Genomic DNA, 44,211 nt, shown 5'->3' with positions numbered 1-44,211 from the left:
GCTGCCGTTTCCGGTCTTCTGCGTTGTTGCGAGGAGGTGCATTCTACATCTTCCTCATTCAGTGTCAAGCGTTTATTTTCAAGGCTTTTCACTTTATTTTTTGTTCTCTCAGTCAGTTCGCTTAGCGCCCTGTGCCGTGACAACGAGGACGCATTATAGGGAGTTTTCTGAGGCTGGCAATAGTTTTTTTAAAAAAAATGTTTGTTTGTTGGTAAATTAAACGAAGTGCCTATTTTTTGTGGCTTTTTAGCCATTTTGGCAAGTCTGCAAGGCTATCGAGAACAAAATCTGCACACTGTTGTGCCTCTTCAGTTATCTCTTTTCCTGTACGAACAAGAATTTTATGCCCCACTCCTGCAGCTTTTGCCGCCAACATATCTTCTTTTTTATCGCCAACCATATAAGAAGAAGCCATATCTATATTTAATTGTGCTTTCGCATCCATAAACATACCTGAAGCGGGTTTGCGACAATCACATTCTTTCTTATATTCTTCTACAGTGGCGTCAGGATGATGGGGACAATAATAGATACCATCTAAATCAACCCCCCTATCAGCCAAAGACCAATCCATCCATTCAGTTAAATGTAAAAATTGATCTTCACTATAGTAGCCACGACCAATGCCCGATTGATTAGTCACGAGTACCAAGGCATATCCCATCGCTTTTAATTCAGCCATTGCCTCAATAACGCCATCGATAAACTCAAAGTTATCAATTTCAGACACATAACCATGGTCTATATTAATAGTTCCATCGCGATCTAAAAAAATCGCAGAAATCCCCTTGCTCACAACATTACTCCATTTAGACATTTTTATTAGTATCGCATGTTTTTTCTTATATAGAGAATGATATCCATAGCTTTCTTTATTACTCGTCAACTCTTTTTTATTGACTTGGACGTCTAGACGCCTTAACATCTATTTTAACTCGGGCAGAATAGTCTTTATGTCCCATATCTACTTATATAAAGAAAAACATGATTAAACTGACGAATATAAACAAAGTGTTTAAGCAGGGAGAGCGTTCAATACAAGCGCTATCAAACATTAACCTGCATGTACCACAAGGGCAGATTTTTGGTGTTATCGGATCGTCAGGAGCGGGTAAAAGTACATTAATACGTTGTGTGAACATGTTAGAAAAACCAACTTCAGGTGAAGTGCTTGTTGATGGTCGTGATCTCACTAAGTTATCTGATAAAGAATTAACAAAAGCACGTCGTGGCATTGGTATGATTTTCCAACATTTCAACTTACTGTCTTCTCGTACAGTATTTGATAATGTGGCTCTACCATTAGAACTTGATAATACACCACGTACTGAAATTAATAAGCGTGTTAATGATTTACTTGAATTAGTCGGTTTGTCAGATAAGAAAGAGTATTATCCAGCAAATTTATCTGGTGGGCAAAAGCAACGTGTTGCAATTGCACGCGCATTAGCAAATTCACCAAACGTTTTATTGTGTGATGAAGCAACTAGCGCCCTTGATCCAGCAACAACACGTTCTATTTTAGAATTACTAAAAGATATTAACCGTCGTTTAGGCCTCACCATTTTATTAATCACTCATGAAATGGACGTTGTAAAACGTATTTGTGATCAGGTTGCAGTCATAAGTGGTGGTGAATTAGTTGAAAGTGATGCAGTGAGTGCCGTTTTCTCTCATCCCAAGACACCTGTTTCTCAGGCTTTTATCCAATCAACACTGCAATTGGATATTCCTGAAGATTACAAAGAACGTATGAAACCAGAGTGGGAGGAAGGGTTATTCCCATTATTAAAACTTGAATTTAACGGTCAATCAGTTGATGCGCCATTAATGTCCATTGTTGCTCGTCGTTTTGACGCAGATATTAATATTTTAAGTTCACAAATGGACTATGCTGGCGGTGTTAAGTTTGGTGTGATGTTAGCTGAGCTACATGGTAAGAATGGTAATACTGAAAAGTCGATTGCGTTTTTAGAAGAGCATCATGTGAAAGTAGAGGTTCTCGGTTATGTCTGAAGGAATGATTTATTTATTAATTAGTGGGATCTGGGAAACCTTAGTCATGACCTTCGTTTCAGGCTTCTTTGGTTTTATCATCGGGCTACCACTTGGTGTTTTACTTTATGTCACTCGTCCTGAACAAATTATGGCAAATCCACCTGCCTATCGTGTGATCTCAGCACTTGTGAATATTTTTAGGGCTATCCCTTTTATTATCTTACTTGTATGGATGATCCCTTTTACTCGCTTGGTTGTAGGAACATCTATTGGCTTGCAAGCGGCTATCGTGCCATTAACTGTCGCTGCTGCACCTTTTATTGCTCGCATGGTCGAAAATACGCTATTGGAAATCCCACAAGGATTAATTGAAGCATCTCGTTCTATGGGTGCAACACCAATGCAAATCATTAAGAAAGTTTTATTACCAGAATCTTTACCAGGCTTGATTAATGCTGCAACTATTACACTAATTACATTAGTGGGTTACTCAGCAATGGGGGGAGCTGTTGGTGCAGGTGGTTTAGGTCAAATTGGCTATCAATATGGTTATGTTGGCTATAATGCAATGGTAATGAATATTGTCATTGTTCTACTCGTTATTCTTGTTTTTATCATTCAGTTTTTCGGCGATCGCTTAGTAAAGCTGACAACACATAAATAATTAGATTGAAGGTTTTAATTATTAAATCGAAACCTTTTAATTAACGGATCAAATAAGGGTAAATGTATGTCATTGAAATTTAAATCGCTCGCAGTCGTAAGTGCTTTAATTGGCGCATTAGCATTAGCTGGTTGTGGTGAAAAAGAAAAAGATCCAAACCATATTCGTGTTGGTGTTATTTCTGGCTCTGAGCAACAAGTTGCAGAAGTAGCAAAACAAGTTGCTAAAGATAAATATGGTCTTGATGTAGAACTCGTTACTTTCAATGACTTCGTCATGCCTAATGAATCATTAAGTCGTGGTGATATCGACATTAATGCGTTCCAACATAAACCTTATTTAGACCAACAAATTAAAGATCGCAATTACAAAATAACAGCTGTAGGAAATACATTTATTTATCCTATCGCGGGTTATTCTAAAAAGATTACTGATTTAGCCGATTTACCTGATGAAGCACAAGTGGCTATTCCTAATGATCCAACAAACTTAGGTCGCTCACTGCTGTTATTAGAAAAAGTTGGGTTAATTAAATTAAAAGATGGCGTAGGTCTATTACCTACTAAGCTTGATATTATTGAAAACCCTAAAAAATTACAATTAGTTGAATTAGAAGCACCGCAATTACCTCGCTCATTAGATGATCAAAAAATCTACTTAGCAGTAATTAACACTACTTATGCAAGCCAAGTCAATTTAACACCAGCTAAAGACGGTATTTTCGTTGAAGATAAAGACTCTCCATATGTAAATATCATTGTTGCACGCGAAGATAATAAAGACAGTGAGAATGTGAAGAAATTTATTCAAGCTTATCAAACAGATGAAGTGGATAGTGCTGCAAATAAAATCTTTAACGGCGGTGCAGTAAAAGGCTGGTAATACGTCAATATTTAACTTAATTATAAAAAAGGCGGACATTTGTTCGCCTTTCTCTTTTTTACTTGGCTAATTTGCATTAAATTATAGCCGTTTAATTTTTGTATAGACAATAATAAAGAGGATATTACCCATGCACATGCGCTTGCTACTTCTTGGCATCATGGCGCTGTTTATGACAGGTTGTTCAATGCAGAATTCATCTGATGTTGATCAGTCTAAATTTACGGATATGCGTTTAAATAAACCTGGGCAACCACAAAAACCTAAATCACAAACTTTACCTTCAGTGCGTATCGTTGAAAAAACAGAAGATCTTTTAGGCGCTCCATTTAAAGATCTCGGTATTGTCGCCGGTGAGTCTTGTCGCCAAACATTACAAGATCCACCAGCAAGTTTGCCTATTGCTAAAAAAAGAATGGCAACAAAAGCAGCCTACAAAAATGCAAATGCCGTTTTGTTACATGAATGCCAAATTGTCACAGGCTTAGGTTGCTACCAATCTGCTATTTGTGAAGGCACTGCACTACTTATTACTAAATGAACACCTACCAAATGAATCCTATAGGGTATATTTCGAGCCCTTATAAAGAAAAATTTGCCGTTCCACGCCAACCTGGATTAATCCAGGATGGCGGCGGGCAACTTATTCTACATACACCTTATAATCACCCTGATACAGTTAGAGGTTTAGAGCAATTTAGCCACCTTTGGTTGATCTTTGTTTTTCATCAAACAGCACAACATGGTTGGCATCCACTCGTTCGCCCCCCTAGATTAGGCGGTAACGCCAAAGTTGGTGTATTTGCAACTCGCTCAACCTTTCGTCCCAACCCAATTGGTATGTCATTGGTTGAATTGAAAAAAGTAAATACCGAGAATCAATCTGTTATTTTAGAACTAGGTAGCCTCGATTTAGTTGATGGCACGCCTATTCTTGATATTAAGCCTTATTTACCCTTTGCAGAATCTCGCCCAAATGCAATTGCAGGATTTGCACAAGAAGCACCAGATAATGAAATGCCTGTTTTCTTTTCGCAGGTTGCATTAGAACAACTGCAACATTATGCGAACGAATATCCTCATCTTTCTCGTTTTATTACTCAAGTATTACAACAAGATCCTCGCCCTGCTTATAAAAAAAATGAGCAAAGTGATAGGATCTATGCGGTACACTTACTCGAATTTAATATTCGCTGGCAAGTGAATGAACAACAGACACTTGTTCTTAGTATAGAACCGCGATAACTTGCTATTATCTTCATTGATATTGCTATCATGAATAATCTAATCTGAGAGTCATTCGCATGTCTTTAGACAAATCAGATTGAAAAAAATGCTTTGCCCCTTTTGGCAGACCTAAGTCACTGGTAGACTAAAGTCCTTTTCTAATTATATTGATGTAGACTGGCGTGACAGTCAGCCTAAGTATTTTTGTTCTAATGGAACCTAATAATGCGTACTAGCCACTATTTGCTCTCTACTTTAAAAGAGACACCTGCTGATGCAGAAATTGTCAGCCACCAACTTATGCTTCGCGCAGGCATGATCCGTAAACTCGCATCTGGTCTTTATGATTGGATGCCGACAGGGGTTCGTGTTCTAAGAAAAATTGAAAAAATTGTTCGTGAAGAGATGGACAACGCTGGATCACTTGAGATTTCAATGCCCGTTGTTCAACCCGCTGACTTATGGCTAGAAAGTGGTCGCTGGGAACAGTATGGCCCTGAATTACTGCGTTTTTCAGACAGAGGCGAGCGCCCATTTGTTTTAGGCCCGACTCATGAAGAAGTCGTTACAGATATTGTTCGTAATGAAATTACCTCTTACAAACAACTTCCACTGAACTTATATCAAATTCAAACTAAATTCCGTGATGAAGTACGCCCTCGTTTTGGTGTTATGCGTTCTCGTGAATTTATCATGAAAGATGCTTACTCATTCCATATCTCTCAAGAGTCTTTACAAGAGACTTACGACAGAATGTACGAGGCTTACAGCAAAATTTTCTCACGTATTGGTTTAGATTTCCGTCCAGTACTTGCAGATACTGGCTCGATCGGTGGCAATGCCTCTCATGAATTCCAAGTTTTAGCAGACAGCGGTGAAGATGATATTGTCTTCTCGACTGGCTCTGACTATGCAGCCAATATCGAATTAGCAGAAGCAGTCATGCCTGCGACACCACGAACAGCTGCAACTGAAGAATTACGTTTAGTGGATACACCCAACGCTAAAACAATTGCTGAATTAGTCGAACAGTTCAATCTACCAATTGAAAAAACAGTTAAGACACTGATTGTTCATGGTACAAAAGAAAGTGGTCACCCATTAGTTGCATTATTAGTCCGTGGCGATCACGAGCTTAATGAAGTTAAAGCAGAAAAATGCGCTATCGTTGCATCACCTTTAACTTTCGCTACTGAAGCCGAAATACGCCAAGCTGTAAACGCAGGCCCTGGTTCACTAGGCCCTGTTAATCTACCACTACCCGTTATTATGGATCGTTCTGTCTCTGTAATGAGTGATTTCAGCGCAGGTGCAAACGTTGATGGTAAACATTATTTTGGTATCAATTGGGAGCGCGACCTGCCTGTTGCTGAAATTGCTGACATCCGTAACGTTGTTGAAGGTGATCAAAGCCCAGACGGCAAAGGAACGTTGCTAATCAAACGTGGTATTGAAGTTGGTCATATCTTCCAACTTGGCACAAAATACTCAGAAGCATTAAAAGCAACCGTACAAAACGAAGAAGGCCATAATCAAATCGTTACTATGGGTTGTTATGGTATTGGTATAACTCGTATCGTTGCTGCAGCTATTGAACAAAATCATGATGCACGCGGTATTATTTGGCCAGATGCGATTGCACCATTCCAAGTTGCTATTTTACCAATGAATATGCATCGTTCTTATCGTGTTAAAGAAGTTGCTGACAGACTTTATGACGAATTACGCGCTCAAGGTATTGATGTTCTATTTGATGATCGTAAAGAACGTCCAGGTGTCATGTTTGCTGATATGGAGCTTATCGGTATTCCACACACGATCGTAATTGGTGATCGTAACTTAGACAACAACCAAATCGAATATAAAGCACGTCGTAGTGATGATAAATCACTCGTCAATGTTGACGATGTCGTTGCTTTTATCAAAGAGCAACTCGCTTAATTATCAAGCCCTTTATTGAATAGCTTGATTAATAAAAAAAACCCGCTGATGCGGGTTTTTGTTTAGAAAAATAAAAATTTAACTTCTGCCGCTGCTGTGATTTCCACAAGAGCCATGGCGATTAAACCGAGGCTTCTCGTCTGTAACCACTAGTGCTCGATCAAATTGGCCATCTTCCATCGAAGGTCGAATACTGTAATAACCATTAACTTCGAGGTAAACAGGTGTTCCACCCTCAACACCGGTTGAGAAATAACCTTTTTCCAATTCAATGCCACTGGCTGCGTAAACGCGCCCTGATTGACAATCTTTAAACGTACCTGCATCGGCAAAATAGGTATATTCACCTGCAAGCTGTTTAGGCTGAACTTTAGCTAAGGTATAATTTAGCTCTGAATTAATAACGTTGCCATCAATATCAAGCATAACTAATTTATCTTCGCGAGGTAAATAATAGCTTTTCTCACCATAGCTATTAGTCAACGTCAGCTTATCTTTACCTAATACCCATGTTCCCGATTCAAAGAAACTACGTTTCTCATCAGGTAAACCTTGATAGCTTTGCTCCATAACATAAGAGCCATCTTGATTAACAAGAATTGTTGTGTCGATACCAGAGCAATCGGCACAAGGCAGAATACTGTTGTAAGTTTGGTCTACAATTTTTCCATCAAGTGACAAGCCAATATTATTTTGACAACCTGACAGTACAAATAACCCAGCAGCAACGGCTGCAAATAAAAATTTTTTCCCCATCATCAACTCCCTACATTCTGGGTACTTTTTAATAAATCATTTTCAATATAATTCTAACATTTTTTAAGATAAAAAGGGGCAATAAAACAAGCTTTAAGATAAATCACCCATAATGTTAATTATTTCTCAAATCGCTTCGAATAAAGCACTATTTCAGAAAATTATTATAATAACTATTGTGCTCACATCGAATAACAGCATAATGATTTTATTCTGAATTATTCACTGGCGGCAACACCGCCACGAAAGAGTGGTGAGGGAATATGTCAACAAATACAGAATATCAACCAATTAACTGTGATGATTATGAGTATCTGGAGTTAGCATGCCAGCGTGGTTTAGCACTCCATATTGAATTACATGATGGTGAGCTTATTGAAGGCATTGCTGATGATCTTTTCTTAAGCAAAAAAGTTGAATACCTAAAAGTCAAAACATCTGAAGGCTCTAAAGATTTACGACTGGATGTTATTGCCAGTTTTTCTAATCCCGAACTTGGGACAATCATTATCAAATCGGAATAACCGAATAAAGAACAACCGCCAACAGGCGGTTGTTCATTCATAAGCCTTTCGCCACTCAATAGTAATAGCGTGTTCTGATGTTGCTTTCCCCTCAAAAGTAACAAATGTGTCAATAGCTGCAATTAACGTATCATTATAATAAATTAATGGAATTCGTGTTCTACGCCAAGGCGCAACATCAAGCTCTTGCCAAATCTTTTTACTATGTCGAGCGTGCTCTCGCCCCACAATACGCAAAGATGCTTGTGTCAAACCAAAACGAACGGTGACTTTTTCATCCTTTGAAGGCGCTCTGACGGTATTTTTTCCTGTTGCAGTTGTTAGTGATAAAACCCCTAATCCACTAGGTAAAGACAGTGATTGAGTAAGTGGCCATTCAATAATTTTATTAATAGGCTCATCGATTATTGGTACAAGATAAAGGCGTTGTTTATAACGTCTGACTTCATCTTGATAAAATTGTAACTTAGGCTCTGCATCAGCTTTGGCTAAAGCAACTTCTTGCCATAATCGTAAAATTTGTTGTCTAGAAGGCATGGCTTTATTATGTTGAGCGAACCAACGCCTTAATAACGCATTACGTTTTATCACACTACAAAGAGCAAGTTGCTTGATGTCTAAACTGTGCTCGCTATCCATTAAAGCGTTAAGTTCTGGCTCCAACAGCTCATCCAATAGGGCTTCTTGCTCACCACACAGTGCCGCACTACGAGTCACCGATTGCGAAAAATGGGGCCATCGTTGCGTTAATAATGGCATAACTCGTAAACGTAAAAAATTACGATCATAGCTGTCGTCTTGATTACTATCGTCCTCTATCCAATCTAGCTCTTGTTCAGTAGCATAAAATTCAATTTGCTCACGTGTTATATTTAGTAATGGTCGAAGTAAATAACTATTCTCAAACATCATTTTGGCAGGCATTGAGGAAAGTCCAGCAGGACCACTGCCTCGCTTTAAAGCTAATAAAAAAGTTTCAGCTTGATCATCTTGGTGCTGAGCAGTCACTAACACTTGCTGTGGCTGTAAATATCGGCGAAATGCTTGATAACGCGCCTCTCTTGCACCATTTTCAAGACCGCCTTCTTTAGGATCTACATTCACTTTTTCACTGATAAAATTAACACGCCATTGCTGACAACATTGTTTACAATGGGCAAGCCAATCATCTGCTTTGATATTTAATCCATGATGAATATAGATAGCCGTTAATTCTAAAGGTAATTGAAATTCATCACGTAAACGTACAAGCCCTTGTAATAAAACTGTAGAATCTACTCCGCCACTAAAACCCACCAAGATTTTAGTGAAAGGATCAATTTGTTGTTTGATTTCTTTAAGGAGCAAACCGTATTCCTGTTTCATTGTATCGTCATTTATCAGTGAATTCAGATGATTATGTTAAGCTTTTCTAACCGATTTTGCACGAACACAACGTAGCCCTGAAAAATAAATGTAAGATTTAAGACGTTGCATTTTTAATGCAGAAAATAAGGCAGAATAAACACCATTCTGCCTTAAATAAACATGATTTACGCAGTAAAACCACCATCGACTAAATAAGAGGCTCCAGTGACAAACGAAGCTGCGTCACTAGCCAAAAAGGCCACAACATTAGCCACTTCTTCTGGCGTACCAAGGCGACCAATAGGGTGTAGTGTCGCTAACTTTTGCTTATCGAACTCACGTTCATCTAATAAAGGTGTTTCAATATACCCTGGGCAAACCGCATTAACGCGAATACCTTTGTTTGCATAATCAATGGCAAGTGTTTGTGTCAGTAATTTAACCCCACCTTTTGACGCACAATAGGCAGGAAATTCGTGTTGACCAACAAAGGAGCAAATCGAACTGCAATTAACAATTGCACCTGACAAGTCGTTTTTTAGCCAATATTGAATTGCTGCACGATTAATCAGAAAGAGTCCATTAAGATTAACATCTAATACCTCTTTCCATTTTTCATACTCTAATTTATCTGCGATGTTATCAGTTAAAATACCTGCATTAGCAAAGATAAAATCCAGCCGCCCATATTTATTTACCACATAATCAATAAGCTGTTCGTTATCTTTTTCACTTCTCACATCCATTTGTATAAATTCACCCGAAAACCCTTTTTCTTTTAGGTATTTTTCTGCTTTTTGCCCTCGAGCTAAATTACTGCCAGTAATAACAACTGATGCACCTAAGGATAAAAACTTTTCTGCAGAAGCTAAGCCAATCCCGCTACTACCGCCTGTAATAATTCCTACTTTTCCACTAAACGATATCATCGCGTTTTCCTTATTAAAGAATTAAATGACCTTATAAAATAATAGCTATTGCTTATTATTCTTTTAGTGGAAATTAGAATTAATATTGTTTTTGAGATGGACTTAACATACTGATATATAATATGTTATTGTTAATATCACTTGGTTTAATTATCTCAATAGGGATAGTTTTCAGAAAATCAAAAAAAACCCCATGTGATTAACATGAGGTTCATCAGAATTGATTCGGATATAATTAGATCAGCAATAGCCGTATTCCATTAAACGTTGGTAACGACGATTTGTTAGTTCTTCTGATTCAAACGCATCTAATTCTACTAAATCAGATTGAATTTGCGCTTTTAATGAAGCGGCAATTTCATCATAGTGGCGATGCGCACCACCTAAAGGCTCTGGAATAACCGTATCAATTAGCTTAAGCTCTTTTAAACGGTTTGCAGTGATACCCATCGCTTCAGCGGCTAATGGTGCTTTATCTGCGCTTTTCCAAAGAATGGACGCACAACCTTCTGGTGAAATAACAGAATAAGTGCTGTATTGCAGCATATTCACTTTATCACCAACACCAATCGCTAATGCTCCGCCAGAACCGCCTTCACCAATAACCGTACAGATAATTGGTACATTAAAGCGTGACATTTCACGTAAATTACGTGCAATTGCTTCTGATTGACCACGTTCTTCAGCACCAACACCAGGATAAGCACCCGGAGTATCAATAAAGGTGATGATAGGAAGATTGAAACGTTGCGCCATTTCCATTAAACGCAGTGCTTTGCGATAACCTTCAGGTGCAGGCATACCAAAATTACGGCGGATCTTTTCTTTTGTTTCACGCCCTTTTTGATGTCCAATAACCATCACTGGACGACCATCTAAACGCGCAATACCACCAACAATCGCTTTATCATCAGCATAAGCACGATCACCCGCTAATTCTTGGAAATCAGTAAAAATACGATGAATATAATCCAGTGTATAAGGTCTTAATGGATGACGCGCAAGTTGTGCCACTTGCCATGCACCAAGATCTGAAAAAATCTTACGTGTTAACTCTAGGCTTTTTTCTCTTAAACGTGAGACTTCTTCATCGATATTGATATCGATTTTTTCATCATGTTGGCTAACTGCAGTGAGCGAATCAATTTTCGCTTCTAACTCGGCAATTGGCTGTTCAAAATCCAGAAAATTAAGACTCATAACATTCCTATTTTAGTCAAATTCTAATTCTACCTGCTCATTACCCAGCAGAGTTCGCAGATCCGTTAAAAGCATATCCGTTGGCGTAACACGCCAAGTCGCACCAAATCGTAAACGTGCACAGGCATCATGCTTTTCAAAATAAAGGTGAACCGGTATCGTGCCTGAACGATGAGGTTCTAAAACATCGCGAAGACGATTTAATAATTGCTCATTAATTTGCCTGTCCGATAACGAGATAGCAAGTCCTCGTGCATATTTTTCACGGGCTTCGTTGATATCCATAAGTTCGCGGACTGTCATTTTAAGCCCACCATTAAAATCATCAAAGCTGACCTGCCCAGTAGCAATTAAAATCTTGTCTTGTTCTAATAAATGTTGGTATTTATCCAATGCATCAGAAAATAACATAATTTCTAAGCGGCCTGAACGATCATCTAAGGTACAAACACCGATCCGATTTCCACGTTTCGTTGTGAATACTTTAGAAGCAAGTACTAAACCTGCTACCTTCACCATTTGACCACGAGGTGTTGGTACTAAATCTTTTAGACGCGTTCCTGCCGCATATCGTTCAATTTCTTTTAAATAACGCGTGATCGGATGACCTGTTAAATATAAACCTAAAGTCTCTCGCTCACCTTCTAAAACAACTTGGTCTGGCCATTTAGGTATATTGGCATAAGAGCGCTCAACTTGTTCCGGTGCTTCAGCTAACACACCGAACATGTCAGATTGCCCTATTGCTTCAGCTTTGGCATGTTGGTCTGCGGCTTTTAATGCATCTTCTAATGAAGACATCAAAGCAGCCCGATGGGGCCCCAGCTTATCGAATGCGCCTGACATTATCAGTTTTTCCATCACTCGGCGATTCAATTTTTTCGTTTCTGTTCTAGCACAGAGATCAAAAATATCTTTAAAGTGACCGCCTTGTTGACGCGCTTCTACAATTGCTTCAATTGGACCTTCACCCACACCTTTTATGGCACCAATACCATAAACGATTTCACCTTCATCATTTACATGAAAATGATAAAGTCCACTATTAATATCAGGAGGTAGAACTTTTAATCCCATTCTCCAACATTCGTCCACTAACCCCACGACTTTTTCGGTGTTATCCATATCTGCGGTCATTACTGCAGCCATAAATTCAGCAGGATAGTGGGCTTTTAACCATAATGTTTGATAGGAAACCAAGGCATAAGCTGCTGAGTGCGATTTGTTAAATCCATAACCGGCAAATTTCTCCACCAAGTCAAAGATTTTCATAGCTAATTCACCATCTACACCATTTTTGATAGCACCTTCTTCAAAAACAGAGCGTTGCTTTGCCATCTCCTCAGGCTTTTTCTTACCCATAGCCCGTCGCAACATATCCGCACCGCCTAGCGTATATCCCGCAAGAACCTGTGCAATTTGCATAACTTGTTCTTGATATAAGATAACGCCATAAGTAGGCTCTAAAACGGGCTGTAGACTTTCATGTTGCCACTTAACATCAGGGTATGAAATTTCTTCAACACCGTGTTTACGGTCAATAAAGTTATCAACCATACCTGATTGCAATGGCCCTGGGCGGAATAGGGCAACAAGTGCGATCATATCTTCAAAACAGTCTGGACGTAGTCGCTTGATAAGATCTTTCATGCCACGAGATTCTAACTGGAATACCGCGGTTGTCTCTGAGCGCTGCAACATGTCAAAACTGCGCTGATCTGTCAATGATATTGCTGAGATATCAACAGGTTCGAGAGACTTTTTAGCTCGTCGGGCATTAATCATCTCTAATGCCCAATTAATAATGGTGAGTGTTCTTAAACCTAAGAAGTCGAATTTAACCAGACCCGCGTATTCAACATCATTCTTATCAAATTGTGTAACAGGGTTATTTCCCTCGGCATCACAGTAAAGTGGTGCAAAATCGGTAATTTTCGTTGGTGATATAACAACACCACCCGCGTGTTTACCTGCATTACGTGTCACCCCTTCTAATTTACGAGCCATATCAATAAGAGATTTGACCTCTTCATCGGCTTCATAAATTTCAGGTAATTGAGGTTCTGCTGCAAACGCTTTTTCTAACGTCATTCCCGGATCAGGAGGAACCAGTTTTGAAATTCTATCAACAAAACCGTAAGGATGCCCTAAAACACGGCCAACATCGCGAATAACTGCTTTTGCCGCCATCGTACCAAATGTAATAATCTGAGATACGGCATCACGACCATACATTTCAGCAACGTGATCAATAACTCTATCGCGTTTCTCCATACAGAAATCGACGTCAAAGTCAGGCATCGAAACACGTTCAGGGTTAAGAAAACGTTCGAAAAGCAAGTCAAATTCAAGAGGATCAAGATCTGTTATTTTCAGCGAATAAGCCACGAGTGAACCCGCACCTGAACCGCGCCCAGGACCAACAGGAACACCGTTATCTTTAGACCACTGAATAAACTCCATCACGATAAGGAAGTAACCAGGGAATCCCATCTGGTTAATTACTTTCAGCTCGATATCAAGACGTTCATCATATTCAGGGCGTCTTTTTTTCCGCTCTTCGGGATCTGGAAATAAAAAGGCTAGACGCTCTTCTAAACCTTCTTGTGATTTTTTAACAAGGAAATCTTCGGTACTCATATTCCCTGTTGGAAATTGAGGAAGGAAGTATTCCCCTAAGCGGATCGTGACATTACAGCGTTTAGCAATTTCAACACTGTTTTCTAGTGCTTCAGGTATATCAGCAAATAATTCACACATTTCTTCTTCTGTGCGCATATATTGCTGAGGACTATAATTCTTAGGACGTTTGGGATCAGATAACGTAAAACCATCATGAATTGCGACACGAATTTCATGTGCGTCAAAGTCATCACTATCGAGAAAACAGACATCATTGGTTGCAACGACAGGCAGGCCTTTTTCAGAAGCCAGCGCAACAGCTTCATGAAGATAAGTTTCCTCATCAGTACGACCTGTACGAATAAGTTCTAGATAATAACTATCGGGAAAATGAGTTTGATAATACTCAAGACACTGATCAACTAAAGCTCGATTCCCTCGAAGTAGAAACTTCCCAACATCCCCCATTCTGCCACCAGAAAGCAACAAGAGACCTTCTTTATAGGTTGTTAGCCACTCTTGTTTAATCGTCGGTCCGGCAGCTCCATAACCGTGTTTGTAAGCTTCTGAAATCAGTAAAGTAAGATTTTGGTACCCTACATTATTGCGTGCAAGAATAGTGAGATGAGCATATTCATCACCTAATAATTCTGTTTCAAGGTAAACATCAGCACCAATGATAGGTTTAATGCCCGCACCATGTGCAGCACCATAAAATTTCACTAATCCACATAAGTTAGTGAAATCAGTAATCGCAAAAGCGGGCATTCCCAGCGAAGCCACTTTCTTCACAAGAGGCCCTGTTTTTGCCAATCCATCGATCATTGAATAATCGCTGTGTACCCTAAGATGGATAAAACGAGGATCTGCCATAGTATTTAATTACTCTGTGGATTACTTTAAATTTAAAGCACGTTTTACAGGCGCAAAACTTTTTCGATGATAGGGTGTTGCCCCTAATAAGGCTAGTTTTTCCATATGGAAAACAGTTGGATACCCTTTATGTTTAGCAAAACCATAATCAGGATAAAGCTTATCTAACTCTTCCATTTCTCTATCACGAGTCACTTTAGCAAGTATAGAAGCTGCACTAATTTCTTGAACTAAACTATCACCTTTGATAACCGCTTGAGAGGCCATTGGTAATTTAGGACAACGGTTACCATCAATTAAAACCATATCAGGCGTTATTGATAATCCTGCAACAGCACGTTCCATCGCTTTCATGGTTGCCCAAAGAATATTTAATTCATCAATTTCTTCAGGCTCTGCACGACCTATCGCCCAACATAATGCTTTTTCTTTTATTTCGTCATAAAGGGCATTACGCTTTTTTTCTGTTAGCTTTTTGGAGTCTGTTAATCCTTCAATTGGATTTGCTGGATCAAGGATAACAGCAGCCGTAACTACGGCTCCCACTAATGGGCCTCGACCAACTTCATCAACTCCAGCAATAAGATTTGCTTTTGGATATACAAATTCCATTATTTCTCTGCCAATTCTAATACTGCATTTGCTGCTTGTTCATCCGCATTACAACGAATGGCGCTATGTAGCTGTAAAAATATCTCTTTTAATTGATGTACTTTTTCTTCATCAGTTAAAAGAGGTAAAAGTTGTTGCGCTAACGCTGAAGGTTCGCACTCTTCTTGCAATAATTCTTTGATAATTTCTCGGCCAGCTAACAAATTAGGTAAAGAAACATAAGGCGTTTTAACTAACCGTTTTGCTAACCAGAAAGTAAATGGTTTCATGCGATAGCCAACGACCATCGGACATTTGGTTAGCATACATTCTAATGCAGCCGTCCCTGATGCTAACAAAGTCGCATCGCTCGCTGTCATTGCTTCTCTTGCTCGCCCATCAAGAAGTTGTATCTCAAGCTCAGGTGCCACATTTTGATGTATTTGTTCAAATTGGGCTCGTCGCTTAGCATTAACTAATGGCACAACAATATGAAGAGAGGGGATCTGCTGTTTTAGTAACTGTGCTGTTTTTATAAAATCAGCACTCAGCATCTCAACTTCAGCATGACGACTACCGGGAAGAAGTGCTAAACAAGGTGTTTCTTCAGATATTCCTAGATGTTCACGAGCCGCTTTTTTATCTGGATTTAAGGCTATGGCATCAGCCATTGTATGGCCTATAAAACGACAAGGAACCTGATACTTATCATAAAACGCTTTTTCAAAAGGAAGAAAAGCAAGCACTAAGTCTGTCGCTTTACCAATTTTGAAAACACGTTTTTGACGCCAAGCCCACACAGATGGACTGACATAGTGAATAGTTTTGATCCCTTTTTGCTTTAAACGGCCTTCAAGCGTGATATTAAAATCAGGCGCGTCGATCCCCACGAAAACATCTGGCTTTAATTCTGAAAATCGTTGGGTGAGATCTTTTCTGATCTTTAATAAGCGAGGTAATCGCTCAAGAACTTCAACGATCCCCATGACGGCAAGCTCTTCCATCTCATACCAAGCTTCACAACCTTCAGCTTGCATAAGAGGCCCTGCAACACCGACGAAGTGAACATTGGGATGCATTTTTTTTAGAGCGCGGATTAATCCCGCGCCCAAGATATCACCGGACGTTTCACCAGCAACTAAGCCGATAACTAACGGACACTGAGTAGTAGATAATTGGCCTGACAAGGTCATATCCTAATTAGCGAATGATACCACGGTTAGATTTTGCTGAGTTTTCCAGAAAATCACTGAACAGTTTGACATGCGGATTATTATTATCAGCAACCAATTGTCCAATTTCTTCGCGCGCTTCTTCCAGTGTTTTACCATTACGGTAAAGTACTTTGTAAGCATTACGAATTGCATGAAGATCTTCTTTAGCAAAACCTCTGCGCTTTAACCCTTCAATATTCAGTCCATAAGGGGTCGCGTGGTTTCCTTGTGCAATAACAAAAGGAGGAACATCTTGTGCCACGCCTGAACATCCACCGACCATCACATGAGAGCCAATTTGGCAAAACTGATGCACTGCACTCATGCCACCGATAATCACAAAATCACCTAAAGTGACGTGACCACCCAGAGTACCGTTATTTGCAATAATACAACGATCGCCAATGATACAATCATGTGCGACGTGGGTATTAATCATCAGTAAGTTGTCGTTACCTATTTTTGTGATATTGCCACCTTGGGTTGTTCCACGGTGGATAGTCACACTTTCACGAATAAGGTTTCGATCACCAATAATGACTTGCGTTGGTTCACCATGATATTTCAGATCCTGATTAACTTCACCGATAGAAGCGAATTGGTAAATCTGATTTTCTCGACCAATACGTGTATGCCCATTGATAACAACGTGAGATTTGATATCAGTACCTTCTCCAATCTCAACGTTTGCACCAATAACGCAAAAAGGGCCAATGCGAACATTAGCACCGATTACCGCACCCTCTTCAATAATTGAGGAAGGGTGAATGACTGCGGATTTATCTATCATAGGCTAGACCTCACGGCGGCGAGCACACATCATTTCAGCTTCGCAAGCAATTTCCCCATCAACTTTAGCGACGCCTTTAAAGCGAGCAACACCACGACGTTCTTTAATGAATTCTACTTCTAGGATCATTTGATCCCCAGGTAAGACAGGACGTTTAAAGCGAGCACCGTCAATAGCAGCAAAATAGTAGAGTTCACCAGGTTCCAGCTTTCCTACGCTTTTGAATGCTAAAATACCCGTTGCCTGAGCCATGGCTTCGAGGATCAATACGCCTGGGAAAATAGGTTTTCCTGGAAAGTGTCCTTGAAAGAAAGGCTCATTAAAAGATACATTTTTTACTGCTCTTAGAAATTTCTTTTCTTCAAAATCAAGGACACGATCAACCAATAAGAATGGGTAACGGTGTGGAAGTAAATCTAAAATTTCTTCGATTTGCAGAGTATGATTCTCACTCATTGCAATACTCTTCCTGTCTAATAAAACTGAGTCTAATTAATAATGACACGACCTGCTGTGACTCAAAAGGTGAGTTAATCCGCAGGTCGCAAAATGGGTAACATTTCGTCAATGACGTATATTGTTACTTGTCGCTACTTTCTATTTGGCGTTCAAGCGACTTGAGCCTTTTTTGCATTTCATCAATTCGCAACACAAGTGCTGCAGTTTTACGCCATGCTTTATTCGATTGTAGCGGAATTCCTGAAGAATAAACTCCCGGCTCAGTGATAGGACGCATTACCATACCCATACCTGTTACCGTGACTTTATCACAGATTTCCATGTGACCATTGATAACACTTGCTCCACCAATCATACAATAGCGGCCTATTTTCAGGCTACCCGCCATGATGACACCACCAGCAACAGCGGTATTATCACCAATAATGACGTTATGTGCGATTTGGCACTGGTTATCAATGATAACACCATTACCGATAACTGTGTTATCTAATGCGCCTCGGTCAATTGTCGTACATGCACCAATTTCAACGCGATCACCAATAACAACAGAACCTAATTGTGGAATTTTGATCCAATTACCACGTTCATTAGCATAGCCAAAACCATCTGAACCAATCACAGTACCAGATTGAACCAAACAATCTTTACCAATGATAACTTCATGATAAATAGATACATTTGCCCATAAACGGCTATTCTCGCCAATATGTGCTTTTTTACCTACAAAACAACCGGCACCAATCACAACATTATCACCCAGGATAACATCTGATTCGATAACGGCATTTGCACCCACTGATACATTTTTTCCTAACTTAGCATCAGGAGAAATAACAGCACTTGGGTGAATATCCTGTGCTGGCTTCGGTGTTGTATCCATAATCTGTGCCATTTGAGCATAGGCAAGATACGGGTTTTTCACCACAAGTGCAGCAACGGGACAAAATGGAAGATCAGCTTCTGTTAATACAACAGCCGCTGCCTGACATTCACTTAATTTCTCACGATAGCGGCTATCGGAAAGAAATGTAATTTGTTCGCTATTTGCTAGGCTCATTGAAGCAAGACCGGCGATAGTGATATCACCATCGCCGTGTAACTGTGCATTCAACTGCTGAGCAAGATCAGCTAATCGAATTGAAAACATCTATTATTTAACCTGTTTTTGAACCTGAGCAGTAATATCTTTACCATCTGCGAAATAAGGTACAGTGTTAGCATCAAGGATCACATCATAGCCTTCTTTCTTCGCTACTGCATCAACAGCGTCTAATACACGTTTCATGATTTTGTTACGTTCTTCAGCTTGACGGCGGCTAAAGTCTTGCTCAAAAGCTTGTGCTTTTTGTGCATATGCTTCACGTTTAGCAACCAGATCTTTCTCTGTATTTGCACGTTGTGTTGCATTCATAGTTGGTGCATCTTTTTGATATTTTTCAACAGCGGTCTGTAATGCTTTACCTAAGTTCTGCAATTCAGTGTCACGTGATTTGAATTCATTTTCCAATTGTTTCTCTACCGCATCACGGTTAGGAATTTGTTGGAGAACTTGACCGATGTTCACTACACCTACTTTATCTGCGGCTTGAACACCTGCTGACATGGTCAATGCCATTCCTAGGGCAGCGGCACATAACAATTTTTTCACGATTAAACTCCTTAAAACCAAAAATAATTTTTTGTCAGAAATCGGATGCCTTTTTCAGCATTGTGAATCAGGCATCAACTTTACTTACATCGCTACCACGTTCTACCAATATTAAACTGGAATTGCTCTGATTTATCGCCTTCGTAATCTTTTATTGGTTTAGCATAAGAGAATACTAACGGACCTAAAGGAGATAACCATTGTAATGCAACACCGGTCGAAACACGTATATTACTTGCTTTACCAAAATCAGGCATACCTGCGGTCCAATTAGAGTTCGTGCTATTCCAATTGGTATCCCATACTGTACCCGCATCAACAAACATAGAAGTTCTAACTGATGAGGAATATTTATCATCTACAAATGGCGTTGGTGTGATCAGCTCAAAGCTTGCCACGGCCATAGCGTTACCACCAACCGCATCACTTGATAAATATGGTTTTCCTTCATGCCCTTTTTCATTTAAATAAACGGCTTTAGGGCCGATATTATTTGAACGGAAACCACGAACGGTACCAGAACCACCGGCATAGAAGTTTTCATAGAATGGTAATTCTTTACCACCTAAACCATCACCGTAGCCTAAACGGCCTTTAAACAGAGTTACCCAAGATTCTTTTTCATTGATTGGGTAATACGCCATACCGTCCCAAGTCACTTTGTAGTACTTGTTGTCAGAACCAGGTACCGTCACACGTCCACTTAAGTTACTTCTCACACCCGAAGTTGGGAAGAAACCTTTGTTTAAGTTATTAAATGTCCACCCGAGACTGACAGTATAGTCATCCGCGTTAAACGATTCACGTTTATCAAGTGCTGGACTTTCTCCCATACTTTCAAGATAACGCCACATCGCAACTTGAGGATCCATACGTGACAGACCATTGTGAGTATAGCCTAAACCTAGACGGGCTGAGTTATATTCATTAATTGGGAAGCCTAATGTACCATCTACACCATAAGATTTATTGGTATAACCTGATAAATCAGCATCATTAGCGCGGAAGTCGTTATAGAAAATTCGACCACCCAAACTCACACCATTGACAGTAAAGTATGGGTCTGTAACAGACAATTCAGCGTAAGTTGAGTAGTCATTTTTACTCGCATTAATCGCAACTGCATTACCTGTACCTAACCAGTTATCTTGGGTAACACCCACTTGGAAACTCACACCACTTTCAGTACCGAAACCGACACCAAAGTTAAGCGAACCAGTGTTACGTTCTTTTACACGATAAACAATATCAACTTGATCAGGCGAACCTGGAATACGTTGCGTTTCTGTTTCAACCGATTCGAAATAACCTAAACGATTTAAACGTTCTTTACCTTGTTCAACTAAATCACTACCTAACCATGCACCTTCCATTTGACGCATTTCACGGCGTAAAACAGAGTCTTTCGTGATATCGTTACCTGCGAAACGTACTTGGCGAACATAGAAACGGTTTCCAGCATCTACGTTTACATGTAGTTTCACGGTTTTGTTTTCATCATTAATTTCAGGGCTTGTCATAACACGAGGATAAGCATATCCATAACGACCTAACAGATTTTTAATATCATTTTCTGTTTTAGTCACTTGCGCGCCATTATAAAGAGAGCCCGGTGCAATTTCGATAAGCTCTTCAATTTGTTTAGTGTAGCCTGCCGTATTACCATTGACTTCAGTATTTTCTACTGTGTATTTATCACCTTCTTTCAGGTTAATGGTAATGTAAATCCCTTTTTTGTCTGGCGTTAAGCTGACATTAGTTGATTCAATATCAAAACGAGCATAACCACGATCGAGATAAAAACTTCTTAATGTTTCTAAGTCACCCGCCAGTTTTTGTTTCTGATATTTTTCATCAGCCGCTAAGTTCCACCAAGGCACATCGTCACGTAATTGGAAACGGTTAACGAGCTCAGCGGTAGAAAACGCTTTATTACCAACAATGTTGATTTGCTGAATAGTTGCTGATACACCTTCTGCAAACACGAGTTTTAAGTCAACACGGTTACGAGGGAGAGGTGTAACAACCACTTTTACCGTTGCATTATATTTACCAACACTATAATAGAAATCTTCAAGTCCTTTCTCGATATTTGCAAGCATTGTACGGTCAAGTGTTTCACCAATACGAATGTTAGAAGCATCAAGGTTCTGTTTTAGCATCTCTTCCTTGATTGCTTTGTTACCAGAGAAAGTAATGCTGGCAATAGTTGGACGCTCTTTTACTTGAACAATCAGAGTATTTCCGTCACGCAGGACACGAACATCATCAAAGTTTCCTGTCGCAAATAATGAACGGATAGTTCGGCTGATATCATCATTACCGACCGAGTCTCCAACCCGAACCGGCATGTTCAGTAATGCTGCACCAACGGCGACGCGTTGAAGACCTTCAAATTGAATGTCCTGAACTACGAATCCGTCTGAACCGTATGCAGTGGCGCTGCCCAGCAGCAGCGACGCTATAAGCAACTTTTTCATCGCCATCGTTGTTTTGTGTTTTCCTAACCGGTCTCTGCTTACCAATTATAAGCGAGAGAAATCATTGAAAAGTGCAAGTCCCATTAAAAGCATCAGTACCATAATACCAATACGATAACAGAAATCTTGTACACGCTCAGATACCGGCCCTCCCTTTATCTTCTCGATAACCAGGAAAAGCAGGTGCCCGCCATCTAAGACAGGCAGGGGAAACAAGTTAATGATCCCCAAATTGACACTAATAAGCGCCATAAACATCAAATAATAAATAAAACCAGAGTCAGCAGACATTCCCGCGCCTTTCGCGATGGAAACAGGCCCACTAAGGTTAGTTAATTTGACGTCACCTACGACTAACTTGCCAATCATTTTGACAGTTAAACCCATCAACTGCCATGTTTTATCAGATGCTTCATAAAGCGCTGAAAATGGGTTGTATTGCTGCATTATCAAATATTGCTCATCAGGAGGTAATACTTGCAATTGCGCACCAACTTGCCCTACTTCAGTGCCATCTTTCAGTGCAACAGCTGTCGGTGTAATATTCAACATCAACGACGAGCCGTTACGTTCAACAAGAAGCGCCAAAACTTTATTGGGACTTTGTCGAACAAAATAAGTAAATGGATGCCATGCATCAATTGGCTGACCATCAACTTTAACGATACGATCCCCCGCCTGTAAACCCGCTTTTTCAGCAGCAGAACCTTTCGTAACGTCAATAATCTTTGAGTCTAATCGTGCGCCAACAGGCATTATCCCTAGAGACAAGATAGGATCTTGTTTTTCAGGATCAAAATTCCATTGTTGTAAATTCAGTATATTCTCACTCTCAGAAAGAGAATTTGGATCTGAAACAATGAACGAAACCTCTTTGGCACCAATTTTACTAACTAATGCTAAACGAACTGCATTCTGATCAGGCGTTTCGATACCTGCAACAGATTTTAGTTCCATTCCGGGCGTTAATTTTGCTTGTTCTGCGATAGAATTCGGACGAATGTCTGCAATTATAGGTTTTAATGCAGGCACACCTATCATAAAAACAATCCAATAGGCGACTATCGCTAACAAAAAGTTAGCAATAGGTCCTGCGGCAACAACCGCAGCACGTTGACCAACTGTTTTATTATTAAATGCAAGATGACGGCGCTCAGGTGCAACCTCAGCGACTCTTTCATCTAACATCTTTACATAGCCACCCAAGGGTATCCATGCGATAACAAATTCAGTGCCATGTTTATCTATTTTGCGCCAAATTGCTTTTCCAAAACCAATAGAAAAACGCTCGACATAAATACCACAGCGCCTAGCTACCCAAAAATGCCCAAACTCATGTACCGTAATTAAAATACCTAAAACGATAATAAACGCGGCAAGATTCCACAGGATACCCATTACTTACCTTTATAGTTTAAAGCCAGAAGAAATCAGAAAGACCAATCCTGCAAAGACTGGGATAGCCGCAGTCAAACTATCAATTCTATCAAGTACACCGCCATGCCCCGGTATCAATTGGCTACTGTCTTTAATACCAGAAACACGTTTAAACATGCTTTCTGCAAGATCGCCAAATACCGATACGATAACAACAACGCCAGATATTAATAACAAGTTGTCCGGTACTTCAGTCACTGGTGAAAAATAAGTAAACAACCACGATGCAACACCAGCAGTAATCAAGCCACCAACTAACCCTTCGAGAGTTTTACCTGGTGATACTTTAGGCGCCATTTTATGTTTACCGATTAAACGTCCGAAAGCATAAGCGCCAGAATCAGCCGCCCAAACTAATAACATGACATACAATAACCACCATGCACCAGTATAAGTGTCGGTGTTATAGCCCAACATACGTAGCGCCATCATGCCACAATAAAAAGGAACAATCGTCAATATACCGAACAATAACTTAATAAAAACTGAATTTTTCCACATATTGGCTGAATTCGGATAACTTACAACTAATAAAATTGCGGCTACCCACCAAATTAAACCTGCCCACAAACCATTTTTTATCATTGGAGTATCTAGTAGGTGGTCAAAATTAGGTAAAGAAAACTGCATAACGAGTAACAATGCAGCAAAGCCGATCCCTGTTGCAATACGTTTGCCTTGAGAATGCCAGCCAATAAATTGTGCCCATTCCCATCCCGCTAAGCCTGATATTGCAATAATGACCAATCCAAAACCTACGGGAGGAAGTAGAAATAGTGCAGCAATAACAATAGGGATTAAAATTAATGCGGTGATGACACGATACTTAAGCAAGTTATCCTCCCAGATTTATAGTATCTGTTTCTGATGTAGTACCACCGAAACGTCTTTCCCGTTTAGCAAAAGCATCTAGTGCATTCTGAAAAACTTGTTCATCAAAATCAGGCCATAAAACCTGTGTAAAATAAAGCTCAGCATAAGCAATCTGCCAAATAAGAAAATTACTTATACGATGCTCACCACCTGTACGAATAACAAGATCGACATCAGGCTGATTATGCAAGCAAAGATGTGAGGATATTGCATTTTCATTAATATCTTCGAGGCTAATTTCCCCTTTTGCGAGGGATGTCGCTAATTGTTTTACACTTTGAGTGATATCCCATCGACCGCCATAATTAGCCGCAATATTTAAATTAAGTCCTGTATTATTCGCAGTGAGTGCCACAGAACTTTTAATTCGGTCTTGTAAGCGACGACTAAAACGGCTGATATCACCAATGACAGTCAATTTAACATTATGTTTATGAAGACTCTTCACTTCGTTATCTAAAGCAAAAACAAATAACTCCATGAGAGAACTCACTTCCTGCTCTGGTCTATTCCAGTTTTCGCTACTAAATGCATATAACGTTAGTGATTCAATTTTGTGTTTTACGGAAAAGCTAACCGCATCCCGAACTGCTTTAATTCCCGCGCGATGCCCCGTTACTCGGAGTTTCCCTTGCTTTTTAGCCCAGCGTCCATTGCCATCCATAATGATAGCAACATGCTTTGGTTTTGATGCGGATGAATCGTCACTGGATAAGTTCACTCAATTTAACCCTTTGCTAATCTGATACTGATACAGACAGTCCTCTTCGGATAACCTATGCACAAAAAAAAACCGTGACACCCACGGCCTTTGGCAAAGCCTCAAAGTTGCTAAAGCAATAGCTTTAGTAATGAACTGTTAATTTTCATTATTGTCTTTAGTGATTCGGCAACTATACCATTAGCCAGAAAGACGAACAAACACCCTATATTAAATATAATCACCATTATACCAATTGAGTGATTATCTGATGAGTTTCTAATCTTGCTAATTTATCAATTTCTAGAACATCATTAATACTTTGAGGCTCTGATAGGTCGAAATGTTCAACAACTTTACGATTAATTTTAGCAATATCAGTAAACTTCACTTTTTCGTGTAAAAATGCATCAACAACCACTTCATTAGCTGCATTTAACACTGTTGTTGCCGCTTGCCCACGTTTTGACGCTTCAATAGCTAGCGCTAAACAAGGGTAACGCTGGTAGTCTGGACGAATAAACTCTAGAGATTGAATCTCAAAGAAATCTAATGCTTTTGCACCAGATTGAGTTCGATGAGGGTAAGCCATTGAGTACGCAATTGGCGTTCTCATATCGGGTTCACCAATTTGAGCAATAATACTACCATCGCGATAGCGAACCATTGAATGAATAACAGATTGTGGATGAATAATGACTTCCATTTCTTCTTCAGAAGCATTAAAGAAATAACGAGCTTCAATATACTCAAGCCCTTTATTCATCATCGTTGCAGAATCAACCGAAATTTTACGTCCCATAGACCAATTTGGATGCGCACACGCTTGATCTGGTGTCATCATTTCCAATTCTTCTAATGGTGTATAGCGAAATGGCCCGCCAGAACCCGTTAGCAAAATGCTCGTCACACCTTCGTTAGCTAAAGAGGCATGGCCTAGATTTTCTTGAATAGTTTTAGGTAAGCTTTGATAAATTGCATTATGTTCGCTATCAATGGGTAAAATTGTCGCACCATATTTAGCAACCGCATCAAAGAAAAGTCGCCCACTAGTTATCAGTGATTCTTTATTTGCTAATAGAATTCTTTTGCCTTTTTCAATGGCAGCAAGCGTCGGTTTTAATCCTGCAACACCGGTTATCGCAGACATCACTTGATCAGCATCATCAAGAGCGGCAATTTCATTGATCGCATGAGAGCCAGATAAAATTTCGGTTTTGCACGATGTATTAGAAAGTAACTGTTTAAGTTGTTTTGCACTGTTCTCATCAGACATCACAGCGTATTTAGGCTGGAAAGTAAGGCACTGTTGCGCCATCTTGTCTGCATTTTTTCCTGCTACTAGAGCAAGAACCTGATACTCACCAGGATTATTTTCAATGACGGAAAGAGTACTAGTTCCGATAGATCCTGTTGAACCTAATATAGTTATTTGTTTCATTTATTAATCAATCAGTATGTCTACAACGTTTTAATTAAAGAGAATTATATCAGTATGACAAGGTAAATGAGGATTAAAGATAAAAACTTTAATAAATAATGTGACAAAAGAAGGTATTAAGCACGAATTTTCAAATAAATAATTAAAAATAATGCCGCTAAAAAGCGGCATTATCGAAAAAAGATATAAAATTTAGAATTCCATTAACTCTGCTTCTTTCAGCGCTAATGCATCATCAATTTTTTTAATGAACATGTCAGTTAATTTCTGAATGTCATCTTGTGAACGGCGTTCATCATCTTCGCTAATCTCTTTATCTTTTAGTAATGCTTTTACTTTATCGTTAGCATCACGACGGATATTACGAATAGAAACGCGACCTTGCTCTGCATCACCACGAACAACTTTGATTAAGTCTTTACGACGTTCTTCAGTTAATGGAGGCAGTGGAACACGGATAATGGCTCCAGCAGATGAAGGGTTTAAACCTAAATCTGATGCCATAATCGCTTTTTCAACAGCTGGTGCTAAAGTGCGATCGAATACAGTGATCGCCAGTGTACGGCCATCTTCTGCAACGACGTTAGCAACTTGGTTTAATGGAGTTGGCGCTCCGTAGTATTCAACTACAATGCCATCTAAAAGGCCAGGAGACGCACGACCAGTACGAACTTTATTAATCTGGCTTTTTAGTGCTTCAACGCTTTTATCCATGCGTTCTTGAGCATCTTTTTTGATTTCATTAATCACGTTATAAACCCTTGGGAACTGGTTATCTTCCAGTCGATATGAAATCATACCGACATAAATGAATTGGCGTACTCTAGATGTTAACGCCAAATTATACCGTTGTCTCTGTGTATTAAGCGTGAGAAATCAAAGTTCCTTCACTTTCACCCATTACAACCCGACGTAATGCACCCGGTTTATTCATATTGAATACGCGGATAGGTAAATTATGATCTCGGGCTAATGTGAATGCAGCAAGATCCATGACTTTCAATTCACGTTCTAATACATCCTGATAAGTCAGTTTTTCATAAAGTACTGCATCAGGATCTTTGGTTGGATCAGCAGAATAAACGCCATCCACTTTCGTTGCTTTTAATACAACGTCAGCTTCAATTTCAATACCGCGTAAACACGCAGCTGAATCGGTAGTAAAGAATGGGTTACCCGTACCAGCCGAGAAAATAACGACTCGACCGTGGCGTAATAAGCTAATTGCTTCTGCCCAACTGTAGTTATCGCAGACACCATTCAGTGGAAATGCAGACATAAGGCGTGCATTTACATAAGCACGATGCAATGAATCACGCATTGCTAAACCATTCATTACTGTCGCGAGCATTCCCATGTGGTCACCCACAACACGGTTCATACCTGCCGCAGCAAGACCCGCGCCACGGAACAAGTTACCACCGCCAATTACGACACCGACTTGTATACCTAATTCAACGAGTTCTTTGATTTCCTGAGCCATGCGATCAAGTACGCTCGCATCGATACCGAAACCTTCTGCGCCTTGCAGGGCTTCGCCACTCAGCTTTAATAAAATTCGCTGATATACAGGTTTTGCATTGGTAGCCATGGTGTTCTGTCCTAAGCAGATTAGTTAATTGGAGGTTTTAGATAGCTTCTCTTTTTAACAAAAAAAAGCAAACAGCCAGTGGAGATTACAACAAAACAGAACCGCCATTAGGCGGCTCTGTTAACGCTAAGCGTTATTATTTGCTCATTGCAGCAACTTCTGCTGCGAAATCAGCTTCAACTTTCTCAATACCTTCACCAACTTCGAAACGAACGAAGTTAACAACATCAGCATTGTTTTCTTTCAGCAGTTCACCCACAGTTTTGCTTGGATCCATTACGAAATGCTGACCAGTCAGAGAAATCTCACCGGTGAATTTGTTCATGCGACCGATAACCATTTTTTCTGCGATTTCGCGTGGTTTACCTGATTGCATTGCGATATCCATCTGAATTTGGTGCTCATGTTCAACAACATCAGCAGGAACATCTTCAGGACGAACATATTCTGGTTTGCTTGCAGCAACGTGCATAGCAATGTGTTTGATCAGTTCTTCGTTAGCGCCTTTAGCTGCAACTAAAACACCGATACGAGCACCGTGTAGGTAAGTACCTAACTCTTCAGCTTCTAATACAGCAACACGACGAATGTTGATGTTTTCACCGATTTTAGCAACTAATGCAGTACGTGCTTCTTCGAATTTAGCTTTCAGAGCATCGATATCATCAGTTTTGTCTGCTAATACAGTAGCCATAACTTCTTTACCGAAAGCGATGAAACCAGCATCTTTAGCAACGAAGTCTGTTTCACAGTTCAGTTCAACCAGCGCACCGAATTTACCATCAGCAGCAACTTCTGCAAGGATGATACCTTCAGCAGCAACACGGCCTGCTTTTTTAGCCGCTTTAGCTTGACCTGATTTACGCATGTTGTCGATTGCTAATTCGATATCACCATTAGCTTCAACCAGCGCTTTTTTACATTCCATCATGCCTGCGCCAGTACGTTCACGCAGTTCTTTTACCAATGCAGCGGTAATTCCAGACATTTGTTTCTTCCTCGACTTTTCTATGGGCTAGCCATAGATGTTCTCATAGCAGATGTGTAAAGGGGGCCTATTGAGGCCCCCTAACCAATATATAGCAATACCTGGTTAAATAAGGGCTCTTACGAGCATGCCTTATTATTCAGCTTCGACTAAGCCTTCTTCAGCCTGAACAGCCAGATCTTGAGAACGACCTTCACGAACAGCTGTAGCTGCAGCGGTCAGATATAATTTAACCGCACGGATTGCATCGTCATTACCAGGGATAATGAAGTCGATACCATCTGGATCAGAGTTAGTATCAACGATAGCAAATACTGGAATACCCAGGTTGTTTGCTTCTTTGATAGCAATGTGTTCGTGTTCAGCATCGATAACAAACAGAGCGTCAGGTAAACCGCCCATGTCTTTGATACCACCCAGGCTGTTTTCTAACTTACCAAGTTCACGAGAACGCATTAACGCTTCTTTCTTGGTCAGTTTGTCAAAAGTACCGTCCTGAGATTGTGATTCTAAATCTTTCAGGCGTTTGATTGACTGACGAACAGTTTTCCAGTTAGTCAGCATACCACCTAACCAGCGGTGGTTTACATAAAACTGGTCACAGCTTTCTGCTGCTTCTTTAACAGCTTCAACGGCAGAGCGCTTAGTACCAACAAACAGGATTTTGCCTTTACGAGAAGCAATTTTGTTCAGTTCAACCAACGCTTCATTGAACATTGGAACAGTTTTTTCCAAGTTAATGATATGAACTTTGTTACGCGCACCAAAGATGAATGGTTTCATTTTTGGATTCCAGTAACGAGTTTGGTGACCGAAGTGAACACCGGCTTGCAGCATATCGCGCATTGAAACAGTTGCCATTTTAGACCTCTATAAATTTAAATTTGGGGTTATTTCGTCCACAAATCCCATACGACCGACTCATCAGCTGTAAAGGCTAAAACCTTCACATAAGAGCACCCCGGCGTTATGTGCCGATTTGTGTGTGTAATTAACACAATTGAATGTTCAGATTTACTGTTACTGCTCTGGATGTGATGCAATAACAGAACTCCGGCGCGCTTTATACCATAAATAACCTTAAGAAACCACTATTACTTGTGTTTGATAACGGCGTATTTGACATAAAATTGGCGATATTAAACAGAGGAAAAAGAGATTATTGAAGTGATTGCTATGAATATTGCTCTAATATCAATTTGCTAGAAAAACACCAATAGAAAAGCGCAATATGTAAAGACAATCAGATTAAGAAGGCGTAATGTTCGTGATTATTCTCGATATCAGACAGATTGCGCACATCCTCTTTATTGGCACACCTACTTTCTGCTGATATCATAAATGGTAATCAGAATTATTTCTCATCATCATTCATTTAACCTGCAATACAAAATATGAATACAACAAAATGTATTATCTAATTCGTATTGTGGCTTTTAATCTAGACGAAGAACTCAAATGGCTATTGTAATCAAGACAGAAGAAGATATTCAAAAAATGCGCGTCGCAGGTCGTCTTGCGGCAGAAGTTCTTGAAATTATCGCACCTTTCGTAAAACCAGGCGTAAACACCGCTGAATTAGACCGTATTTGTCATGATCATATTGTTAACGCACAACAGGCTATTCCTGCTTGTCTTAACTATCATGGTTTCCCTAAATCAGTCTGTATTTCGGTTAACGATGTTATTTGCCACGGTATTCCTAGCGAAGAAAAAATCCTTAAAGATGGCGATATCGTTAATATTGATGTCACTGTCATTAAAGAAGGGTTTCATGGCGACACCTCAAAAATGTTTATCGTAGGTAAACCAACAATCCAAGGTGAACGTTTATGTCGTATCACCCAAGAAAGCCTCTACCTTGCTATTAAAATGGTTAAACCAGGTATTCGCTTACGTGAACTTGGCAAAGCAATTCAAAAGTTTGTTGAAGGTCATGACTATTCTGTTGTTCGAGAATATTGTGGTCACGGTATTGGTGAAGGATTCCATGAAGAGCCTCAAGTTTTACACTACGATGCAGATGATAGCGGTGTTGTGTTACAAAAAGGCATGGCATTTACCATCGAGCCAATGGTAAACACAGGTGATTACCGTATTCGTACGATGAAAGATGGCTGGACGGTTAAAACTAAAGACAGAGGTTGGTCAGCACAATACGAACATACATTAGTCGTTACTGATGATGGTTGTGAAATTATGACATTACGCAAAGAAGAAGAACCGTTTATTTCGGCGGTATTAGTCAACGCATAAGCTTCTTTTTGAGCTAGAAATGTAAAAGCGACATATTTTTTCGAGATGTGTCGCTTTTTTTATTTTATTTGCTATGAAATAGCAGAATGACTAGTCAGGTTATCGTTTTAACATTAGTCTTAATGTCATAAGCAAATATTAAGGAGGAAGACGAATAATGACTAATAAAAATACATTTCAAACACCGCCCCCTTCCCCTTTTTTGCTGACAAAAAACATCCTAGATTGCGCTAAACTTAAGCAATCTATTGAACAATTTCAGTCTTGGTTAGCAGATGCTTTTCATCATGATGTTGATGTAGCTTTATTACTTCAAGCCCGTAGCCATTTCATTGACCAACTCTTAACTCAATTATGGCGTTATACTCAATTATCTGATTATCCTGACCTTAGTATTATTGCTGTTGGTGGTTATGGTAGGCAAGAGTTACACCCCCTTTCTGATATCGACCTTCTGTTTTTAAGTGATTCACCTTTATCACCAGAAATAGCCGACAAAATCAGTAAATTAATTACCTTACTTTGGGATGTGCGCCTTGAAATCGGTGTCAGTGTTAGAACAATGGAAGAGTGTCTTTTAGAAGGTCTCTCTGATTTAACGGTAGCGACAAATTTGCTAGAAGCTCGCCTTGTTTGTGGTAATCAATCACTTTATCAACAGTTAATTAATCATATTTTCAGCCAAGGATTTTGGCCATCACCCGATTTTTTTGCAGCTAAAATAGAAGAACAAAAACAGAGACATCAACGATTTCATAGTACCAGCTATAACTTAGAACCAGATATCAAAAGTAGCCCTGGTGGACTGCGCGATATTCACACTCTAATTTGGGTAGCGCATCGCCATTTTGGTGCTGCATCAGTTTCTGAAATGGTCAACTTTGGCTTTTTAACGCCAGCAGAAGGACAAGAGCTATTAGAGTGCCAATACACACTATGGAAAATTCGTTTTGCTCTCCATCTTGTGCTTTCTCGCTATGACAATCGCCTATTATTTGATAGACAACTCAACGTTGCTCAACTTTTAAATTATGAAGGTGAAGGCAATCAGCCGGTTGAAAAGATGATGAAGGATTACTATCGCGTAACTCGTCGTGTCAGCGAGTTAAATGATATGTTACTTCAACTTTTTGACGAAGCTATTCTTGCTCTGCAACCTAATGTAAAACCACGACCTTTAGATAATGAATTCCAGCTAAGAGGCTCTCTCATTGATGTTATCGATGAGAGCTGTTTTCTTGATGATCCTATCGCCATTATGCGCCTATTTTTACGTATGGCAGAACATAAAGAGATCACGGGAATTTATTCTACAACACTACGCCATTTGCGTTATGCGCGTCGTCATTTAGTTCAGCCTTTGTGTGAGTACCCACTAGCACGCCAAGTTTTTATGCAGATCTTGCGCCATCCTCATGCAGTTTCTGGTGCATTTGTTCCAATGCATAAACACAGTGTACTGGCGGCTTATTTCCCGCAATGGAATAATATTGTAGGCCAAATGCAGTTTGATTTATTCCATGCCTATACCGTTGATGAACACACTATTCGTGTTTTACAAAAACTTGAAAGTTTTGGTTCTTATGAAAACCACGAACAACATCCGCTTTGTGTTGATATTTATCCCAAACTTCCTCAACTTGAATTACTACGTTTAGCTGCACTTTTTCATGATATTGCCAAAGGTCGCCATGGCGATCACTCCATATTAGGCGCTCAAGACGTTGCGCATTTTGCTCAACAACATGGTTTAAATCAGAGAGAATCAGCCTTAGTTGAATGGCTTGTTTGTAACCACTTACTTATGTCTGTTACAGCGCAACGACGTGATATTCAAGATCCTGACATTATTTTTCAGTTTGCATCAGAAGTAAAAAATGAAAGTCGATTGCGTTATCTTTTGTGCTTAACCGTTGCTGATATCTGTGCAACCAATAGCAGTCTATGGAATAGCTGGAAACAGAGCCTATTACGTGAACTTTTTCTATCAACAGAAAACCAGTTACGCCAAGGTATGCACTCTATTCCCGATTTACGTGAGCGTATTCGTAATCATCGTTTGCAAGCACTAACTATTTTACGAATGGAACAGGTTGATGAAGATAAACTACAAATAATTTGGGGACGCTGTCATGCCGACTATTTTTTACGCCATACACCAGAACAAATAGCATGGCATGCACTTGCGTTAATTGAGCATAATAGTGCTGATCCCATGGTATTAATCAGTCAACAAACTGAACATGGTGGTACTGAGATATTTATTTGGTGTGCTGATAGACCTTCTCTTTTTGCATCTGTTGCAGGTGAATTAGATAGACGTAATTTAAATATCCATAACGCTCAAATTTTTACTAACCGCGATAATATGGCTATGGATACCTTTATTGTGTTAGAGCCTAATGGTAAACCTCTGGCGATTGATCGGTATAATGCAATCCGCAACGCGCTGATCCAAGTTGTATCCGCTCCTTATAACGCCAATGCAAAAACACGCTCATTACCTGCCAAATTACGCCATTTTGACGTTCCGACTAAAATTAACTTTATCGCGTCTAACCATAATAAGCGCACCTATATGGAACTATTTGCACGAGATCGCCCAGGATTATTAGCGATTATTGGTAAAGTTTTTGCTGATCTTTCACTTTCATTACATGGTGCCAGAATAACCACAATAGGCGAACGTGTTGAGGATTTCTTCGTATTAACCGATAGCGAAAATAAAGCATTAAACCAAAAAATGAAGGATGAAGTCGTAGAAAGGTTGACAAAAGCCCTAGTTTCAAAGGATAAAATATAGGAACCCACGACAATACATATAGGAAATACTATTAATGCAAGCATTACAATCTATTATTGATAACGCCTTCGAACATCGTGCTGATCTCACTCCAAACAACGTTGAGCCTCATATTCGTGATGCCATTAATAGCGTTATTGCACTGCTAGACAGCGGGAAACTGCGTGTCGCGGAAAAAATTAACGGTCAGTGGGTGACTCATCAATGGTTAAAAAAAGCCGTTCTGCTCTCTTTTCGCATCAACCATAATCAAGTCATTAATGGCAGTGAAAGCCGTTATTTTGACAAAGTGCCGATGAAATTCGCTGATTATGACCAAGCACGTTTTGAAAAAGAAGGTTTTCGTGTTGTTCCACCCGCAGCTGTTAGACAAGGGGCTTATATCGCTCGTAACACTGTTTTAATGCCATCTTATGTCAATATTGGTGCTTACGTTGATGAAGGTAGCATGGTTGATACATGGGCAACCGTAGGTTCATGTGCTCAGATCGGAAAAAATGTTCATCTCTCTGGTGGTGTAGGAATTGGTGGTGTTTTAGAACCACTACAAGCAAACCCAACCATTATTGAAGATAACTGCTTTATCGGTGCTCGCTCTGAAATTGTTGAGGGTGTTATTGTTGAAGAAGGTGCCGTTATTTCAATGGGGGTTTATATTGGTCAAAGTACCAAGATTTATGACCGAGAAACAGGCGAAGTACATTATGGCCGAGTCCCTGCGGGCTCTGTTGTTGTGTCGGGCAATTTACCCTCTAAAGATGGAAGCTACAGCCTTTACTGTGCCGTGATCGTGAAAAAAGTTGACGCAAAAACGCGTGGAAAAGTTGGTATTAATGAATTGTTAAGAACTATCGACTAATATAAGAACAGCGGATAGAATTAATTCTGTTCGCTATTCTTTCACTCATCTTTCTATCAGGTGCCAATATATGTACGATAATTTAAAAAATTTAGGGATCCCGCATCCTGAAGATATTGACCGCTATACTCTACGCCAAGAAGCTAATAACGATATTTTAAAAATCTATTTTCGCAAAGATAAAGGTGAATTCTTTGCAAAAAGCGTAAAGTTTAAATATCCACGCCAACGTAAAACGATTTCTGATGGTCAATCAGGACAAGGCTTTAAAGAAGTCAATGAAATCAATACTAACTTACGTTATGTTATTGAAGAATTAGATCAAATTTGTCAACAAGATCAAGTAGAAGTCGATTTAAAACATAAAATCCTAGACGACTTACGCCACCTTGAACATGTTGTTGCAAATAAAATTGCTGAAATTGAAGCTGACTTAGAAAAACTGACTCGCCGTTAATAACAAACTCTTTTAGCTGTTATTTATGTCAGTTTTATAGAAAAACACCGCTTAGTTACTGTATAAAACAGAAACAAGCGGTGTTTTAAATACAGGATAGAACTCATTATTTTATCAACTAATTAAAAATTAGATTATTTTCTAATTAATCTAGTAGGTTAACCCAGTTTTCAAGCCAATCAATTGCAAATACTTCTGGCTCTGCGACATCCATACCATCTATTTTTAATATTTCGCCGATACGTTTTGCTTGGTGCTCTTGTAACAACTCATCAAATTGCATTCCTGCACCACAAAAAGAGTCATAACTACTATCACCTAAGGCAATCAAGCCATAACTTAGATTTGGCTGATATCCAACATTATCACGTAGTTCATGAAATAGCGGAGCAATAGTATCAGGTAAATCCCCTTGCCCTGTACTCGATGTTATCACAAGTACTGTCGAATATTTTTCCCAATCAGCAAGTGTACCCTCTTCATAAATATTGGCTTGATGTTTATGCTCAAGCAAAATACGCTGCGCCTCTTCAGCTACTGCTAATGCATTACCATAAACTGTACCTACAAAAATGCCGATTTTAGCCATAATGCTTTATCCAATTTATATTGTAAAAATATCGATAACCTCAGATAACATATAAGAATTCAGTTTTATTCTCAAGAAAATTAAATTATCAACTAATTAAATAGAGAACGTTTAAAGTTATCCCATTTTTTATTTTCACCATATAAATAATTTAATAAAGTTCTAGGAATTTCTATTTCAGATAATGTGGTAGTTATTATATTAATAATATTATTCTTTAAAAAAGAGTGACTCGAATCAGCATCATATAAATTAATATAAATTAATATTTCCCTCACTTTATCTAGATTTTTATTTAACAGTTTAATGGAATCATTATGCTTCTTAGGAAAGAAAAATTTATAGACTCTAGATAAAAAACCAGTTTCTTCTCTTCTAATAAAACTCTTCAATAAATCTTCGCATTTATCTGTTTTTAATTTAATTAATGTCATTAAAGAACAAGAGGGATTTTTTCCTTTTTTTATAAAACTAGAAGCAGCATCCATTATTTTATTTTCATACTCTTCACACTCATTATAAAAATGTTCTAGTGATTTCAACTCAATACTTATAGAATCTGTATTAGACTCCACCTTTTTTGTCATTTCTACTAATTTATTAATGTCAATTTTTTCTAAATTTCCCTCTTTAAATAAATTAAGACAATCTTGATGAAAAATATTAAGTGCTTTATGTGCCTCATTAAATTCATTATAATAGTTTAAGTATTTTCTTATATATTCTCCATCATCTTTTTCATTAATGATTTTATAAAAACTTTCAAGTGAACCATCATCCTTAATAAAATTAAAGGTACTATTAGCATTATTAAGACTTACACATTTATAATATATATTTATTACATCATATAATTTATCAATATTTTCATTAAAAAAATTAAACAATATTTCAAATTTAGTAAATTTAATTTTAATATTTTCTTTATTTAATAATTTATTAAAATTAGTTTCAATATTATTATCATCGTTGTCTTCATTTTCTAATTTAACTTGATTATTAGCAGCTTCTATATTGCCTAACTTAACAAACATATATTCTTTCTTACCTATTATAAAAGGTAGATCACACCCGGGATTTAACCCTATTGTTTTATTTTCTATTTTTTTAATTAAATCACCAATAGATTTTATCTTGAATTTATGAAAAGGCTTCTTTTCAAAAAATAAATTAACAGCTGGATTATTATCTTTATTAAAAAGTTTTTCTTTCAGAGAAGAAGAGTTTGTTTCTATAATTATAGCTTCAATAATTTTTTTTGCAGTATCTAATGAGCTAAGGTTTTTAACTGTAAGACAATTAATATTTTTCCTATATAAAAAAACATTACCGCATTCATTATTAGCTTTATTAATTTTATTTAAATAATGAGGATTATCTTTTATATACTCATTAATTACATCAGTTAATTCATTTTTTATTTCAGTGAGAAAATTCTTATCAACATAAACGTTATTAATTTCATCTTTTAAAATAAAAAAACTATCATTAGATAATGAGTTTGAACAATTAGCTATTTTTTCAGAGAGTAAAAATATCACATTCTCTCTTTTATCATTTGCAGGTAAAACATTTGCTAACTTGTTGAAATATACTTCCATTATTATTACTCACATTCAATTATAATATTACAAGCATAATACTACTGAATAGCAGATAATAATTTCAAAAAAGAGTTTAATTCATATGCGCTATGATATAAAAAAACACGCTTAATAATAAATAAATTTAAGCGTGTTTTTTTAATTAAATACTACTATTTATCACTCACCAGAATCCAAAGACCTTATATATTCATCCATTTCAGTTTTTAAATTATCTGATTTAGGGCCAAATATCGCTTGAATACCCGAGCCAACAACCACAACACCAGCAGCACCTAATCTTTTCAACTCATCACGATCGACTTTTTCAATTTCTTTAACGCCAATACGTAAACGAGTAATACAAGCATCTAAGCTACTGATATTGTCTTTGCCACCAAACGCAGCGACTAAAGATTGCCCCATTGCACTCTTATCAGCTTGTTTTGCATTTTTATCTTCAACTTCGCGACCTGGAGTTTTCAGGTTTAGTTTCACGATTAAGAAACGGAAAATAGAGTAATAAGTTATCGCATAAAGTATGCCAATAATTGGGAACAGGTACAGCTTACTGCTGTTACCGCTTAATACGATAAAGTCAATTAAGCCATGAGAGAAACTCGTCCCATCACGCATACCTAACAGAATACAAATAACAAATGCTAAGCCAGCTAAAATGGCGTGAATAACATAAAGAATAGGTGCGACGAACATAAATGAGAATTCGATAGGTTCTGTGATCCCTGTTAAGAAGGCAGTTAATGCCGCAGAAATCATGATACCGCCCACTTTTACACGATTCTCAGGACGAGCTGAATGCCATATCGCAATAGCTGCTGCAGGCAAACCAAACATCTTAAATAAAAAGCCACCTGACAACATACCCGCAGTAGGGTCTCCTGCCATATAGCGAGGAATATCGCCATGGAATACTTGTCCTGCACTATTTACATATTCACCCACTTGCATTTGGAACGGTACATTCCAGATATGGTGCAAACCAAACGGCACCAATGCACGCTCAACAACACCATAAATACCGAAAGCAACTGCTGGGTTTTGATAGGCAGCCCACTCAGAAAAACGTTGGATAGCTGTACCGATAGGTGGCCAAATAAAGGATAGAAGAATACCCACAAAAATCGCAATCAGACCAGAAATAATAGGGACAAAGCGTTTACCTGCAAAGAAACCTAAATACTCAGGAAGTTTAATACGATAAAAGCGGTTAAACATTGATGCGGCAATAATACCCGCAATGATACCACCGAGTACCCCCGTATCAGTTAAACGTTGTATTTCAACACTATCAGGTGATAAACCTAATACCCAAGGGGCCACTACCAGCATAGTTTTTGACATAATGCCATAAGCCACAACAGAGGCTAGTGCTGATACCCCATCATTATTGGTAAAACCTAACGCAACACCAATCGCAAAAATAAGTGGCATATTAGAGAAAACCGAACCACCAGCTTCTGCCATAACTTGAGAAACAGAAGAAGGGATCCATGAAAGATCAGCGGAACCAACCCCTAATAAAATACCGGCGATAGGCAGCACAGATACCGGTAACATCAAGGACTTTCCGATTTTTTGTAAAACAACAAATAGGTTTTTAAACATCAAGCAGACTCCCGGAATGTGGGTTTTTATATGTTGTAAGTTTTTATTTGTTTAAAGTAGTGTGGGTTTTATTTCATAAACTTATCTAATGATAAGCCTTATTTATTTTACATCATAAAATAAATCGCTTAATGAATACATGATAGCTGTCACGTTTCAAACATGTGCTCAGATCAATTAATAAAATAATCTATTTTACAAATAGTTAAAATAGATTATAAATTTGCGCAAACCATCAAGACTTAAGTAAAAAAGCCTTGATAGTCACATATTGAAAGTAATATTTAAAATAAGAAAGGAATTAAAAATGATGAGCTAAATCTTCACCATACTGCTCCAATTCAGGTCTTAATCCACGCCAACCAAATTGATTAATAAGGTGTTGCCAAGGCAGATCCCATTTAGCTGTTAAGTTAAGTGGTTGCAATGTGATTGGATGAATTAAGTTTAGATGGCTTGCATGTAACATCAAGCGATGAGATTGAAAATAATTTACAACTCCACGGTTTTGACGTAAATCACCATGAGCGGTATCACCGATAATTGGATGGCGAATATGAGACATATGGCGACGTAATTGATGCTTACGACCTGTTTCAGGACGCAATTCTAATAAACTAAATCGAGATGTAGGATAGCACCCAATCGCAACCTCTTTTTCAACAGTTCCTAATGGCTGGCAATGTGTTACACATTCTTGAATTTGTGGAGGTTGAGTTGCAAATTTATCTGCAATTTTATCTAACTCCTCCACTAAAGGGCTATCAATCACTAGCGCTTCTTCAACATACCCTCTGACAACGGCATGGTAAATTTTTTCTGTTTTATGTTGTTCAAAAGATTGAGATAGCGCCCTAGCGACATCAGAAGAAAGCGCCATCAATAGAACACCTGATGTAGGTCTATCTAGACGATGCACGGGGAAAACATGTTGCCCTATTTGATCTCTTAGTGTCTGCATTACAAACACTGTTTCATGTCTATCTAACCAACTACGGTGAACAAGCCAGCCCGCAGGTTTATTCACCGCAACAAGATATTCATCTTGATAAATAATATCTAGCATTGTCGGCCTTATGATTTAAACATTGCGTCAAGTTCACGCAAATGATTGAGTAAATCAGTAACATCTCGACTCTTATCTTCTTTAAATGCTTCTTCGTAATAAGGTGCGATTGCAAATGCATTCGGTAATGGCATTTCATTTTCAATCATCGATGACAATTTTGGAATTAATACCCACTGTAACCATTCATGAGCACTCATTGTATCAATACAGAAAGGCTCAACACTTTCAAATGCTTGTTCAGTCGGAGATTCTAATTGCCATAGCTCAATATTCTTCATCTCTTCTTCAATCAAGAGCAATTTAGCTAAAATGCGTTGTTCTGGTGTCATCATTTATTCCTTATATAAAACTTACGAATAAGGATAACATTGGGATGGAATAGCAGAAAACAAATAAAAAATAAAAGGAGCCGAAACCCCTTTTAGACAAGAAAAATAGTTGTCTGTACAACACATGCGTCCAAGCAAGACCGTTTTTATCTATCCTTGAGATTACGTCCGTATCAACATTAATGGAAATATCCTATTTCCTGTGTCCTTGATCACTCTATATTTTATCGGCCACCAAACAGTCCCTTAGTTGGTGGACGTAGAATGCCAATAATTGATTAGTTAAACAACCCACAAAATAAAAGTAATTAAAGAGCTATAACTATAAATAAAGACAATAAGTTAATAACTTATTGCTCTACTTAAATAAATCAATTTTATTTTTATTAGTGACGTTTTTTAATAAAAAACACATGCTTTTTTTGTAAGATATATCTCACAAGAAAAAAGGCTTATAGACTACATCACTCATTATATACAGCGACTAATTCCGATAAAAAGAGAGATAAATTTTCAGCTAAAACTTCTCTTTTCTTTTTACCGAAAGTTTCAAGAATGACTTCACCGGAAACATTACACACGGAAATTATTTCATTTTCTGAATCTGTAGTGCCAATAAACAATGTGGGTGTAAGTTTTAAACGCTTTTGAGTCACCAAATGACCAATAATGTTTTCTTGTAAGCGAATAAAATCTTCTTCGCTCCACACTTGGATCAAGCTGAAATCTATATCTCTAAAACGAACCTGCATATCACCAGCATACTGAGTGGTAAAGTAATCATGCAATTCAGGGCGAATAATAATCCCCATTGCTTTTTCAATTTTTTCTAGTTTATCTATTCCTACAAAAGGTTGCGGTAACCAGTAAACAACCTCATCACCTGTTCTTGATATACAAATAGAAGGAACACCATAAAGATCTTCACTTGCAGGAGGTAAACCTGATTTTTCTTGCCACAAACCAACATACTTTTGCGTAAAGGCTTTTAATTCAGAGGAGATGTTTTCAGTCATGATTATCTGTTTTATCTATTTAAATAAGAATTCCCTTTATATTACCTGATTATGACACTAATTCAGAGCATCAAAAATAAAGCATTCATATACTATTGATGTTTCAATAGTATAATTAACCTTCTTTTATTTTCAGCTAAAGTTAGGATGTAAATTATGTCTTTATATCAAGGTGATAAATCTCTTGAAGCATTATCTCTCGGCAAAGAGACTCAATATCACGATCAATATGATGCCGGATTATTGCAAGGTGTACCACGTAGCCTAAATCGAGATTCACTCTCTTTAACTGCTGAAAATTTACCTTTTCATGGTGGTGATATTTGGACTATGTATGAGCTCTCATGGCTTAATAGCAAAGGCTTACCACAAGTTGCTATTGGTCATGTTGAATTAGACGCAACCACTGAAAATCTTATTGAATCTAAAAGTTTTAAATTATATCTCAATAGTTTTAATCAAACTCGCTTTGAAAGTTGGGATATCGTCGAAAAAACCTTACTTAACGATTTAACAACTTGTGCTAAAGGCAAAGTTAATTTGACTATCTATCCACTTTCGCATTTTACATCACAACCTATTGTCGATTTTGCTGGAGAGTGTATTGATGAACAAGATATCGAAATTGATAATTATCAGTTTGATGTCCAATGGTTAAACGAATCGACAACCGATACACTGGTTGAAGAAACCCTTGTCAGCCATCTGTTAAAATCCAATTGCCTTATTACCAATCAACCAGATTGGGGATCAGTCGCTATTCAATATAAGGGTAAAAAGATTAACCGTGAAAAACTGCTACGCTATTTAGTTTCATTTAGGCAACACAATGAATTTCATGAACAGTGTGTTGAACGAATTTTTCACGATATCATGCAATTATGTACGCCAGAAACATTAACTGTTTATGCGAGATATACGCGACGTGGTGGATTAGATATCAATCCTTGGCGTAGTAATTGTGAGTTTGTTCCAAAAATCAGTCGATTAGCCAGACAATAATAGGAATAATGCCTGTATGTTAATATGATCTGTGTTATACCAAGATCAGTTGCACTTCAGTTTGTTATTTCAGGAGAAAAAGGAGTCCTACGTGATAACTCATGTCAGCCCATTAGGTTCCATGGATCTGCTTTCACAGCTAGAAGTTGATATGCTAAAGAGAACCGCAAGCAGTGATCTTTATCAGCTGTTTCGTAATTGTTCTCTTGCTGTCCTCAACTCTGGTAGCCTTACTGATAGTAGTAAAGAACTGTTATCTAAATACCAAGATTTTGATATTAACGTACTGCGCCGTGAACGAGGCGTAAAACTTGAGTTAGTCAATCCTCCTGAAGACGCCTTTGTTGATGGAAAAATTATTCGCTCACTACAAGCTAACTTATTTGCTGTGCTTCGTGACATATTGTTTGTTCACGGGCAAATCACAACAGCCAAACGTGATCTTCACCTGAACTTAGAAAATAGTACTCACATTACTAACACAATTTTCTCGATTTTACGTAATGCACGAGCCCTTCATATTGATGAAGATCCTAACATGATCGTTTGCTGGGGTGGTCACTCAATCAATGAAACAGAATACCTTTACGGTAGAAAAGTAGGTAACGAATTAGGGTTACGAGAACTCAATATCTGTACAGGCTGTGGACCTGGTGCGATGGAAGCACCAATGAAAGGGGCTGCCGTTGGTCACGCTCAACAACGTTATAAAAATAGCCGTTTTATTGGTATGACTGAGCCTTCAATCATTGCGGCTGAGCCACCAAATCCATTAGTTAACGAACTGATTATTATGCCAGATATTGAAAAGCGTCTGGAATCTTTCGTGCGAATTGGACATGGAATTATTATTTTCCCTGGCGGTGTAGGAACAGCGGAAGAATTGCTGTATTTACTTGGTATTCTGATGTCTCCAGAAAATCAAGACCAAGTATTACCACTGATTTTAACTGGCCCTAAAGAGAGTGCAGAGTACTTTAATGTATTAGATGACTTTATCGCCAATACATTAGGCGACGAAGCTCGACGTCATTACCAAATTATTATTGATGATGCACCTGAAGTTGCTCGTATCATGAAAAAATATATGCCTTTGGTCAAAGATAATCGTCGTAGTACTGGTGATGCTTATAGCTTTAATTGGTCAATGAAAATCAATGCTGATTTACAGCATCCTTTTGAGCCAACACATGAAAATATGGCATCGCTTAACTTAAGTACCGATCAATCTCCTGAGAAATTAGCAGCTGACTTACGTCGTGCATTCTCTGGTATTGTTGCTGGTAACGTAAAAGAAGTAGGTATGAAAGCGATTGAAGCTTACGGCCCTTATAAAATTCATGGTGATCGTGAAATTATGCGTCGCATGGATATTTTATTAACCGGCTTTGTTGAGCAACATCGAATGAAACTTCCGGGTGGTACAGCTTACCAACCATGTTAC

40 protein-coding genes (1 of these 40 only partly in view) are annotated in these 44,211 nt (G+C 38.5%); 13 read left to right on the top strand and 27 right to left on the bottom strand.

Annotated features, from left to right (window positions below; translation table 11 throughout):
* Positions 1 to 229: 229 nt before the first annotated feature.
* Complete coding sequence (gene gmhB, locus CUB63_RS12115) at positions 230 to 796, bottom strand: D-glycero-beta-D-manno-heptose 1,7-bisphosphate 7-phosphatase (protein ID WP_072064244.1); 567 nt, start codon at positions 794 to 796, stop codon at positions 230 to 232.
* A 188-nt stretch (positions 797 to 984) separates the two neighbouring features.
* Here gmhB and metN point away from each other — a divergent pair, with 188 nt between their 5' ends.
* The 6 genes from metN to proS all read left to right on the top strand — a co-directional run bounded on the left by metN (position 985) and on the right by proS (position 6,712).
* Positions 985 to 2,016, top strand: coding sequence for a methionine ABC transporter ATP-binding protein MetN (metN, locus tag CUB63_RS12110; protein ID WP_109848127.1), 1,032 nt, complete (start codon positions 985 to 987; stop codon positions 2,014 to 2,016).
* Positions 2,009 to 2,662 (top strand): methionine ABC transporter permease MetI, encoded by a 654-nt coding sequence (locus CUB63_RS12105; RefSeq protein ID WP_109848126.1) that lies wholly within the window; start codon positions 2,009 to 2,011, stop codon positions 2,660 to 2,662. The genes metN and CUB63_RS12105 overlap by 8 nt, the downstream gene beginning before the upstream one ends.
* A 66-nt stretch (positions 2,663 to 2,728) precedes the next feature.
* Entirely contained in the window at positions 2,729 to 3,544 is an 816-nt protein-coding gene (locus CUB63_RS12100) for a MetQ/NlpA family lipoprotein (RefSeq protein WP_006535867.1), read from the top strand.
* A gap of 130 nt (positions 3,545 to 3,674) precedes the next feature.
* A complete protein-coding gene (gene rcsF / locus CUB63_RS12095; RefSeq protein ID WP_082147373.1) occupies positions 3,675 to 4,085 on the top strand; it encodes an Rcs stress response system protein RcsF in 411 nt (136 codons plus the stop codon).
* Positions 4,082 to 4,789, top strand: coding sequence for a tRNA (N6-threonylcarbamoyladenosine(37)-N6)-methyltransferase TrmO (gene tsaA / locus CUB63_RS12090; RefSeq protein WP_109399926.1), 708 nt, complete (start codon positions 4,082 to 4,084; stop codon positions 4,787 to 4,789). Before rcsF ends, tsaA begins: the two co-directional genes overlap by 4 nt.
* 207 nt (positions 4,790 to 4,996) lie before the next feature.
* Entirely contained in the window at positions 4,997 to 6,712 is a 1,716-nt protein-coding gene (gene proS, locus CUB63_RS12085) for a proline--tRNA ligase (protein WP_109848125.1), read from the top strand.
* Positions 6,713 to 6,790: 78 nt separating this feature from the next.
* Here the strand turns inward: proS and nlpE are convergent, their stop codons facing one another.
* Positions 6,791 to 7,471 (bottom strand): envelope stress response activation lipoprotein NlpE, encoded by a 681-nt coding sequence (gene nlpE, locus CUB63_RS12080; RefSeq protein WP_006535872.1) that lies wholly within the window; start codon positions 7,469 to 7,471, stop codon positions 6,791 to 6,793.
* Positions 7,472 to 7,731: 260 nt separating this feature from the next.
* Between nlpE and rof the strand changes: the two genes are divergently transcribed.
* Positions 7,732 to 7,992: a Rho-binding antiterminator gene (rof, locus tag CUB63_RS12075; RefSeq protein ID WP_072064250.1), complete on the top strand. Its 261-nt coding sequence runs from the start codon at positions 7,732 to 7,734 to the stop codon at positions 7,990 to 7,992.
* A gap of 33 nt (positions 7,993 to 8,025) precedes the next feature.
* Here rof and tilS read toward each other — a convergent pair whose 3' ends face one another.
* The 19 genes from tilS to rpsB form a co-directional block, all read right to left on the bottom strand.
* A complete protein-coding gene (gene tilS / locus CUB63_RS12070) occupies positions 8,026 to 9,357 on the bottom strand; it encodes a tRNA lysidine(34) synthetase TilS (protein WP_109848124.1) in 1,332 nt (443 codons plus the stop codon).
* 167 nt (positions 9,358 to 9,524) lie between these two features.
* Entirely contained in the window at positions 9,525 to 10,268 is a 744-nt protein-coding gene (locus tag CUB63_RS12065) for an SDR family NAD(P)-dependent oxidoreductase (RefSeq protein WP_006535877.1), read from the bottom strand.
* 240 nt (positions 10,269 to 10,508) lie between these two features.
* On the bottom strand, positions 10,509 to 11,468 hold the full coding sequence (accA, locus tag CUB63_RS12060; protein ID WP_072064253.1) for an acetyl-CoA carboxylase carboxyl transferase subunit alpha: 960 nt from the start codon (positions 11,466 to 11,468) through the stop codon (positions 10,509 to 10,511).
* A gap of 12 nt (positions 11,469 to 11,480) precedes the next feature.
* On the bottom strand, positions 11,481 to 14,963 hold the full coding sequence (gene dnaE / locus CUB63_RS12055; RefSeq protein WP_109848123.1) for a DNA polymerase III subunit alpha: 3,483 nt from the start codon (positions 14,961 to 14,963) through the stop codon (positions 11,481 to 11,483).
* A gap of 21 nt (positions 14,964 to 14,984) precedes the next feature.
* The gene (rnhB, locus tag CUB63_RS12050) at positions 14,985 to 15,575 is read right to left on the bottom strand and encodes a ribonuclease HII (protein ID WP_006535883.1); all 591 of its coding nucleotides are present in this window, start codon (positions 15,573 to 15,575) and stop codon (positions 14,985 to 14,987) included.
* Entirely contained in the window at positions 15,575 to 16,747 is a 1,173-nt protein-coding gene (gene lpxB, locus CUB63_RS12045; RefSeq protein WP_109848122.1) for a lipid-A-disaccharide synthase, read from the bottom strand. The genes rnhB and lpxB overlap by 1 nt, the downstream gene beginning before the upstream one ends.
* Positions 16,748 to 16,754: 7 nt before the next feature.
* The gene (gene lpxA, locus CUB63_RS12040; protein WP_006535886.1) at positions 16,755 to 17,558 is read right to left on the bottom strand and encodes an acyl-ACP--UDP-N-acetylglucosamine O-acyltransferase; all 804 of its coding nucleotides are present in this window, start codon (positions 17,556 to 17,558) and stop codon (positions 16,755 to 16,757) included.
* Positions 17,559 to 17,561: 3 nt separating this feature from the next.
* The gene (fabZ, locus tag CUB63_RS12035; protein ID WP_006535887.1) at positions 17,562 to 18,014 is read right to left on the bottom strand and encodes a 3-hydroxyacyl-ACP dehydratase FabZ; all 453 of its coding nucleotides are present in this window, start codon (positions 18,012 to 18,014) and stop codon (positions 17,562 to 17,564) included.
* Positions 18,015 to 18,138: 124 nt separating this feature from the next.
* A complete protein-coding gene (gene lpxD, locus CUB63_RS12030) occupies positions 18,139 to 19,167 on the bottom strand; it encodes a UDP-3-O-(3-hydroxymyristoyl)glucosamine N-acyltransferase (RefSeq protein ID WP_006535888.1) in 1,029 nt (342 codons plus the stop codon).
* Between the two features lie 3 nt (positions 19,168 to 19,170).
* A complete protein-coding gene (locus tag CUB63_RS12025) occupies positions 19,171 to 19,668 on the bottom strand; it encodes an OmpH family outer membrane protein (RefSeq protein ID WP_036934019.1) in 498 nt (165 codons plus the stop codon).
* 92 nt (positions 19,669 to 19,760) lie between these two features.
* On the bottom strand, positions 19,761 to 22,154 hold the full coding sequence (gene bamA / locus CUB63_RS12020; RefSeq protein WP_109848121.1) for an outer membrane protein assembly factor BamA: 2,394 nt from the start codon (positions 22,152 to 22,154) through the stop codon (positions 19,761 to 19,763).
* A 39-nt stretch (positions 22,155 to 22,193) separates the two neighbouring features.
* Positions 22,194 to 23,546, bottom strand: a complete 1,353-nt coding sequence (gene rseP / locus CUB63_RS12015) for a sigma E protease regulator RseP (protein ID WP_109848120.1) — start codon at positions 23,544 to 23,546, stop codon at positions 22,194 to 22,196.
* Between the two features lie 9 nt (positions 23,547 to 23,555).
* On the bottom strand, positions 23,556 to 24,419 hold the full coding sequence (gene cdsA, locus CUB63_RS12010) for a phosphatidate cytidylyltransferase (RefSeq protein ID WP_109848119.1): 864 nt from the start codon (positions 24,417 to 24,419) through the stop codon (positions 23,556 to 23,558).
* Position 24,420: 1 nt separating this feature from the next.
* Positions 24,421 to 25,122: a polyprenyl diphosphate synthase gene (gene uppS, locus CUB63_RS12005; RefSeq protein WP_023582707.1), complete on the bottom strand. Its 702-nt coding sequence runs from the start codon at positions 25,120 to 25,122 to the stop codon at positions 24,421 to 24,423.
* A gap of 283 nt (positions 25,123 to 25,405) precedes the next feature.
* On the bottom strand, positions 25,406 to 26,599 hold the full coding sequence (gene ispC / locus CUB63_RS12000; protein ID WP_109399939.1) for a 1-deoxy-D-xylulose-5-phosphate reductoisomerase: 1,194 nt from the start codon (positions 26,597 to 26,599) through the stop codon (positions 25,406 to 25,408).
* Positions 26,600 to 26,791: 192 nt separating this feature from the next.
* Positions 26,792 to 27,349, bottom strand: a complete 558-nt coding sequence (gene frr, locus CUB63_RS11995; RefSeq protein ID WP_109848118.1) for a ribosome recycling factor — start codon at positions 27,347 to 27,349, stop codon at positions 26,792 to 26,794.
* 112 nt (positions 27,350 to 27,461) lie between these two features.
* The gene (gene pyrH, locus CUB63_RS11990; protein WP_006535902.1) at positions 27,462 to 28,190 is read right to left on the bottom strand and encodes a UMP kinase; all 729 of its coding nucleotides are present in this window, start codon (positions 28,188 to 28,190) and stop codon (positions 27,462 to 27,464) included.
* A 136-nt stretch (positions 28,191 to 28,326) separates the two neighbouring features.
* On the bottom strand, positions 28,327 to 29,178 hold the full coding sequence (tsf, locus tag CUB63_RS11985; protein ID WP_006535903.1) for a translation elongation factor Ts: 852 nt from the start codon (positions 29,176 to 29,178) through the stop codon (positions 28,327 to 28,329).
* 135 nt (positions 29,179 to 29,313) lie between these two features.
* Complete coding sequence (gene rpsB / locus CUB63_RS11980) at positions 29,314 to 30,039, bottom strand: 30S ribosomal protein S2 (RefSeq protein WP_023582712.1); 726 nt, start codon at positions 30,037 to 30,039, stop codon at positions 29,314 to 29,316.
* Positions 30,040 to 30,636: 597 nt separating this feature from the next.
* On the opposite strand from rpsB, the gene map reads away from it, so the two are divergent.
* The 4 genes from map (at position 30,637) to CUB63_RS11960 (ending at position 35,553) form a co-directional block, all read left to right on the top strand.
* On the top strand, positions 30,637 to 31,434 hold the full coding sequence (gene map / locus CUB63_RS11975; RefSeq protein ID WP_072064262.1) for a type I methionyl aminopeptidase: 798 nt from the start codon (positions 30,637 to 30,639) through the stop codon (positions 31,432 to 31,434).
* A gap of 157 nt (positions 31,435 to 31,591) precedes the next feature.
* The gene (glnD, locus tag CUB63_RS11970; RefSeq protein WP_109848117.1) at positions 31,592 to 34,237 is read left to right on the top strand and encodes a bifunctional uridylyltransferase/uridylyl-removing protein GlnD; all 2,646 of its coding nucleotides are present in this window, start codon (positions 31,592 to 31,594) and stop codon (positions 34,235 to 34,237) included.
* A gap of 34 nt (positions 34,238 to 34,271) precedes the next feature.
* On the top strand, positions 34,272 to 35,096 hold the full coding sequence (gene dapD, locus CUB63_RS11965; RefSeq protein ID WP_006535909.1) for a 2,3,4,5-tetrahydropyridine-2,6-dicarboxylate N-succinyltransferase: 825 nt from the start codon (positions 34,272 to 34,274) through the stop codon (positions 35,094 to 35,096).
* Positions 35,097 to 35,166: 70 nt separating this feature from the next.
* The gene (locus CUB63_RS11960; RefSeq protein ID WP_006535910.1) at positions 35,167 to 35,553 is read left to right on the top strand and encodes a DUF3461 family protein; all 387 of its coding nucleotides are present in this window, start codon (positions 35,167 to 35,169) and stop codon (positions 35,551 to 35,553) included.
* 145 nt (positions 35,554 to 35,698) lie between these two features.
* On the opposite strand, the gene CUB63_RS11955 is transcribed toward CUB63_RS11960, so the two are convergent.
* From CUB63_RS11955 to syd, 6 genes are all read right to left on the bottom strand, one after another.
* On the bottom strand, positions 35,699 to 36,142 hold the full coding sequence (locus CUB63_RS11955; RefSeq protein WP_006535911.1) for a flavodoxin: 444 nt from the start codon (positions 36,140 to 36,142) through the stop codon (positions 35,699 to 35,701).
* 92 nt (positions 36,143 to 36,234) lie between these two features.
* A complete protein-coding gene (locus CUB63_RS11950; protein WP_109848116.1) occupies positions 36,235 to 37,743 on the bottom strand; it encodes a hypothetical protein in 1,509 nt (502 codons plus the stop codon).
* A gap of 162 nt (positions 37,744 to 37,905) precedes the next feature.
* Positions 37,906 to 39,351 carry a PTS glucose transporter subunit IIBC gene (gene ptsG / locus CUB63_RS11945; RefSeq protein ID WP_109848115.1) on the bottom strand — a complete coding sequence of 482 codons (1,446 nt, stop codon included), beginning with the start codon at positions 39,349 to 39,351 and terminating at the stop codon, positions 37,906 to 37,908.
* A gap of 301 nt (positions 39,352 to 39,652) precedes the next feature.
* On the bottom strand, positions 39,653 to 40,417 hold the full coding sequence (truC, locus tag CUB63_RS11940) for a tRNA pseudouridine(65) synthase TruC (protein WP_109848114.1): 765 nt from the start codon (positions 40,415 to 40,417) through the stop codon (positions 39,653 to 39,655).
* 8 nt (positions 40,418 to 40,425) lie between these two features.
* Positions 40,426 to 40,749 (bottom strand): YqcC family protein, encoded by a 324-nt coding sequence (locus CUB63_RS11935; protein WP_109399947.1) that lies wholly within the window; start codon positions 40,747 to 40,749, stop codon positions 40,426 to 40,428.
* A gap of 464 nt (positions 40,750 to 41,213) precedes the next feature.
* Positions 41,214 to 41,765: a SecY-interacting protein gene (syd, locus tag CUB63_RS11930; protein ID WP_109848113.1), complete on the bottom strand. Its 552-nt coding sequence runs from the start codon at positions 41,763 to 41,765 to the stop codon at positions 41,214 to 41,216.
* 156 nt (positions 41,766 to 41,921) lie between these two features.
* Here syd and queF point away from each other — a divergent pair, with 156 nt between their 5' ends.
* Both queF and ppnN read left to right on the top strand, forming a co-directional pair.
* Positions 41,922 to 42,767: an NADPH-dependent 7-cyano-7-deazaguanine reductase QueF gene (queF, locus tag CUB63_RS11925; RefSeq protein ID WP_006535921.1), complete on the top strand. Its 846-nt coding sequence runs from the start codon at positions 41,922 to 41,924 to the stop codon at positions 42,765 to 42,767.
* A 91-nt stretch (positions 42,768 to 42,858) separates the two neighbouring features.
* On the top strand, positions 42,859 to 44,211 hold the 5' portion of the coding sequence (ppnN, locus tag CUB63_RS11920; RefSeq protein ID WP_072064271.1) for a nucleotide 5'-monophosphate nucleosidase PpnN. The gene runs 15 nt beyond the window's last position; 1,353 of the gene's 1,368 nt are visible here — the first part of the coding sequence; the start codon lies at positions 42,859 to 42,861; its stop codon lies beyond the right edge, outside the window.

The organism is Proteus penneri (assembly GCF_003144535.1).
Lineage (GTDB): Bacteria > Pseudomonadota > Gammaproteobacteria > Enterobacterales > Enterobacteriaceae > Proteus > Proteus penneri.
The sequence above is the reverse complement of the archived record's forward strand: the minus strand, read 5'-3'. Positions and strand labels throughout refer to the sequence as shown.

Bases quoted from the DNA above. Each gene is read 5' to 3' on its own strand.
- metN (WP_109848127.1), top strand. From the start codon at position 985: ATGATTAAACTGACGAATATAAACAAAGTGTTTAAGCAGGGAGAGCGT.
- CUB63_RS12105 (WP_109848126.1), top strand. From the start codon at position 2,009: ATGTCTGAAGGAATGATTTATTTATTAATTAGTGGGATCTGGGAAACC.
- CUB63_RS12100 (WP_006535867.1), top strand. From the start codon at position 2,729: ATGTCATTGAAATTTAAATCGCTCGCAGTCGTAAGTGCTTTAATTGGC.
- rcsF (WP_082147373.1), top strand. From the start codon at position 3,675: ATGCACATGCGCTTGCTACTTCTTGGCATCATGGCGCTGTTTATGACA.
- tsaA (WP_109399926.1), top strand. From the start codon at position 4,082: ATGAACACCTACCAAATGAATCCTATAGGGTATATTTCGAGCCCTTAT.
- proS (WP_109848125.1), top strand. From the start codon at position 4,997: ATGCGTACTAGCCACTATTTGCTCTCTACTTTAAAAGAGACACCTGCT.
- nlpE (WP_006535872.1), bottom strand. From the start codon at position 7,471: ATGATGGGGAAAAAATTTTTATTTGCAGCCGTTGCTGCTGGGTTATTT.
- rof (WP_072064250.1), top strand. From the start codon at position 7,732: ATGTCAACAAATACAGAATATCAACCAATTAACTGTGATGATTATGAG.
- tilS (WP_109848124.1), bottom strand. From the start codon at position 9,357: ATGAAACAGGAATACGGTTTGCTCCTTAAAGAAATCAAACAACAAATT.
- CUB63_RS12065 (WP_006535877.1), bottom strand. From the start codon at position 10,268: ATGATATCGTTTAGTGGAAAAGTAGGAATTATTACAGGCGGTAGTAGC.
- accA (WP_072064253.1), bottom strand. From the start codon at position 11,468: ATGAGTCTTAATTTTCTGGATTTTGAACAGCCAATTGCCGAGTTAGAA.
- dnaE (WP_109848123.1), bottom strand. From the start codon at position 14,963: ATGGCAGATCCTCGTTTTATCCATCTTAGGGTACACAGCGATTATTCA.
- rnhB (WP_006535883.1), bottom strand. From the start codon at position 15,575: ATGGAATTTGTATATCCAAAAGCAAATCTTATTGCTGGAGTTGATGAA.
- lpxB (WP_109848122.1), bottom strand. From the start codon at position 16,747: ATGACCTTGTCAGGCCAATTATCTACTACTCAGTGTCCGTTAGTTATC.
- lpxA (WP_006535886.1), bottom strand. From the start codon at position 17,558: ATGATAGATAAATCCGCAGTCATTCACCCTTCCTCAATTATTGAAGAG.
- fabZ (WP_006535887.1), bottom strand. From the start codon at position 18,014: ATGAGTGAGAATCATACTCTGCAAATCGAAGAAATTTTAGATTTACTT.
- lpxD (WP_006535888.1), bottom strand. From the start codon at position 19,167: ATGTTTTCAATTCGATTAGCTGATCTTGCTCAGCAGTTGAATGCACAG.
- bamA (WP_109848121.1), bottom strand. From the start codon at position 22,154: ATGGCGATGAAAAAGTTGCTTATAGCGTCGCTGCTGCTGGGCAGCGCC.
- rseP (WP_109848120.1), bottom strand. From the start codon at position 23,546: ATGGGTATCCTGTGGAATCTTGCCGCGTTTATTATCGTTTTAGGTATT.
- uppS (WP_023582707.1), bottom strand. From the start codon at position 25,122: ATGGATGGCAATGGACGCTGGGCTAAAAAGCAAGGGAAACTCCGAGTA.
- ispC (WP_109399939.1), bottom strand. From the start codon at position 26,599: ATGAAACAAATAACTATATTAGGTTCAACAGGATCTATCGGAACTAGT.
- pyrH (WP_006535902.1), bottom strand. From the start codon at position 28,190: ATGGCTACCAATGCAAAACCTGTATATCAGCGAATTTTATTAAAGCTG.
- tsf (WP_006535903.1), bottom strand. From the start codon at position 29,178: ATGTCTGGAATTACCGCTGCATTGGTAAAAGAACTGCGTGAACGTACT.
- rpsB (WP_023582712.1), bottom strand. From the start codon at position 30,039: ATGGCAACTGTTTCAATGCGCGATATGCTGCAAGCCGGTGTTCACTTC.
- map (WP_072064262.1), top strand. From the start codon at position 30,637: ATGGCTATTGTAATCAAGACAGAAGAAGATATTCAAAAAATGCGCGTC.
- glnD (WP_109848117.1), top strand. From the start codon at position 31,592: ATGACTAATAAAAATACATTTCAAACACCGCCCCCTTCCCCTTTTTTG.
- dapD (WP_006535909.1), top strand. From the start codon at position 34,272: ATGCAAGCATTACAATCTATTATTGATAACGCCTTCGAACATCGTGCT.
- CUB63_RS11960 (WP_006535910.1), top strand. From the start codon at position 35,167: ATGTACGATAATTTAAAAAATTTAGGGATCCCGCATCCTGAAGATATT.
- CUB63_RS11955 (WP_006535911.1), bottom strand. From the start codon at position 36,142: ATGGCTAAAATCGGCATTTTTGTAGGTACAGTTTATGGTAATGCATTA.
- CUB63_RS11950 (WP_109848116.1), bottom strand. From the start codon at position 37,743: ATGGAAGTATATTTCAACAAGTTAGCAAATGTTTTACCTGCAAATGAT.
- ptsG (WP_109848115.1), bottom strand. From the start codon at position 39,351: ATGTTTAAAAACCTATTTGTTGTTTTACAAAAAATCGGAAAGTCCTTG.
- truC (WP_109848114.1), bottom strand. From the start codon at position 40,417: ATGCTAGATATTATTTATCAAGATGAATATCTTGTTGCGGTGAATAAA.
- CUB63_RS11935 (WP_109399947.1), bottom strand. From the start codon at position 40,749: ATGACACCAGAACAACGCATTTTAGCTAAATTGCTCTTGATTGAAGAA.
- syd (WP_109848113.1), bottom strand. From the start codon at position 41,765: ATGACTGAAAACATCTCCTCTGAATTAAAAGCCTTTACGCAAAAGTAT.
- queF (WP_006535921.1), top strand. From the start codon at position 41,922: ATGTCTTTATATCAAGGTGATAAATCTCTTGAAGCATTATCTCTCGGC.